The sequence below is a fragment of the Citrobacter sp. MGH104 genome (genome assembly GCF_001034485.1).
Lineage (GTDB): Bacteria > Pseudomonadota > Gammaproteobacteria > Enterobacterales > Enterobacteriaceae > Citrobacter > Citrobacter freundii.
In genome coordinates this window covers 3,820,977-3,878,647 of record NZ_KQ089818.1, presented here as the reverse complement: position 1 = coordinate 3,878,647, position 57,671 = coordinate 3,820,977, and the positions used below count along the sequence as shown (strand labels likewise).

58 protein-coding genes and 1 pseudogene (2 of these 59 cut by a window edge) are annotated in these 57,671 nt (G+C 50.9%); 30 read left to right on the top strand and 29 right to left on the bottom strand.

Annotation, left to right across the window (positions count from 1 at the left end):
• Positions 1-468 carry the beginning of a methyl-accepting chemotaxis protein gene (locus SK34_RS18330; RefSeq protein WP_048233723.1) on the bottom strand. 1,110 nt of this gene lie to the left of the window's left edge, so the window shows 468 of its 1,578 coding nt (coding positions 1-468); its start codon is at positions 466-468; its stop codon lies beyond the left edge, outside the window.
• 103 nt (positions 469-571) lie between these two features.
• Positions 572-1,960, bottom strand: a complete 1,389-nt coding sequence (sad, locus tag SK34_RS18325; protein ID WP_048233721.1) for a succinate-semialdehyde dehydrogenase — start codon at positions 1,958-1,960, stop codon at positions 572-574.
• A gap of 103 nt (positions 1,961-2,063) precedes the next feature.
• On the opposite strand from sad, the gene ptrR reads away from it, so the two are divergent.
• Positions 2,064-2,939 (top strand): putrescine utilization regulator PtrR, encoded by an 876-nt coding sequence (gene ptrR / locus SK34_RS18320; protein ID WP_003032431.1) that lies wholly within the window; start codon positions 2,064-2,066, stop codon positions 2,937-2,939.
• A gap of 222 nt (positions 2,940-3,161) precedes the next feature.
• Positions 3,162-4,358 (top strand): sugar transporter, encoded by a 1,197-nt coding sequence (locus tag SK34_RS18315; protein ID WP_003032430.1) that lies wholly within the window; start codon positions 3,162-3,164, stop codon positions 4,356-4,358.
• A gap of 36 nt (positions 4,359-4,394) precedes the next feature.
• Here SK34_RS18315 and SK34_RS18310 read toward each other — a convergent pair whose 3' ends face one another.
• Positions 4,395-5,060, bottom strand: a complete 666-nt coding sequence (locus SK34_RS18310) for a MarC family NAAT transporter (protein WP_003032428.1) — start codon at positions 5,058-5,060, stop codon at positions 4,395-4,397.
• Between the two features lie 257 nt (positions 5,061-5,317).
• On the opposite strand from SK34_RS18310, the gene marR reads away from it, so the two are divergent.
• The 3 genes from marR to marB are packed head-to-tail and all read left to right on the top strand — an operon-like array spanning position 5,318 to position 6,403.
• Positions 5,318-5,752 carry a multiple antibiotic resistance transcriptional regulator MarR gene (gene marR / locus SK34_RS18305; RefSeq protein WP_042308445.1) on the top strand — a complete coding sequence of 145 codons (435 nt, stop codon included), beginning with the start codon at positions 5,318-5,320 and terminating at the stop codon, positions 5,750-5,752.
• Positions 5,753-5,770: 18 nt separating this feature from the next.
• A complete protein-coding gene (marA, locus tag SK34_RS18300; protein WP_003032424.1) occupies positions 5,771-6,154 on the top strand; it encodes an MDR efflux pump AcrAB transcriptional activator MarA in 384 nt (127 codons plus the stop codon).
• 30 nt (positions 6,155-6,184) lie between these two features.
• Positions 6,185-6,403, top strand: coding sequence for a multiple antibiotic resistance protein MarB (gene marB / locus SK34_RS18295; protein WP_003032422.1), 219 nt, complete (start codon positions 6,185-6,187; stop codon positions 6,401-6,403).
• Between the two features lie 30 nt (positions 6,404-6,433).
• Here the strand turns inward: marB and eamA are convergent, their stop codons facing one another.
• A complete protein-coding gene (gene eamA / locus SK34_RS18290) occupies positions 6,434-7,333 on the bottom strand; it encodes an O-acetylserine/cysteine exporter (protein ID WP_016150229.1) in 900 nt (299 codons plus the stop codon).
• Between the two features lie 198 nt (positions 7,334-7,531).
• Here eamA and ydeE point away from each other — a divergent pair, with 198 nt between their 5' ends.
• The gene (gene ydeE / locus SK34_RS18285; RefSeq protein WP_003843627.1) at positions 7,532-8,719 is read left to right on the top strand and encodes an efflux MFS transporter YdeE; all 1,188 of its coding nucleotides are present in this window, start codon (positions 7,532-7,534) and stop codon (positions 8,717-8,719) included.
• Positions 8,720-8,762: 43 nt separating this feature from the next.
• Here the strand turns inward: ydeE and urtE are convergent, their stop codons facing one another.
• Genes urtE through urtA form a run of 5 tightly spaced genes read right to left on the bottom strand, consistent with a single transcriptional unit; the run spans position 8,763 to position 14,230 of the window.
• Positions 8,763-9,461: an urea ABC transporter ATP-binding subunit UrtE gene (gene urtE / locus SK34_RS18280; RefSeq protein ID WP_048233719.1), complete on the bottom strand. Its 699-nt coding sequence runs from the start codon at positions 9,459-9,461 to the stop codon at positions 8,763-8,765.
• Positions 9,462-9,470: 9 nt separating this feature from the next.
• Complete coding sequence (gene urtD / locus SK34_RS18275) at positions 9,471-10,268, bottom strand: urea ABC transporter ATP-binding protein UrtD (RefSeq protein ID WP_048233717.1); 798 nt, start codon at positions 10,266-10,268, stop codon at positions 9,471-9,473.
• A complete protein-coding gene (urtC, locus tag SK34_RS18270) occupies positions 10,268-11,341 on the bottom strand; it encodes an urea ABC transporter permease subunit UrtC (protein ID WP_048233716.1) in 1,074 nt (357 codons plus the stop codon). The genes urtD and urtC overlap by 1 nt, the downstream gene beginning before the upstream one ends.
• Positions 11,341-12,915 carry an urea ABC transporter permease subunit UrtB gene (urtB, locus tag SK34_RS18265; protein ID WP_048233714.1) on the bottom strand — a complete coding sequence of 525 codons (1,575 nt, stop codon included), beginning with the start codon at positions 12,913-12,915 and terminating at the stop codon, positions 11,341-11,343. The genes urtC and urtB overlap by 1 nt, the downstream gene beginning before the upstream one ends.
• A gap of 43 nt (positions 12,916-12,958) precedes the next feature.
• Positions 12,959-14,230, bottom strand: a complete 1,272-nt coding sequence (gene urtA / locus SK34_RS18260; RefSeq protein WP_003032408.1) for an urea ABC transporter substrate-binding protein — start codon at positions 14,228-14,230, stop codon at positions 12,959-12,961.
• Positions 14,231-14,716: 486 nt separating this feature from the next.
• On the opposite strand from urtA, the gene mgtS reads away from it, so the two are divergent.
• A complete protein-coding gene (gene mgtS, locus SK34_RS24735; protein WP_003032406.1) occupies positions 14,717-14,812 on the top strand; it encodes a protein MgtS in 96 nt (31 codons plus the stop codon).
• A 283-nt stretch (positions 14,813-15,095) separates the two neighbouring features.
• Here mgtS and SK34_RS18250 read toward each other — a convergent pair whose 3' ends face one another.
• The 3 genes from SK34_RS18250 to dcp all read right to left on the bottom strand — a co-directional run bounded on the left by SK34_RS18250 (position 15,096) and on the right by dcp (position 18,772).
• Positions 15,096-16,022 (bottom strand): diguanylate cyclase, encoded by a 927-nt coding sequence (locus tag SK34_RS18250; protein WP_048233712.1) that lies wholly within the window; start codon positions 16,020-16,022, stop codon positions 15,096-15,098.
• Positions 16,023-16,219: 197 nt separating this feature from the next.
• Complete coding sequence (locus SK34_RS18245; protein ID WP_003836310.1) at positions 16,220-16,438, bottom strand: hypothetical protein; 219 nt, start codon at positions 16,436-16,438, stop codon at positions 16,220-16,222.
• A gap of 288 nt (positions 16,439-16,726) precedes the next feature.
• Complete coding sequence (gene dcp, locus SK34_RS18240; RefSeq protein WP_048233710.1) at positions 16,727-18,772, bottom strand: peptidyl-dipeptidase Dcp; 2,046 nt, start codon at positions 18,770-18,772, stop codon at positions 16,727-16,729.
• Positions 18,773-18,909: 137 nt separating this feature from the next.
• On the opposite strand from dcp, the gene ydfG reads away from it, so the two are divergent.
• From ydfG to ydfZ, 3 genes are all read left to right on the top strand, one after another.
• Entirely contained in the window at positions 18,910-19,656 is a 747-nt protein-coding gene (gene ydfG / locus SK34_RS18235) for a bifunctional NADP-dependent 3-hydroxy acid dehydrogenase/3-hydroxypropionate dehydrogenase YdfG (protein WP_003032398.1), read from the top strand.
• An 86-nt stretch (positions 19,657-19,742) separates the two neighbouring features.
• Complete coding sequence (locus tag SK34_RS18230) at positions 19,743-20,429, top strand: GntR family transcriptional regulator (RefSeq protein ID WP_003032396.1); 687 nt, start codon at positions 19,743-19,745, stop codon at positions 20,427-20,429.
• A 191-nt stretch (positions 20,430-20,620) separates the two neighbouring features.
• Positions 20,621-20,824 (top strand): putative selenium delivery protein YdfZ, encoded by a 204-nt coding sequence (gene ydfZ, locus SK34_RS18225; protein WP_003032393.1) that lies wholly within the window; start codon positions 20,621-20,623, stop codon positions 20,822-20,824.
• Positions 20,825-20,899: 75 nt separating this feature from the next.
• On the opposite strand, the gene SK34_RS18220 is transcribed toward ydfZ, so the two are convergent.
• The 4 genes from SK34_RS18220 to SK34_RS18205 all read right to left on the bottom strand — a co-directional run bounded on the left by SK34_RS18220 (position 20,900) and on the right by SK34_RS18205 (position 25,574).
• Positions 20,900-22,366, bottom strand: a complete 1,467-nt coding sequence (locus tag SK34_RS18220) for a mannitol dehydrogenase family protein (protein WP_048233708.1) — start codon at positions 22,364-22,366, stop codon at positions 20,900-20,902.
• Between the two features lie 163 nt (positions 22,367-22,529).
• A complete protein-coding gene (locus SK34_RS18215; RefSeq protein ID WP_003836325.1) occupies positions 22,530-23,864 on the bottom strand; it encodes an MFS transporter in 1,335 nt (444 codons plus the stop codon).
• Between the two features lie 60 nt (positions 23,865-23,924).
• Positions 23,925-25,139 (bottom strand): starvation-sensing protein RspA, encoded by a 1,215-nt coding sequence (gene rspA, locus SK34_RS18210; RefSeq protein WP_003836327.1) that lies wholly within the window; start codon positions 25,137-25,139, stop codon positions 23,925-23,927.
• Positions 25,140-25,247: 108 nt separating this feature from the next.
• Positions 25,248-25,574: a YnfA family protein gene (locus SK34_RS18205; RefSeq protein WP_044699845.1), complete on the bottom strand. Its 327-nt coding sequence runs from the start codon at positions 25,572-25,574 to the stop codon at positions 25,248-25,250.
• Between the two features lie 153 nt (positions 25,575-25,727).
• Here SK34_RS18205 and SK34_RS18200 point away from each other — a divergent pair, with 153 nt between their 5' ends.
• Entirely contained in the window at positions 25,728-26,069 is a 342-nt protein-coding gene (locus tag SK34_RS18200) for a DUF1283 family protein (RefSeq protein WP_003032382.1), read from the top strand.
• A 35-nt stretch (positions 26,070-26,104) separates the two neighbouring features.
• Positions 26,105-26,665 (top strand): spermidine N1-acetyltransferase, encoded by a 561-nt coding sequence (gene speG / locus SK34_RS18195; protein ID WP_003032379.1) that lies wholly within the window; start codon positions 26,105-26,107, stop codon positions 26,663-26,665.
• A gap of 7 nt (positions 26,666-26,672) precedes the next feature.
• On the opposite strand, the gene SK34_RS18190 is transcribed toward speG, so the two are convergent.
• Complete coding sequence (locus SK34_RS18190) at positions 26,673-27,383, bottom strand: YnfC family lipoprotein (RefSeq protein ID WP_080971890.1); 711 nt, start codon at positions 27,381-27,383, stop codon at positions 26,673-26,675.
• A 102-nt stretch (positions 27,384-27,485) separates the two neighbouring features.
• Here SK34_RS18190 and SK34_RS18185 point away from each other — a divergent pair, with 102 nt between their 5' ends.
• The 6 genes and pseudogenes from SK34_RS18185 (at position 27,486) to clcB (ending at position 33,931) form a co-directional block, all read left to right on the top strand.
• Positions 27,486-27,794 (top strand): DUF1161 domain-containing protein, encoded by a 309-nt coding sequence (locus SK34_RS18185; RefSeq protein WP_096890173.1) that lies wholly within the window; start codon positions 27,486-27,488, stop codon positions 27,792-27,794.
• Between the two features lie 148 nt (positions 27,795-27,942).
• Positions 27,943-30,381, top strand: a pseudogene (ynfE, locus tag SK34_RS18180) (selenate/tellurate reductase subunit YnfE).
• Between the two features lie 10 nt (positions 30,382-30,391).
• A complete protein-coding gene (locus tag SK34_RS18175) occupies positions 30,392-31,009 on the top strand; it encodes a DMSO/selenate family reductase complex B subunit (protein WP_048233707.1) in 618 nt (205 codons plus the stop codon).
• Between the two features lies 1 nt (position 31,010).
• Positions 31,011-31,865, top strand: coding sequence for a dimethyl sulfoxide reductase anchor subunit family protein (locus tag SK34_RS18170; RefSeq protein ID WP_048233705.1), 855 nt, complete (start codon positions 31,011-31,013; stop codon positions 31,863-31,865).
• Between the two features lie 42 nt (positions 31,866-31,907).
• Positions 31,908-32,522, top strand: coding sequence for a Tat proofreading chaperone DmsD (dmsD, locus tag SK34_RS18165; RefSeq protein WP_003028918.1), 615 nt, complete (start codon positions 31,908-31,910; stop codon positions 32,520-32,522).
• A gap of 119 nt (positions 32,523-32,641) precedes the next feature.
• Positions 32,642-33,931 carry a voltage-gated ClC-type chloride channel ClcB gene (clcB, locus tag SK34_RS18160; protein WP_048233855.1) on the top strand — a complete coding sequence of 430 codons (1,290 nt, stop codon included), beginning with the start codon at positions 32,642-32,644 and terminating at the stop codon, positions 33,929-33,931.
• Here clcB and bioD read toward each other — a convergent pair.
• The 3 genes from bioD to SK34_RS18145 all read right to left on the bottom strand — a co-directional run bounded on the left by bioD (position 33,887) and on the right by SK34_RS18145 (position 36,955).
• On the bottom strand, positions 33,887-34,582 hold the full coding sequence (bioD, locus tag SK34_RS18155; RefSeq protein ID WP_003028922.1) for a dethiobiotin synthase: 696 nt from the start codon (positions 34,580-34,582) through the stop codon (positions 33,887-33,889). The genes clcB and bioD overlap by 45 nt on opposite strands.
• Before the next feature lie 125 nt (positions 34,583-34,707).
• Positions 34,708-35,928, bottom strand: coding sequence for a sugar metabolism global transcriptional regulator Mlc (gene mlc, locus SK34_RS18150; protein ID WP_003028923.1), 1,221 nt, complete (start codon positions 35,926-35,928; stop codon positions 34,708-34,710).
• 118 nt (positions 35,929-36,046) lie between these two features.
• A complete protein-coding gene (locus SK34_RS18145) occupies positions 36,047-36,955 on the bottom strand; it encodes a LysR family transcriptional regulator (RefSeq protein WP_003836337.1) in 909 nt (302 codons plus the stop codon).
• A 107-nt stretch (positions 36,956-37,062) separates the two neighbouring features.
• Here SK34_RS18145 and SK34_RS18140 point away from each other — a divergent pair, with 107 nt between their 5' ends.
• Positions 37,063-38,316 carry an MFS transporter gene (locus tag SK34_RS18140; RefSeq protein ID WP_003836350.1) on the top strand — a complete coding sequence of 418 codons (1,254 nt, stop codon included), beginning with the start codon at positions 37,063-37,065 and terminating at the stop codon, positions 38,314-38,316.
• Positions 38,317-38,346: 30 nt separating this feature from the next.
• On the opposite strand, the gene SK34_RS18135 is transcribed toward SK34_RS18140, so the two are convergent.
• The 3 genes from SK34_RS18135 to SK34_RS18125 form a co-directional block, all read right to left on the bottom strand.
• Positions 38,347-39,036 (bottom strand): CPBP family intramembrane glutamic endopeptidase, encoded by a 690-nt coding sequence (locus tag SK34_RS18135; RefSeq protein ID WP_003028926.1) that lies wholly within the window; start codon positions 39,034-39,036, stop codon positions 38,347-38,349.
• A 143-nt stretch (positions 39,037-39,179) separates the two neighbouring features.
• Complete coding sequence (locus SK34_RS18130) at positions 39,180-40,670, bottom strand: sensor histidine kinase (protein WP_048233704.1); 1,491 nt, start codon at positions 40,668-40,670, stop codon at positions 39,180-39,182.
• Entirely contained in the window at positions 40,667-41,389 is a 723-nt protein-coding gene (locus tag SK34_RS18125; protein WP_003028928.1) for a response regulator transcription factor, read from the bottom strand. Before SK34_RS18125 ends, SK34_RS18130 begins: the two co-directional genes overlap by 4 nt.
• Before the next feature lie 189 nt (positions 41,390-41,578).
• Here SK34_RS18125 and msrP point away from each other — a divergent pair, with 189 nt between their 5' ends.
• From msrP to SK34_RS18100, 5 genes are all read left to right on the top strand, one after another.
• Positions 41,579-42,583, top strand: a complete 1,005-nt coding sequence (gene msrP / locus SK34_RS18120; RefSeq protein WP_048233701.1) for a protein-methionine-sulfoxide reductase catalytic subunit MsrP — start codon at positions 41,579-41,581, stop codon at positions 42,581-42,583.
• Positions 42,583-43,209: a protein-methionine-sulfoxide reductase heme-binding subunit MsrQ gene (gene msrQ, locus SK34_RS18115; protein ID WP_048233699.1), complete on the top strand. Its 627-nt coding sequence runs from the start codon at positions 42,583-42,585 to the stop codon at positions 43,207-43,209. Before msrP ends, msrQ begins: the two co-directional genes overlap by 1 nt.
• Before the next feature lie 47 nt (positions 43,210-43,256).
• Positions 43,257-44,744 (top strand): carboxypeptidase M32, encoded by a 1,488-nt coding sequence (locus tag SK34_RS18110; protein WP_048233697.1) that lies wholly within the window; start codon positions 43,257-43,259, stop codon positions 44,742-44,744.
• A gap of 137 nt (positions 44,745-44,881) precedes the next feature.
• Complete coding sequence (asr, locus tag SK34_RS18105) at positions 44,882-45,277, top strand: acid resistance repetitive basic protein Asr (RefSeq protein WP_003028934.1); 396 nt, start codon at positions 44,882-44,884, stop codon at positions 45,275-45,277.
• A gap of 270 nt (positions 45,278-45,547) precedes the next feature.
• Positions 45,548-46,369: a trypsin-like serine peptidase gene (locus tag SK34_RS18100; RefSeq protein ID WP_003836367.1), complete on the top strand. Its 822-nt coding sequence runs from the start codon at positions 45,548-45,550 to the stop codon at positions 46,367-46,369.
• A 34-nt stretch (positions 46,370-46,403) separates the two neighbouring features.
• On the opposite strand, the gene mdtI is transcribed toward SK34_RS18100, so the two are convergent.
• The 3 genes from mdtI to SK34_RS25215 form a co-directional block, all read right to left on the bottom strand.
• Positions 46,404-46,733, bottom strand: coding sequence for a multidrug/spermidine efflux SMR transporter subunit MdtI (gene mdtI / locus SK34_RS18095; RefSeq protein ID WP_003028939.1), 330 nt, complete (start codon positions 46,731-46,733; stop codon positions 46,404-46,406).
• Positions 46,720-47,085 carry a multidrug/spermidine efflux SMR transporter subunit MdtJ gene (gene mdtJ / locus SK34_RS18090; RefSeq protein WP_161799268.1) on the bottom strand — a complete coding sequence of 122 codons (366 nt, stop codon included), beginning with the start codon at positions 47,083-47,085 and terminating at the stop codon, positions 46,720-46,722. Before mdtJ ends, mdtI begins: the two co-directional genes overlap by 14 nt.
• A 107-nt stretch (positions 47,086-47,192) precedes the next feature.
• Positions 47,193-47,363, bottom strand: a complete 171-nt coding sequence (locus tag SK34_RS25215) for a protein YdgV (protein WP_085951052.1) — start codon at positions 47,361-47,363, stop codon at positions 47,193-47,195.
• A gap of 138 nt (positions 47,364-47,501) precedes the next feature.
• Between SK34_RS25215 and SK34_RS18085 the strand changes: the two genes are divergently transcribed.
• The gene (locus SK34_RS18085) at positions 47,502-48,536 is read left to right on the top strand and encodes an AI-2E family transporter (RefSeq protein ID WP_016150211.1); all 1,035 of its coding nucleotides are present in this window, start codon (positions 47,502-47,504) and stop codon (positions 48,534-48,536) included.
• 46 nt (positions 48,537-48,582) lie between these two features.
• Here the strand turns inward: SK34_RS18085 and pntB are convergent, their stop codons facing one another.
• On the bottom strand, positions 48,583-49,971 hold the full coding sequence (pntB, locus tag SK34_RS18080) for a Re/Si-specific NAD(P)(+) transhydrogenase subunit beta (RefSeq protein ID WP_032935797.1): 1,389 nt from the start codon (positions 49,969-49,971) through the stop codon (positions 48,583-48,585).
• Positions 49,972-49,981: 10 nt separating this feature from the next.
• On the bottom strand, positions 49,982-51,511 hold the full coding sequence (pntA, locus tag SK34_RS18075; RefSeq protein ID WP_016150210.1) for a Re/Si-specific NAD(P)(+) transhydrogenase subunit alpha: 1,530 nt from the start codon (positions 51,509-51,511) through the stop codon (positions 49,982-49,984).
• Positions 51,512-52,036: 525 nt separating this feature from the next.
• Between pntA and ydgH the strand changes: the two genes are divergently transcribed.
• From ydgH to folM, 3 genes are all read left to right on the top strand, one after another.
• Positions 52,037-52,981, top strand: a complete 945-nt coding sequence (gene ydgH / locus SK34_RS18070; protein ID WP_003028946.1) for a DUF1471 family protein YdgH — start codon at positions 52,037-52,039, stop codon at positions 52,979-52,981.
• A 245-nt stretch (positions 52,982-53,226) separates the two neighbouring features.
• The gene (locus SK34_RS18065; RefSeq protein WP_016150209.1) at positions 53,227-54,609 is read left to right on the top strand and encodes an amino acid permease; all 1,383 of its coding nucleotides are present in this window, start codon (positions 53,227-53,229) and stop codon (positions 54,607-54,609) included.
• A 36-nt stretch (positions 54,610-54,645) separates the two neighbouring features.
• On the top strand, positions 54,646-55,368 hold the full coding sequence (folM, locus tag SK34_RS18060) for a dihydromonapterin reductase (protein ID WP_048233695.1): 723 nt from the start codon (positions 54,646-54,648) through the stop codon (positions 55,366-55,368).
• Here folM and SK34_RS18055 read toward each other — a convergent pair.
• Positions 55,365-55,700: a GlpM family protein gene (locus SK34_RS18055; RefSeq protein ID WP_003028950.1), complete on the bottom strand. Its 336-nt coding sequence runs from the start codon at positions 55,698-55,700 to the stop codon at positions 55,365-55,367. The two genes, folM and SK34_RS18055, sit on opposite strands and share 4 nt — an antisense overlap.
• A gap of 118 nt (positions 55,701-55,818) precedes the next feature.
• On the opposite strand from SK34_RS18055, the gene rstA reads away from it, so the two are divergent.
• On the top strand, positions 55,819-56,562 hold the full coding sequence (gene rstA, locus SK34_RS18050; RefSeq protein WP_170926231.1) for a two-component system response regulator RstA: 744 nt from the start codon (positions 55,819-55,821) through the stop codon (positions 56,560-56,562).
• A gap of 246 nt (positions 56,563-56,808) precedes the next feature.
• Positions 56,809-57,671: the 5' portion of an L-cystine transporter gene (locus tag SK34_RS18045; protein WP_003836391.1), read on the top strand. Its footprint extends 478 nt past the window's final position; 863 of the gene's 1,341 nt are visible here — the first part of the coding sequence; its start codon is at positions 56,809-56,811; its stop codon lies off the right edge, out of view.

The following is a 57,671-nucleotide window of genomic DNA, read 5'->3' as shown; positions in this document are numbered from 1 at the left end:
AAAAAAAGCATCAATGGAACCTGACTGCATCAGCCCATCCGCCTGCTCCTGAATACCGCTATAAAAACGCTGATAGCTCTCCGTTAGATCTGGATCCGGCTGCGGTTTCATATCCCGCCAGGCATCCCATGCACTTTTTGACTGCGCCAGCGCTCGGTACGCCTCTTCCATTAACGGACGCCAACTCCCGTCCGAACCGGTGGCGGCATCCTGCATAAAATAAACTCCCGCACGGTTAAGTAAATCGCTGGCAGATAATAACGCCACCCGCGCTTCATCAACCTTAGCCTGCTGTATAAGCGCGAGTTGATTACGTCCTTCATTATGCTGTGCGCCGCTGACTGAGGCCGAAAGCATTAAGGAGGACGCGACCTGCAAAACAGAGAACAGCGCAATAATGCAAAAAATGCCGGTTAACAGACCAAACTGACGGGGAATAAGACGACGGAAAATTTGCGTTATGTTCATATTACTCTTCTGTATCAAAGCGTTAGACGCGAGTGTACGTAGAGTAAATGACAGAAAAATTGCAGAAATAAGACAGGTGCCTCCAGCGGAGACACCTACACCATCAAAGGCGGTTTTTCCAGACGGTCTGCACGTTACAAAACTCATGCAGACCAAAGTGCGAAAGCTCTCGGCCAAAACCACTTTTCTTCACACCGCCAAAGGCAACGCGGGCATCGCTGGCACTGTAACCATTGATGAATACGCCACCACACTCCAGGCGCGACGCCATCTTCTGCGCCAGCACTTCATCCGCAGTAAACACCGTGGCAGATAAGCCGAAATCACTGTCATTCGCCAGCGCTAAGGCATGTTCCGCATTCTTCGCCACAGTAATTGCCGCAACCGGACCAAACAGCTCCTGGCGGAACGCCGTCATCTCTGGAGTAACATCGCCCAGTACCGTCACGGCATAGTAATTACCATGTCCCGCAATTTTTTCCCCGCCGAGAAGTAACCGCGCCCCTTCGGCAAGGGTGGCTTCAACCTGCTGGTGCAGCTCTTCACGCAGATCAAATCGCGCCATCGGCCCCAGATCGTTTTCTTCGTTCAGCGGATCGCCCATTTTGAGCGCGCTCGCAGCGGCCACAAAGCGTGAAGTAAATTCTGCCGCTATCCCTTCTTCGATAATAAAGCGTTTGGCTGCCGCACAAACCTGCCCGGTGTTCTGATAACGCCCGGTGACCGCCGCCTTAACGGCCAGATCGAGGTCTGCATCATTAAGGACAATAAACGGATCGGAGCCCCCCAGTTCAAGAACGCATTTTTTCAACGCGGCCCCCGCCTGGGCGCCAATCGCCGCACCAGCACGAACACTACCCGTCACCGTTACCGCCGTGATACGCGGGTCATTGATCATCTGACTGACCCCTGCGTTATCGGCATTCACCCAACCATAAACCCCCGCGGGTACACCCGCATCAGCGAAAACCTGCGCAATAATTGCAGCACAGCCGGTTACGTTAGGCGCATGCTTTAACAGGTAACCATTTCCGGCCAACAGAATCGGGACGGCACCTCGCATTACCTGCCAGAGTGGGAAGTTCCACGGCATGATCGCCAGAATAGTTCCTACCGGACGATACTCAATCACCGCCTGGTTGTTCTCCACCAGCGTGGGTTCCGGACTGAGCATCGCCGGTCCATGCTCGGCGTACCAGTCACACAACGCAGCTGACTTAGCGACTTCAGCACGCGCCTGCTTAATGGGTTTACCCATTTCACGTGAGATACACTGCGCCATCTCTTCCGCACGATGGCGCAGTGCTTGTCCAATATGGCGCAGCATTTGCGCACGGTCCTCAACGGAAGTGTGTTTCCATTCGCTATAGCCATTCGCTGCAAGGTTCAGCGCATGATCAATCTCTTCCACGCTGGCCCACGGCGTCGCCGTCAGTCTTTCACCGCTGGTAGGGTCAATGGAAATCGCATGTGTTGCTGCTGTGATAGTCATTAAGTGCCTCTCTTTATCGCAGGGTATGGTTATATCATGAGCATATTTACTCTTTCTGAAAAATGAATAATATTAACCATACCATTCACGAATAGAGAAAATTATGGATCTGACGCAGCTGGAAATGTTTAATGCCGTCGCGGAGACTGGCAGTATTACGCAGGCCGCTGCGAAGGTTCATCGCGTGCCATCTAATCTCACCACCCGTATACGTCAGCTTGAAGCCGACCTGGGTGTTGATCTGTTTATTCGTGAAAACCAGCGTCTGCGGCTTTCCCCATCCGGACACAACTTTTTGCGCTACAGCCAGCGGATCCTCGCGCTGGTTGAGGAAGCCAGGATGGTCGTCGCCGGGGATGAGCCGCAAGGACTCTTCTCTCTCGGCTCGCTTGAAAGTACGGCAGCAGTACGCATCCCCGCCACGCTGGCTGAATATAACCAGCGTTACCCCAAAATTCAGTTCGCGTTAGCGACAGGTCCTTCTGGCACAATGCTGGACGGCGTGCTCGACGGTACATTGAACGCTGCCTTTGTCGATGGCCCAATTACCCATCCAGGCCTTGAAGGAATGCCGGTCTACCGTGAAGAGATGATGATTGTCACTCCTAACGGTCATCCCCCCATTCAGCGGGCCAGCGACGTCAACGGTTGCAGTATTTACGCCTTTCGCGCCAACTGTTCCTATCGCCGCCATTTTGAAAGCTGGTTTCATGCCGATCGCGCCATGCCCGGCACCATTCACGAAATGGAGTCATATCACGGTATGCTGGCCTGCGTCATTGCCGGAGCGGGTATCGCACTGATCCCGCGTTCGATGCTGGAGAGCATGCCAGGGCATCATCAGGTCAACGCCTGGCCGCTAAGCGAGAACTGGCGCTGGCTGAATACATGGCTGGTCTGGCGCAGAGGTGCAATGACGCGGCAACTGGAAGCGTTTATTGAGGTGTTGAACCCTCAGTTATCACAGAGCCCGGAGTAGCTGGCTATCCTCAAAGAACATGAATAACTGTATATCCGGGTGAAGTCATACGCCCGGAATTTCATTATTATTGAAATACTTAAAAATATGAGGAATGTTCGGCAGCAAATTGTAGCGCCCTGCCAATGAAATGAGATCCGCATCACAAAATGATTGTATTTTCGCCAGCAAACGTTTTAAGATCGTGGCCTTACCTTTTCGCAGCTGATCCTCTTATTTGATATGACAACAGACACTGTTTCCCGCAAGGTCGCGTGGCTACGGGTAGTTACGCTTGCCATTGCCGGTTTTATTTTCAATACCACAGAGTTTGTCCCTGTCGGTTTGCTTTCCGACATCGCACAAAGCTTCAATATGCAGACCGCTCAGGTCGGGATCATGCTGACGATCTACGCCTGGGTTGTTGCCTTGATGTCGCTCCCCTTCATGTTACTTACCAGTCAGGTGGAGCGCCGAAAACTTCTGATCTGTCTGTTTGTTGTGTTTATCGCCAGCCATGTGCTCTCTTTCCTGGCATGGAATTTTACCGTGTTGGTAATTAGCCGTATTGGTATTGCCTTTGCGCACGCTATTTTCTGGTCGATCACCGCATCGCTGGCAATTCGCCTGGCTCCTGCCGGGAAACGTGCACAGGCTCTCAGCCTGATTGCCACTGGCACTGCGCTGGCGATGGTATTGGGGCTGCCCATCGGGCGTATCGTCGGTCAGTATTTTGGCTGGCGCACAACCTTCTTCGCCATCGGTATGGGGGCGTTAGTTACCCTGCTTTGCCTGATTAAGCTCCTTCCCAAACTACCCAGTGAGCACTCCGGCTCTTTAAAAAGCCTGCCCGTGTTATTCCATCGCCCGGCATTGATGAGTCTGTATCTACTGACGGTGATTGTGGTCACCGCGCACTATACGGCCTATAGCTATATCGAACCGTTTGTGCAGACCGTTGCGGGCCTGAGCGCAAACTTTGCTACTGTCCTGTTGCTGGTTCTGGGTGGTGCGGGAATTGTCGGTAGCGTCATTTTCGGTAAGCTGGGTAATCTGCATGCGTCCGTACTGATTAGCAGTGCCATTGCCCTGTTGACGATATGCCTGGTACTGTTACTTCCCGCCGCTGACAGCGAAATGCACCTTGCCATCCTGAGTATTTTCTGGGGCGTCGCTATCATGCTGATAGGCTTGGGTATGCAGGTGAAAGTGCTGGCGCTTGCTCCGGATGCGACTGACGTCGCAATGGCGCTGTTCTCAGGAATCTTTAATATCGGTATTGGCGCTGGCGCGCTGGTAGGCAATCAGGTGAGTTTGCACTGGTCGATGTCTACGATTGGTTACGTCGGCGCAGTGCCTGCCGTTGCCGCGTTGATATGGTCGGTGATTATCTTTCGTAAATGGCCGGTATCACTGGAAGAACAGCCTCAGCATTCATAAAAAATATGCCCGGTAAATATTACCGGGCACAGTGTTTTAAGCGTAGGTTTTGATAATTTCCAGCACGCCGTTAATAATAAACTGCACGCCCATACACACCAGCAGGAAGCCCATCAAACGAGAAATCGCTTCGATACCACCTTTACCGACCAGCCGCATGATCCCCCCGGAACTGCGCAAACAGCCCCACAGGATAATCCCGACAACCGCAAAAATAATCGGCGGCGCGATCATGATCACCCAGTCCGGAAATTCGGAGCCATGACGCACGGTTGACGCGGAGCTGATGATCATCGCAATCGTCCCCGGGCCGGCAGTGCTTGGCATGGCCAGCGGTACAAAGGCGATATTGGCCGTCGGTTCGTCTTCCAGCTCTTCAGACTTGCTTCTCGCTTCCGGAGAATCATGCGCCTTCTGCTGTGGAAACAGCATCCGAAAGCCGATAAACGCAACGATTAACCCACCCGCAATACGTAACCCGGGAATCGAAATCCCGAACGTATTCATTACCACCTGCCCGGCGTAGTACGCCACCATCATAATGGCAAATACATAGACAGACGCCATGAGTGACTGACGGTTACGCTCTGCGCTGTTCATATTGCCGGCGAGGCCAAGGAACAACGCCACGGTGGTTAACGGGTTTGCCAACGGTAACAGGACTACCAGCCCCAGTCCTATTGCTTTAAACAAGTCCATCATAATGTCATCTTTCCTGTGCGTTAATCGTCAGCGGCAAGTATACGGTGAAATCCGCGAGATAAGCCATTTTCGTGATGTAAGGATTCATTTTTCATCCGCACGTATAAACCATAATTATCAAACCGTTAAAATTCCACTCGCCAGGTATTTAGTCTGATGATTTAGCAAAACGTGGCATTTGCGGATCCATTCGTTTGACTTATATTTGCCTAAGCAATAATATCAGCCGTGACTAACTACTTGCCAGGGCAACCATTGTGAAAAGCACCAGTGATCTGTTTAACGAAATCATCCCACTGGGTCGTTTGATCTATATGGTTAATCAGAAAAAAGATCGTTTGCTAAACGACTATCTGTCACCGCTGGATATCACGGCATCGCAGTTCAAGGTGCTCTGCTCCATCCGTTGCGCGGTGTGCATCACCCCTGTCGAATTGAAAAAAGTGCTGTCTGTCGACCTTGGCGCCCTGACGCGGATGCTGGACAGACTGGCCTGTAAAGGCTGGATAGAAAGGCTTCCGAATCCACATGATAAGCGTGGTGTGCTGGTAAAACTCACCGAGCATGGCGCAGCAATTTGCGAGCAGTGTCATCAATTAGTAGGGCAAGACCTGCACCAGGAACTAACAAAAAACTTAACGGCGGATGAAGTAGCCACACTTGAGCACTTGCTTAAGAGAATCCTGCCGTAAACAGAAAGAGGTATGACGATGTCCAGACGCAATACTGACACAATCACTATTCATAGCATTTTGGACTGGATCGAAAATAACCTTGAATCGCCGCTCTCGCTGGAAAAAGTGTCTGAGCGTTCAGGTTACTCCAAATGGCACCTGCAACGGATGTTTAAAAAAGAAACCGGTCATTCACTGGGTCAATACATTCGCAGCCGTAAAATGACTGAAATAGCGCAAAAATTAAAAGAGAGTAACGAGCCCATTCTTTATCTGGCAGAGCGTTACGGTTTTGAGTCTCAGCAGACGCTGACCCGGACATTCAAAAACTATTTTGATGTTCCGCCGCACAAATACCGTATGACGAATATGCATGGCGAATCGCGCTATTTGCTTCCACTCAATCAATGTAATTGCTAATCGCCAGTTAACGACGTAACCGAGGAAATCATGAAGCTTCTGTCTTATGCAATGCTGGCCCTGCTGTTTGTTGTTTCGGGTCAGAGCATGGCGGAACAGACCGCGCAACCTGCCACACAGAACAGTCGCGACGCGATGATTATGCCCCCTGCGCACGATCAGTCCCCGTTCGATTTTAATCATATGGGTGCAGGCAGCGACAAGTCCGACGAATTAGGTGTGCCTTATTACAATCTGCGCAACCTGTAATTATATTGCCCCGCTACTGCGGGGCTTTTTTTAGCCCTTCACCGACGCAACTTTACGCAACCGAAAACCAAACACATTGATATACAGCCCAGCCATGATCAGTAGCGCACCAAGTAGCTGTAATCCGCTAAGCGTTTCGTCCAGCAGTACGGCCGCACTCGCCAGACCGACAACCGGCACCAACAGCGATAACGGCGCTACCCGCCAGGTCTCATAGCGTCCGAGTAACGAACCCCAGATGCCATAACCCACAATGGTCGCCACAAACGCCAGATACACCAGTGACAGAATGGTCGTCAAATCTATCGCCACCAGACTTTGGGTAATTTGCGCTGGACCATCGAGAAGTAATGAGGCCAGGAAGAACGGAACAATGGGGATTAACGCGCTCCATACCACCAACGACATCACGGCCGGACGCGATGTATGCTGCATGATTTTTTTGTTAAAAATATTGCCGCAGGCCCAGCTTAGCGCCGCCGCCAGCGTCAGCATAAAACCGAGCATGCCAACATGCTGACCGTTCAGACTGGCTTCAATCAGTACCAGCACACCAAATACCGCCAGCGCAATTCCTACCAGCTGTTTACCCTGCAGACGTTCGCCAAAGGCGAATGCCCCCAGAATGATGGTGAAAAACGCCTGAGCCTGTAATACCAGAGAAGCTAACCCGGCAGGCATACCGAATTTGATGGCGCTGAAGAGAAACGCGAACTGTCCAAAACTAATTGTCAGGCCGTAGCCGAGTAAAAGCGAAAGCGGAATTTTCGGGCGGGCAACAAAAAAAATCGCCGGGAACGCCACCAACAAAAAGCGTAACCCTGCCAACATCAACGGCGGCATATTGTGCAAACCCACTTTAATGACAACAAAGTTCAGTCCCCAAACCACAACGACCAGTAACGCCAATAACCCGTCTTTACGCGACATACCACCGCCCCTGCAAATATTAAATTTTTGTAAACAAGTTAAAGTAACGGAAATCGTTGTACCGTAACAGATCATTAATTCAGGTAGGCCACACAGGGCATTTTCGGACAACTTATTGGGTGTACATCACACTTTTAGCATGCTATTTGTTTCTGATATCTAAAAAAAACATAACAACATGCATTGTCGGGCAGGAAAATGAATATCTCTCTGAGAAGGTCCACTCTCGCGTTACTTGCGTCATCTTTGTTATTAACCATTGGTCGTGGCGCCACGCTGCCATTTATGACGATTTACCTCAGTCGACAGTATCAACTGAGCGTCGACCTGATCGGTTATGCGATGACGGTTGCACTGACCATAGGCGTCGTCTTCAGCCTTGGCTTTGGTATTCTGGCCGACAAGTTCGATAAAAAACGCTATATGTTGCTGGCTATCTGCGGCTTTGCCTCCGGCTTTATTGCTATTCCGCTGGTGCATAACGTCGTGATAGTGGTTTTGCTCTTTGCCCTGATCAACTGCGCCTACTCCGTCTTCGCCACGGTGCTGAAAGCCTGGTTTGCCGATAACTTGTCTGCGACCAACAAAACGAAAATTTTCTCACTTAACTATACCGTGCTGAACATCGGCTGGACCGTTGGTCCGCCGCTGGGCACGCTGCTGGTTATGCAAAGCATTAACCTGCCGTTCTGGCTGGCTGCCGCCTGTTCTGCGCTACCTCTGGTGTTTATCCAGACGTGGGTAAAACGTTCACCGGCAACCGCAGAAGGTGTAAATGCCGCTGTTTGGTCCCCTTCAGTACTGCTGCGCGACAGAGCATTATTCTGGTTTACGCTGTCAGCATTTTTGGCATCATTCGTTGGCGGCGCCTTTGCATCCTGTATTTCGCAATACGTTATGGTGGTCGCCGATGGCGATTTTGCCGAGAAAGTCGTCGCGGTGGTCCTGCCCGTTAACGCCGCCATCGTAGTATCACTGCAATACGCACTTGGTCGCAGGCTCACCGCCACGAATATCCGCCCGTTAATGACAATGGGTACAGTCTTCTTTGTCGTTGGCCTGGTCGGTTTCGCTTTCTCCGGCAACAGTCTGTTGTTATGGGGAATTTCTGCTGCCTTTTTCACTATCGGCGAAGTCATTTACGCACCGGGTGAATACATGCTTATCGACAACATCGCACCAGCAGGTATGAAAGCCAGCTATTTTTCCGCCCAGTCGTTAGGCTGGCTTGGCGCAGCGGTTAACCCATTAGTCAGCGGCGTCATTTTAACCACATTGCCACCATGGTCGCTGTTTGTGGCGCTGATAGTGGCGATCGTTCTTGCCTGGGCGCTAATGATAAAAGGCATGCGCGCCAAACCCTGGGGCCAGACGGCGGTCTGCTAGTTATTATGTTCGCGACAGAGCCACAGTCGCTCTGTCGCATACCTCAGATAGCAACCAGTCCCCGAACGCCATCGGCCTCCATATTTTTACCGTCGCCGCTTTGAATAATGCTGCCCCGCGACATCAACAGGTATTTGTCGGCGAGCTGCTCGGCAAAATCATAGAACTGCTCCACCAGCAAAATGGCCATATCGCCGCGATGCGCCAGTTGGGAAATCACCTGACCAATCTCTTTAATCACCGACGGCTGGATCCCCTCGGTAGGCTCATCAAGGATCAACAATTGTGGGCGACTTGCCAGTGCTCGTCCAATCGCCAGTTGCTGCTGCTGCCCGCCGGACAAATCTCCGCCCCGCCGATGCTTCATTTCCTGTAAAACCGGAAAGAGCGCGTAAATATCATCCGGCACATGTCGGGCCTCCGGTGCTGAAAAACGGGAAAGGCCGAGCAGCAGATTCTCTTCTACCGTCAAACGCGGAAAAATATCACGCCCCTGCGGGACATACGCCACACCGGCCCTGACCCGCTGATGCGGCTTCCATTGAGTGACATTTTTCTCCTGCCAGAGCACACTTCCGCTGCGGGCCGGAATAAGCCCCATCAGACACTTAAGTAGCGTTGTTTTCCCCACGCCGTTACGCCCCAGCAGACATGTCACCTCACCGATACGCGCTTCAAAGTTCACCCCGCGTAGAATATGGCTGCCACCATAATATTGATTGAGTTCTTTCACCTGCAGCATCTGCACTCCTTAACGCCCGAGATAAACTTCAATAACCTGCTCGTTGGCCTGCACTTCACGCAGACTCCCCTGAGCCAGGACACGTCCTTGATGTAATACTGTGACGCGATCTGCGATGGTTTCGACAAATCCCATATCGTGCTCAACAACCATCAGAGAGTGCTTACCGGCAAGCTGGCGAAACAGCTCCGCCGTGTATTCCGTTTCCGCATCCGTCATCCCCGCCGCGGGTTCATCCAGTAGCAGTAAATGCGGCTCCTGTACCAGCAGCATGCCAATTTCGAGAAACTGTTTTTGCCCATGCGAAAGCAGACCGGCGCTGCGGGCCCGCTCATTACCCAGCCGCAACAGCGCCAGTACTTCATCAATACGATCCCGCTGTTCGCCTGAGAGTCGTGCCCGTAGAGAACCCCAGACAGATTTATCATTTTTCAGCGCCAGCTCCAGGTTATCTTCCACCGTTAATGCTTCAAATACCGTGGGCTTTTGAAATTTCCGTCCAATCCCCTGACGTGCAATGGCAATGGGATCCAGCGTCGTTAAGTCGGTCGACTGATCGTATATCGCACGACCACTTTGCGGCCTGGTTTTGCCGGTAATGACATCCATTAACGTCGTTTTTCCGGCGCCGTTGGGCCCGATGATGCAACGCAGTTCCCCAACCCCAATATTGAGCGTGAGATCGGTTAGCACCTGAAATCCATCGAAGTTAACGTTAATTTTTTCCAGCTGTAGCACCGGATCAGTCTGGTTGCGAAACCGATCCCCCGGCATCTGGCGAGTAAATAGCCCTTCATCTGGTTGCATTATTTGTCTCCCTTGCGAAACAGACCAATTACCCCTCGGGGTAAAAACAGCGTAACGCCAATAAAGATCAGGCCAAGAAACAGCTGCCAGTATTCCGGCATAATCACCGTAAACAGGCTTTTCGCACCGTTCACCAACACGGCGCCGAATACCGGGCCGATCAGGGTTCCACGTCCGCCGAGGGCAACCCAAATCGCCGCTTCAATCGAGTTGGTCGGCGACATTTCGCTGGGGTTAATGATCCCCACCTGCGGAACATACAGCGCCCCTGCCAGGCCGCACAGTACAGCGGAAAGCGTCCACACCAGTAACTTGAAACCTTTCGGATCGTAACCACAGAACATCAGACGGTTCTCTGCATCCCGCACGGCAGTCAAAATACGACCGAACTTACTGCGGGCCAGCGCCAGTCCCAGCCATAATGCCAGCACCAGCAGCATGACCGTCGCCAGAAACAGCGCGATACGGGTTGAGGTGGCGGTTACCGGGAATCCCAGAATGGCGGTAAAGCCGGTAAAACCGTTATTTCCCCCAAAACCCGTTTCGTTGCGAAAAAACAGCAGCATTCCTGCGAAAGTCAGGGCCTGGGTCATGATAGAGAAATAGACCCCTTTGATTTTTGACCGAAAGGCAAACCAACCGAATACCAGCGCCAGCAGGCCAGGAACCAGAACGACCAGCAGGAGCGCCCAGATAAAATGTTGCGTCCCCCACCAAAACCACGGCAACTCGCTCCACGACAGGAATGACATGAAGGCCGGTAATCCTTCGCCAGAGGCCTGGCGCATCAGGTACATTCCCATCGCATACCCTCCCAGCGCAAAGAAAATACCGTGTCCCAGCGAGAGCATGCCGGCATAGCCCCACACCAGATCCAGCGCGACCGCGACAATGGCATAACAGAGAATTTTCCCGGCCAGCGTTAGCGTCCACACCGATATAGCCAGCGGATGGTCCGCAGGTAACAGCGCAAGAAACGGCAGAGTAATCAACGCCAGCAATAACCCCAGCCCCAGGATGCGCGTCGCGCGTGGCGCTTTACGCGCCAGCGTTAATGTCATTGGCATCGTCATCAGTCAATAACCCTCCCTTTTAGCGCGAACAACCCCTGCGGACGTTTCTGAATAAACAGAATAATCAGCACCAGAATCATGATTTTGCCTAGAACCGCCCCCACCTGAGGCTCCAGAATTTTATTGAAGATCCCCAGTCCAAACGCCGCGGCCACGCTCCCGGCGAGTTGTCCCACGCCGCCCAGCACCACAACCAGAAACGAATCGATAATGTAGCTTTGCCCCAATTCCGGTCCTACGTTGCCCAACTGCGAGAGCGCTACGCCCCCCAGCCCGGCAATGCCTGAACCAAGGCCAAAGGCCAGCATATCGACGCGTCCGGTAGGTACGCCGCAGCAGGCCGCCATATTGCGATTTTGCGTCACGGCACGTACGCGCAGCCCCAGACGCGTTTTATTCAACAACAGCCAGGTGAAAAACAGCACCAGAATGGCAAAGCCAAGCACCACAATTCGGTTCCACGGTAAAATCAGATTGGCATAAACCTGAATCCCCCCTGAAAGCCATGCCGGATTGGCGACTTCCAGGTTTTGCGCGCCGAAGGACATACGCACCAACTGGATGAGCATCAGGCTGATCCCCCAGGTCGCCAGCAGCGTTTCGAGAGGACGCCCGTATAAATGGCGGATCACCCCGCGCTCAAGCAGCATTCCCACCGCCGCGGTAAGTAAAAAGGCAACCGGCAGCGCAATAACCGGATACCAGGCTAGCCATTGCGGGAAAAACTGGCTCATCAGCTGTTGTACCATCCAGGTACAGTAAGCCCCGAGCATTAACATCTCGCCATGCGCCATATTAATGACGCCGAGTAATCCATAGGTTATAGCCAGACCCAATGCCGCCAGCAGCAAAATTGAGCCCAGTGACAGCCCCATAAAGGCCTGTCCAAGAAGATCGCCAATCTTCATGCGATGCGCGATGGAATTCAGGCTTTCGCCAGCGGCAGCACGCACGCGGGTATCGGGTTCATGTTCAGCCTGGGTGAATGGTTGCAGGCGCGCCTGAGTTTCAGGATCATTTGACGACCCTAATAGTTCGATTGCCTGACGTCTGACCTCCGGCGAGGAACTGTTCAGCTGCAGATTTGCCAGTGCAATAGCCAGCGCGGATTTCACATCACCATTTGACTCCTGAGCCAGTCGTTGCTGTAAAAACGGCAGCATATCCGGCTGTGCCTCACGCTGTAATGTACGAGCTGCCTCTAACCTTGTCGTGACACTGTCACTTAAAAGCTGATGGACAGCCAACGCTCCTGCCACCAGATTACGCAGGCGGTTAGTCAGGCGAATTTTTTTTAGCTCGCCGTTTGGGGTTGTCGCTGTTCCTAACGGTTGTGCGTGCGAGCCGTTCATGATGAAGGTATTTTTCGCGTTATCAGTCAGCAGATTCTCATCTCGCAACGCGCTGAGCAGCGGGATGCGCTGAACATCGGGATTCACCGCCCATTGTTCAAGCAAGGCGGCCTGCTGAGTTCGATTTGCGGCTGTAAAGGTATCGGCATCTGATGCCTGCGCTATCCACGGCAAAAACCACGTCAGCAACAACACACCACGAATAAAGCGCATAGCTTTCATGAGCGTTCTCCAAAGCGTTACCCTCCCGCAGGAGGGCACACGATCAGTTGCTGGCGGTTTTAACAGGCTGTTCAGATTTTTTATCATTACCAGCGATGTACGGACTCCATGGCTGGGCGCGGACCGGCTCATCGGTTTGCCATACCACGTTAAACTGGCCATTGCCCTCAATCTCGCCAATCATGACGGGTTTATGCAGGTGATGGTTGGTCGCATCCATGGTCAGGGTAAAGCCTGATGGCGCAGCGAAGGATTGCCCCGCCATTGCAGCGCGAACTTTATCCACATCAGTCGTTCCGGCTTTTTCTACCGCCTGCGCCCACATATGGAGGCCAACATACGTAGCTTCCATGGGGTCGTTTGTCACCACCGATTCAGCATTTGGTAATTTGTGCGCTTTGGCATACGCCCGGTAATCCGCGACAAACTTCTTGTTGGCAGCGTTATCGACGGACTCAAAGTAGTTCCAGGCTGCAAGATTGCCCACCAGCGGTTTGGTATCAATACCGCGTAACTCCTCCTCACCCACGGAGAATGCCACCACAGGAACATCGGTGGCTTTCAGGCCCTGGTTGGCCAACTCTTTATAGAATGGAACGTTAGAATCGCCGTTGATGGTTGATACCACCGCCGTTTTCCCCCCTGCGGCGAATTTTTTAATACTGGCGACAATGGTCTGGTAATCGCTGTGTCCGAATGGGGTGTACACCTCTTCGATGTCTTTATCGGCAACTCCTTTTGAGTGCAAAAAGGCGCGTAAAATTTTGTTGGTCGTGCGTGGATAAACATAATCCGTGCCCAGCAGGAAGAAGCGTTTCGCGCTGCCGCCGTCCTCACTCATCAGATACTCAACTGCCGGGATCGCCTGCTGGTTGGGGGCTGCGCCGGTATAGAAGACGTTAGGCGACATCTCCTCACCTTCATATTGCACTGGGTAAAACAGCAGACCGTTCAATTCTTCAAATACTGGTAGAACCGATTTACGCGAAACCGATGTCCAGCAGCCAAAAACTGCCGCTACCTTATCCTGACTCAGCAACTGCCTTGCTTTTTCAGCAAATAACGGCCAGTTCGAGGCTGGGTCAACCACCACCGGTTCCAGCTTTTTACCCAACACACCGCCCTGAGCATTAATTTCATCGATGGTCATCAACGCCACATCTTTTAGCGGCGTTTCGGATATGGCCATCGTGCCGGATAAAGAATGCATGATGCCAACTTTGATGGTGTCGGCTGCCTGAACGCTAAAACTCACGCCCATTGCTACAACAGAGGCAGAAAGTGCAAAAGCTTTTAAAAATGTACGACGCTGCATAGTTTCACTCCTGAAATTAAACTTGCTGAAAGCTCCGGTGCAGCCGGGCAGACAAAACGGTGCAAATTAAAGGTGTTCAGAAGTGATAAGGCAAAAACGATGCCAGATATTAAAACATCATATAAAATCAATAAATTAGCATCTCGAGCACAAAAATCAGTATTACATTTTCCCACCAAACGGGTTAATCAAAGGAAAAATTGAACCACCATGAGACAACTCTGCATTATAAACGTGCAACAATCTGTGTCAGCAGCACACTGTCATAGCAGCGTCTCAGGGTTTAAAAACAGGATTATTTGTGCGCAGATAAATGTGTCTCGTCACTATTATTTATTTTATTCGACGTGATCATGTCAAAAATTTACTTTTCAGCCGAAATAATCACACAGTTCAGCCTTTGTTTAAGATTGAATTGCTACTATAGTCATAAGCGAGGTGAACTTAAGGTAAGAGAGGAAACTCACAGATAAAGGAGCATTTACTATGCTGGGTAATATGAATATTTTTATGGCTGTTCTGGGAATTATTTTATTTTCCGGTTTCCTGGCCGCGTATTTTAGCCACAGATGGGATGATTGATGAACGGAGATAGTCCTGCACCGACCCGGCCCCTTGTTGCGTAGCTGCACAAGGGGCCATTTTTTTGCCCAAATCGCGCTCGTGGTACCTTTTTCCTGATTTACAGATAAAAAAAACCGCCGGATAAACCAGCGGTAAATGCTTGCATGGATAGATTTGTGTTTTGCTTTTATACGCTATCTGGCAATTCCCTGCGAAGATAACGGATAGTCAGCTAACCTATCATCAACAACCCCAATGAAAGTTAAACGAAACGCAACTACCTCAAAGCGTTTTCGAAAACTCACGCACTGAGGGGATACGAGGTCCCGTCATTGGTGTCCACCAACGCGATCTGCTCATTTTCATCCATAAACATACAGCGATTTCTGCCGGTCTGTTTCCCCTGATACATCGCCCTGTCAGCCCGACCAAGCGCGGTATCCAGCGTTTCACCCTGTTGAACCCGGGTTATGCCAGCCGTTACCGTGATAGCGATCTCTCCATCAGAGTAGGGAATGTTTTTCTGACCAATCAAACGACAAAGTCTCAAACCCGCCTGGCATGCCTGCTCGTTCGTTTTTGTTCTGATGATGATAATGAACTCTTCTCCACCGTAGCGGTACGCCACCTCATCATATCGCGTCCATGACAATAAATTTGATGCCAGAGCCCGCAATACAACGTCACCAACCAAATGGCCGTAGGTATCGTTAACGTATTTAAAACGATCGATATCTAACAACAATATATAGAGATTAAGCGGTTCGGCATCGAGCAACTGCCGCTCAAAAGACTCATCGAGCATTCTTCTGCCAGGTAAACCTGTTAATACATCGATATTACTGCGGATATTCAATAAATATATTTTGTAGTCCATTACAGATGAGGTAAATGCCAGCAGCGCGTCCTGGAAACTGTCGAAATGCCATGAATGACTACGTTTCTCCACTATAGCCAATAGCAACTCCTTGCCTAATAAATGCATCTTTTCGTGGGTGGCATTTATCTTGCTTACGTAACTACAATCATCCTCATTGTACCGCGATTGATTATTAAGCCACTGTCCAAATCGACAAATACAATGCGAGTTTTCACCCACAATATCCGGCTGTGTAACATCTGAAGACACCACGCAGCGGAACATTGTCACTAACCATTTGTAGTGGGCATCAATGGACTTGTTCAACTCAATCAAAATTGCATCTATTTCCTTCGTATTTCTCATCATCACGTTCTCTCTCCCTGTTCGAGCGTTTCTGATGGAATTATCTTAACGATAAAAAAGAAAATTTATGTAAATTTTTTAATAGTAATTAATAAGCCGCGATTAACAATAGCATTGCGCTATGCCACTGGTCGCGGCATAGCGAGTATCGCCGACTCAGTTCATACCTGGCTCAAATTAGTCGCGGTTCATTGAGCCTTTTATTTTCGCGGATAGATAAAAACCGATAAGAAAGCTGATGTGTATGCCTTAAGCTTTTTATAGCTATGAATGTCCAGTGTCAGTGATGCTACCGTCAGAGTTGTTACGGTCAGGATAAAAATTACAATATCCTCTGCTGTCGCCAGTGGCCAATTCTCAAAGTAGGTTTGCAGACTGTTAAGGACGATTTTATCAACAAGTTCTGTACGTTCAGGCATGTTTAAGACCTCTATGAAGTTCAATGTTTTGGAACAATGATTGTCGCACAGAGTAAAAGTAACTTTTTCCGGTAAGGACGTTAAATTGCAGGGTTCTTTTCTTAGATAATTCAAATAAACGGGCATCACATCCGATTGTTGATGCCCGAAGCGACAGTAAGCAGCAGGCCGGATGGCGCTTCGCTATCCGGCCTGCTGCGTAATTCCCTTTTCATCACAATGATGAATTTATCGGCATCATTCTGTTTAACTAAGCTGAATTGAGGACTTTCCCCCTCTGAACAAACCTTACGCGCTCAAACCACGATGTTCCAGCATCGACTCCATTCGTGGTTCTCGTCCACTCCACTGGCGATAGAGTTCAGCTAAATCAGTGCTATTTCCGCGGGACAAAATCGCTTCGCGGAATTTCTGCCCGTTTTCACGGGTTAATCCGCCCTGCTCTACAAACCACTGATAGCCGTCATCGGCCAGCATTTGCGTCCACAGATAGGCGTAATAACCCGCGGCATAACCGCCGCCGAAGATATGGGCAAAATAACTGCTGCGATAACGTGGTGGCACGGCCTTGAGATCCAAACCTTCTGCTGCCAGCGCCTGCTGTTCAAATTGATCGACCGAAAGAGATAACGCGCTATTTTCCAGACCGTGCCAGCGCATATCCAGCAATGCAGCACTGAGCAGTTCGGTCATGTCGTAACCTTTGTTAAACAGGCTGGCCTGCTGCATTTTATCTCGCAACGCCTGCGGCATTTGCTCCCCAGTAACAACATGACGAGCAAAACGGGCAAAGACCTGCGGATGACTCGCCCAGTGTTCGTTAATCTGCGAAGGAAATTCAACAAAATCACGCGGAGTGTTGGTCCCTGAAAGCGTGGCGTAACGCTGAGTGGCGAACAGACCGTGCAACGTGTGGCCAAACTCATGAAATAACGTAATAACATCATCCCACAATAACAATGCAGGCTGACCTTTTGCCGGTTTTTGATAATTACACACGTTGTAAATAACCGGCCGGGTTTCATTGAGTTGCGATTGCTCAACAAAATTGCCCATCCAGGCACCACCGCTTTTCGATTCCCGGGCAAAGAAATCGCCGTAAAATAACGCCAGACCTACGCCATCGTGATCAAATATTTCCCATACCCTAACATCCGGGTGATAAACAGGAATATCGAACCGTTCTATAAATTTTATGCCAAAGAGTTGATTGGCCGTCCAGAAAACGCCTTCGTTCAGCACCGTATCAAGGGCAAAGTAAGGTTTGAGCTGCGCCTCATCCAGAGCATATTTCTCACGACGAACCTGCTCAGCATAAAATGCCCAGTCCCAGGCCTCGACGTTAAATTGCCCCTGTTTGTGATTGATAACATTCTGGATTTCGGCCTGTTCATCTAGTGCCCGAGCTCGCGCGGCAGGAACAATCGCCCGCATGAAAGTCAGTGCAGCTTCCGGTGTTTTTGCCATCTGGTCGGCAATTTTCCATGCAGCGTAATTGGCAAAACCGAGTAGTTTCGCCTGCTGCATCCGGATCTCGACCAGTCGCTGAATAATAGCCCGAGTATCGTTAGCGTCATTGTTTTCTGCTCTCTTCCATGCGCGGGTGAACAGACTTTCACGGGTATGGCGATCGCGTAACGCCGCAAGCGCCGGTTGCTGAGTCGTGTTCAATAGCGGGATAACCCAACGCGCGTCGAGCCCTTTCTCCCTTGCAGCTTCAGCGGCAACGGCAATTTCCTCAGCGCTGAGTCCCTCCAGATAACGTGCTTCATCCACCACCAGAGCACCGGACTTGTTCGCTGCCAGCAGCCGTTGGTTAAACTGGCTGGTCAGCGTGGCGGACTCTGTATTGAGCGCTTTAAGGTTCGCTTTATCAGTCTCATTCAGACATGCGCCGGCCAGTACAAAACGCTGGTGGATGACCTCCAGCAAGCGTAATGATTCACTTTCCAGCCTCAGAGAACCTCTCCGTTGCCAGACAGCGTCAACGCGCGAGAAGAGTGCTTCATTGAGATAGATATCATTGGCAAGGCTCGCCAGTTCTGCGGAAAACTCTTCGTCAAGGTGCTGTAGTTCATCGTTGGTGTGCGCCGCCGTCATCGCGAAGAAAACGCTGGTTACGCGTGTCAGCAAAGCGCTGCTTTGTTCAAGCGCCAGCAACGTATTGGCAAAATCAGGGGCTTGCGGGTTTTGCACAATCGCCTCGATCTCTGCACGTTTTTGCCGCACGCCTTCATCGAACGCCGGGCGATAGTGCTGCACCTCTATCTGATCAAACTGCGGGGCCTGGTACGGCAACGTGCTGTGACGTAAAAAAGGATTCGTTAACGACATCTTTCACTCCTGAAAACGATTTGTTTACCAGAGTAGACTTCCCAGGAATCAACCGCAATCGCGTTACGCAGGAATAGCTCTGAACGGAAATGACGTGCTATGGTAGTACTACATAAAAAGCGTTGAGGAACAGTGAGATGATCGTTTTAGTAACCGGAGCAACCGCAGGTTTTGGTGAGTGCATTACGCGTCGTTTTATTGAGAATGGGCATAAAGTTATTGCCACCGGACGCCGCCAGGAGCGCCTGCAGGAACTGAAAGAGGAATTGGGTGACCGCCTCTATACCGCGCAACTGGACGTACGTAATCGTGCATCAATTGAAGAGATGCTGGACGCCCTCCCTGCTGAATGGCGCAATATTGATGTTCTGGTCAACAACGCAGGTCTGGCGCTGGGCCTTGAGCCTGCCCATAAGGCCAGCGTTGAAGACTGGGAAAATATGATCGACACCAACAACAAGGGGCTGGTTTATATGACCCGTGCCGTTCTGCCAGGCATGGTTGAACGCAACCGCGGTCATATTATCAATATCGGTTCTACAGCGGGCAGTTGGCCATACGCTGGCGGTAACGTCTACGGTGCGACCAAAGCATTTGTTCGCCAGTTTAGCCTGAATTTACGTACTGATTTACACGGCACTGCCATTCGCGTTACCGACATCGAACCGGGTCTGGTTGGCGGTACGGAATTCTCTAATGTCCGTTTCAAAGGTGATGATGCAAAAGCTGAAAAAGCCTACGAAAATACCACGGCGCTGACCCCGCAAGATGTCACAGAAGCGGTATGGTGGGTGGCTTCTTTACCGGCTCATGTCAATATCAACACCCTTGAAATGATGCCTGTCACACAGTCTTTTGCCGGGCTGAGTATTCATCGGAGCTAATTTATCTGCCCGGCCTTGCGCCGGGTATAGATAGCCTGAAAGAAGTGATAAAATATCCGGGTTAACTCTCTAAAAAGTAAGAATGAATGACCGTAGAAACGCAGCTCAACCCTACACAGCCAGTAAATCAACAGATTTACCGTATTCTTCGCCGTGATATCGTGCATTGTCTGATAGCACCCGGTACACCGCTGTCTGAGAAAGAGGTTTCCGTACGCTTTAATGTGTCACGCCAGCCGGTACGAGAAGCATTCATCAAACTGGCAGAAAACGGTCTGATTCAGATCCGCCCACAGCGTGGCAGCTATGTGAACAAGATTTCGCTGTCGCAGGTGCAAAATGGTTGTTTTGTCCGCCAGGCGATTGAATGTGCCGTGGTACGCCGCGCCGCATCGCTGATCAACGACCAACAGTGCTATCAGCTTGAACAAAATTTGCATCAGCAGCGCATCGCAATTGACCGAAAACAGATCAATGATTTCTTCCAGCTTGATGATGAGTTTCATCAGAAACTGGCTTTAATCGCCGAGTGCCAACTCGCCTGGGATACCGTTGAGAATATAAAGGCTACAATTGACCGCGTTCGTTATATGAGCCTGGATCATATTTCCCCGCCTGAAATGCTGTTACGCCAGCATCACGATATCTTTGCCGCCCTTGAGAAACATGATGGCGATGCGGTCGAGCGCGCAATGATGCTCCATCTCCAGGAAATTGGTGAGTCCGTTCAGCTTATTCGTCAGGAAAATAGCGACTGGTTCAGCGAAGATTAATACTACGCTCGCCTCACACCGGGGTGAGTTTCTCCTGCGTTTTACCCTCTCCTGCATAACTGCATAAAAAAAGCTGTGATTTTGATCGAAAACAAAAAAAATCCTTAACGAGAAGCGTATTTATATTGCGCCCGTTACGTGGGACTAAAAGCCCACGGGCTTTGACGGTAAGTTGGAAAGGAGAAAACACCATGAAAACATACGATCGTAACCGTAACGCAATCACCACTGGCAGCCGCGTCATGATCAGCGACACCGGGCTCACAGGCCGCATTACAGCGATAGATACCGATGGCCTGACCGCTGAGCAGATTCGCCGCGGAAAAACAGTGGAAATCGAAGGGTGTGAAGGCAAATATGCCCCCCTCGAGCTGATTCGTTTAGGCATGAACTAATTGGTGTGAATGCCAGAAAACACAGCGCCATCTGGCCCGTTGAAAGCCAGATGGCGACATAAAACATAATCTTCGTTACTTCAGTTTTGCTGCATACTTCGCAACCGTCGCCTTCGCCCCTTCAGCCAGTAAAGCAAGATATGCTTGTGTAACCTGGTTTTTGAACAATTCAACCTGCGGCAGTTCACGACCAAAGATAGCATCGATCGCCAGCAGCGCCCGAACGCGCTCTTCGCCCTCGTTACTGCTACGCACCGCATTCTGGATCACGGGCAACAGCGGATCGCTAATTTCAATCGCCTGGCCCTGCTCATCCACACCGCCGACGTAGCGCATCCAGCCCGCCACGCCCAGCGCCAGTAAATCAAAGTGACTGCCGTTTACAATGTGCCAACGAACGGAATCAAGCATACGCTGCGGCAATTTTTGGCTTCCGTCCATAGCGATCTGCCAGGTACGATGACGCAGTGCCGGGTTGCTGTAACGCTCAATTAACAGATCGGCATAACGTTGTAGATCAACACCTTTTACTTTCAGCGTGGGTGCTTGTTCCTGCAACATCAACGCACGAGCAGCAAGACGATAGTTTTCATCATCCATACAATCATTAATGTGTTGATAACCGGCCAGATAACCAAGATAAGCCAGGAAAGAGTGGCTGCCGTTGAGCATACGCAGTTTCATCTCTTCAAACGGAATGACATCTGCCACCAGCTCCGCACCTGCCTTCTCCCATTCAGGGCGACCGGCGACAAAGTTATCTTCGATAACCCACTGACGGAACGGCTCACATGCCACACCTGCCGGGTCGCGTACGCCAGTGATGTGTTCAATTTTGTCCAGTGTCTCTGGGGTAACTGCCGGGACAATTCGGTCAACCATAGTCGACGGGAACGTCACATGTTGTTCGATCCACGCAGCCAGTTCTTCATCCACTGCTCTGGCATACGCGGTGACAACATTACGCATTACATGACCGTTTTCAGGCATGTTGTCGCAGGACATCACAGTAAAGGCGGCTAAACCTGCCGCTTTGCGGCGTGCCAAAGCCTCAACCACTACGCCTGGAGCAGTTTTTGGCTGTTTTGGGTTTTGCAGATCGGCGGCAATCATTGGATTGTCTAACATCAGTTCACCGGTCGCCGGGGAATGGCAGTATCCTTTCTCCGTTATGGTCAGGGAAACGATCGCGACTTGTGGTTCACACATCGTTGCCAGTACGCTTTCCAGACCATCAACCTGTGCATGCAATGCATTTTTCACCACGCCCACGACTCTCGCAGTCCAGGCATCAGCAGACATCTCTGCAACGGTATACAGATTATCTTGCTGTTTCAGATCGAAAATCTGCTGCTCGCCGCCAATCAGATTCACTTCGCAGTAGCCCCAGTCACTGCCGTGATCTGCAGCCAAAATGTCAGCGTAAACCCCCTGATGTGCGCGGTGAAACGCGCCAAACCCCAGATGAACAATACGCGGAACCAGTTTTGTACGATCGTAGTCAGGAAGTGCAGCCTTTGCCGCTAAGAGCTTGTTTTGCATGGTATGGCCTACTTATAAATGAAATCAGGACTGTTCCAGAGTAACGCCTGTATGGTTGTATGTTTTGATTTGCATTAAGCTTTTTATGATTGGTATGACATCAATATCTAAGCTATATACCACCTGAAAGATGAATATTGCGGCACACTGCCGCCAAAGAAGATTAGTGTTTCTGCCACTGCTGGTATTCACGTTTTAGTCTCTGCGGCGCGGTTTCAGGCATCATTAGCAAACCAATGACTGAGATGACGCCTAGTACAATCACGTAGGTTGCCAGTCCATAATAATGCCCACCAGTAACCTGCAGAATCTTCACAGCCACCAGCCCCAGGATCCCACTACCTATCAGCGATCCTAACTGCCAAATTAATGCAATACCGCTACAGCGAATGTGCGTAGGGAAAAGCTCCGGGAAATAAGAGGCCTGAGGCGCATAGCACATACTATGTCCAAAACTCAGAACCAGAATCATCACAAGCTGTGTTAGCCAGAAATTATCCTGATTAATTGCCAGGAAGAATGGAATAATCATAACAACCTGAAGAAGCGCACCCATAATATAGACGGGTTTACGCCCAATTCTGTCACACAGCGATCCCATTAGAGGTATGGCAACAATTTCTATTATCACTGCGACAATCATTGTCTCCATCAAGATATTTGCATCAAGATTATTTGCTTTACCGTAAGCAAGGACAATCACAGTAAACATAGCAAATGTGCAAGCTTCAATAAGCTTAGCGCACACTCCCTTAACAACAATACCAGGGAAATCACGAATGACTTCGACTAATGGTCGCGATTCTTCTGCTTTTGTCTCCCTAATCTGAGCAAAGACTGGTGACTCATCAATTTTTAAGCGGATAAACAGCCCAACAATAACCAGTAGCAGGCTTAACAGGAACGGTATACGCCACCCATAATCCATCATTGCCTCTGGAGAAAGCGTGGCATTCAACAACGCAAAGAGTGCCAAAGGCAGAAGGAAGCCAACCGGAGCGCCGATTTGAACCCAACTGGAGAAAAAACCACGATGCTTGGGTTCAGAGTATTCAGCAGTCATCAGTACTGCACCGGCTTGTTCACCTCCAACACCAAAGCCTTGTAATACACGAATAAAAATAAGTAAAGCTGGGGCCCATACACCTATTTTTTCGTATGTAGGTAACAAGCCAATACAGAATGTCCCTAAGCCAACGATTAATATCGTAATCACCAGAGCTTTTTTGCGTCCAACTTTATCGCCAATATGTCCAAAGACAATTCCGCCTAATGGTCTTGCGAGGAAACCAACAGCATAGGTAGCAAAAGCCGCGAGTGTACTAATTAACGGATCATCACTTGGGAAAAATAAATGGCCAAAAAAGAGTACAGCTGCTGTGCCATATGCAAAAAAATCATAATACTCAGCAGCAGTACCAATTGCGGATGCTGAAGCCACTCGGCGAATAATGGGCTTATTATCTACGTTGTTTTTAATATCGACTGAACTAACCATAAGTTTAACCTTCTGTAGGGTATTGGGTTAATCAACATCTTTCGTACGTAAAATTTATATTTACCAGTTCCACAGCGTGCCATCTTCCAGGCGAGCAACAGGCAGATATGCAGGTTCATACGGATATTTCGCCGCCAGTTTTTCGTCAAACTCGATCCCAAGGCCGGGTTTGTCTCCTGGGTGCATATAGCCGTTATCAAAGGTCCAGTTATGCGGGAACACTTCCAGCATCTGCTCGGAATAGCCCATATATTCCTGTACGCCGAAGTTCGGCACCCACAGATCAAAATGCAGCGCGGCGGCCATGCACACAGGCGATAGATCGGAAGGTCCATGTGAACCGGTACGTACCTGATACAGCGACGCGAAATCAGCAATCCGGCGCATACCGGTGATACCACCTGCATGGGTGATGGTGGTGCGGATATAGTCGATCAATTGTTCTTCGATCAGCTGTTTGCAGTCCCAGATGCTATTGAACACTTCCCCTACCGCAATCGGCGTGACGGTATGCTGGCGGATCAGGCGGAAGCACTCCTGGTTTTCAGCAGGGGTTGGGTCTTCCATCCAGAACAGACGATATTGCTCAATGCTTTTGCCAAAACGGGCCGCTTCAATTGGCGTCAGACGGTGATGCATGTCGTGCAGGAGATGTTCGTTGAAACCGAATTTATCGCGCACGGCTTCAAACAGTTTTGGCGTGAAATCGAGATATTTCTCCGTTGACCATAACTGTTCTTCCGGCCATTGCCCTTTAGTGGCAGGTTCATAGGCCAGTCCTTTGCCTTTAGACATACCGTAAGTGGTTTTCATGCCCGGTACGCCACACTGCACGCGAATCGCTTTAAAACCCATTTCTTTATGACGCGCATAATCTTCCAGTACGTCATCAACGGTATGGCCTGTGGTGTGGCAGTAGACCATAACCCCTTCACGAGAAGCACCGCCGAGTAACTGGTACAACGGCATATTGGCTGCTTTCGCTTTGATGTCCCACAATGCCATATCCACTGCGGAAATCGCCGACATGGTGACCGGCCCACGACGCCAGTACGCGCCTTTGTAGAAAAACTGCCAGATATCCTCAATACGATGCGCATCGCGACCAATAAGCTGCGGACACACATGATCTTTCAGATACGACGCCACGGACAGCTCGCGTCCATTTAACGTGGCATCTCCCAGCCCGGTGATCCCATCTTCTGTCGTAATTTTCAACGTCACAAAATTACGCCCAGGACAGGTAACAAAAACATCAGCCCCAACAATCTTCATTTCTTATTCCCTACATCTGTTCTTGTGATGCAGGAAATTTACTCAACTGAGCTACTACCATACAAGTATAAAGATCAAAAAAGCACTGCTTGATCACAAAAAAAGGCGCTATGCGCGCCCCCATCCAGCCACAATGATCAACATGCCGCACAACGCCACCAGCGCGCCAGACCAGTCATACAAACTGAGTTTTACACCATCGACAATGCGTAGCCATAACAGCGCGGTCACCACGTAAACACCGCCATAGGCTGCGTATACACGCCCGCTGGCTGCCGGATGCAGTGTCAGCAACCAGACGAATAAAGCCAGTGACACCCCCGCGGGTATCAGTAACCAGGCTGTAGCCCCTCGCTTAAGCCAAAGCCAGGGTAAAAAGCAGCCAATGATTTCGCATAACGCGGTGACGAAAAAAAGAAATGTGGTCTTAAGCATTGATGTTATTCAGTTACCTTCGGTTTAACTATGATACGACAGAATCTCGTTAGCGTATCCATATCCACCGGGTGGGTATGCCCGCAAACCGGAATAGTGTAGAATTTAACCCTGTTTTATCGTTTTTACCCTTTCCCATAAAAGGAATTCGCCATGAAAATTACACTGACCAAACGCCTGTGCCTGACGGCTATGCTGACGCTGGCTGCGGCTGTGTACACCTCTTCCGCATTTGCTGAAACCAGTAAACTGGTCATTGAATCCGGGGACAGTGCGCAAAGTCGTCAACAAGCAGCAATGGAAAAGGAACAATGGAACGATACGCGTCAGCTTCGCCAGAAAGTCAACAAACGTGCAGAGAAAGAGTGGGACAAAGCCGATACAGCCTTTGATAGCCGTGATAAATGCGAACAGAGCGCTAATATTAATGCGTACTGGGAACCTAACACATTGCGCTGCCTTGACCGCCGTACTGGCCGCACCGTTGCCCCATAATCATTGCACTTTGAAGGATATTGAAAGGATACGATATGACTAGCGCCCTCAGTGTTAAGTTGCGCCCGCTGGAGCGTGAAGATTTACGATTCGTTCATCAGCTTGATAATAACGCCAGCGTAATGCGTTACTGGTTTGAAGAACCTTACGAAGCGTTTGTTGAGCTGTCAGACCTGTATGACAAACACATTCACGACCAAAGCGAACGTCGCTTTGTGGTGGAATGCGACGGTGAAAAAGCCGGACTCGTGGAACTGGTTGAAATTAACCATGTGCACCGACGGGCGGAATTCCAGATCATTATTTCCCCTGATTATCAGGGCAAAGGTCTGGCTTCCCGGGCTGCTAAGCTGGCGATGGATTACGGCTTTACCGTACTCAATTTATATAAGCTGTATCTGATCGTTGATAAAGAGAACGAAAAAGCTATCCACATCTACCGTAAACTTGGCTTTATGGTCGAAGGCGAGCTGATTCATGAATTCTTTATCAACGGCCAATACCGCAACACTATCCGTATGTGTATCTTCCAGCAGCAGTATCTGGCAGAACATAAAACGTCAGGTCCAAACCTGCTGCAACCTACAGCTCAATAAAGCCTGACTAATAGTACGCGATGGTGTTTTCAATTGAGTAATGGTGTTCAACTGCCGGCTTCACGCTCTCGTCAACGATAACGAGCTGGCAGTTGACCGGATTTGCGTATTCATCGTATTTGCACGTTTGTTTGACGTGGCCTACCGGATGATTGTTGAGCAGGCTCACCGCGGTGTAATCCAGCTTCTTTAACGGGTCGACCGACGGTTTGGCATCAACCTGTAAGGTATTGTCCTTATTGACGGTTGTTTTACCCAGCGGATAGCCTTCCGCATCATAGCGATATTCCACCTTCATCTCTTTCCCCGTGGCAGAAACGACAAAACCGTTATCGTCGGTATCCCACACCACTCCTGCCGCAGGCAGTTCCGCCAGTTGGCATTTGCCCTGTAAACGGATCCGTTTTTCCAGCGTTTCGGCATCCCGGTAGTAGTTTGCATCCAGGACCAGCGCCATACCGGTATTGTTTTCAATATCGTGCAGTTCAAGCGTATCGAAACACCCTTCCTGTGACAGCGTACCAACGACACGCTTAGTGACCTCACCTTTATCATTGAGCAGCGTCTGGCTGAAATCTTTCACCGGCCCACGCAGCGGGTCGAAATCAAATTCATTGGAAAAACTGGCCATTTCCGGCGTAAAGGAAACCAGCCCTTTGGCGTTATCACAGCCAACCAGCACGACGCACAGGAAACCTAACAGGGTCTGTTTCTTCACATTTTTCACCGGGATAAGAAGATAATTCTCAATCATATTAGCAAATACAGTTATTTACACCAGAAATGCTAATCTTAGTTTAAGTCGATCATAAAGGAGCTGATGATGAAATACATACCAGGAATTGCCGCGATCATGTTGGTAGTCGCTTCCCCGCAGGTTCTGGCGGCACCCGCGTCATGCGAACGCGTAAAAAGCGATATCGAACAACGCATCATCAATAATGGTGTAGCTGAATCCAGCTTCACGCTGAATATTGTCCCCAACGATCAGGCCGATCAACCTGACTCACTGGTAGTCGGACATTGTGCAAATGATACGCACAAAATTCTCTATACCCGAACCAACAGCGGCAACGCCCCCGCCAATAGCACATCTGCACAAGACGGACACGTCGCCGAACCGCAATAAATCTCACCCTCCGTGCGCGGAGGGTTACTCCAGTTTGATATGCATTAAGATGACATACCCATAAATGGGTAAACTCACTCCATTATTAGCATGCTATTAATTTCGCTGTAGAGATTAGTATATAGCGATAACTATAATGGAGTGAGTTATGTCTGATATTGAGCAATATGGAGGCATCAGCCGCAGGACGTTAGTGAAATCCTCGGCTATCGGTTCGCTGGCGCTTGCCGCAGGCGGGCTGTCATTACCTTTTGGAATGCGCACCGCCGCCGCTGCGGTACAACAGGCGATACAACCGGCTGAAGAGAAAGTGGTTTGGGGTGCGTGTTCCGTGAATTGCGGTAGTCGATGCGCCCTGCAACTCCACGTCAAAGATGACGAAGTCGTATGGGTGGAGTCCGATACGACCGGAGACGATATTTATGGTCAGCACCAGGTTCGTGCCTGTCTGCGTGGGCGTTCAATCCGCCGACGGATCAATCATCCGGATCGCCTGAATTATCCGATGAAGCGCGTAGGCAAACGTGGTGAGGGAAAATTCGAGCGTATAACCTGGCAGGAAGCACTGGATACCATCAGTGACAGTTTAAAAAATACCGTAGAGAAATACGGTAATGAAGCTGTTTATATTAATTACACCTCAGGCATTGTAGGCGGCAACATTACGCGCTCCTCTCCTTATGCCTCGCTGGTCGCTCGCCTGATGAACTGCTATGGCGGATTTCTGAGTCATTACGGCACTTACAGCACCGCACAAATCGCGGCAGCAATGCCCTATACCTACGGCTCAAATGACGGCAACAGCACATCCGACATCGAAAACACGAAACTGGTAGTAATGTTTGGCAATAATCCTGCCGAAACGCGCATGAGCGGCGGCGGAATAACGTACTTCCTTGAGCAGGCCCGGGAGCGATCTAATGCCCGGATGATCGTCATTGATCCGCGCTATACCGATACCGCTGCGGGTCGTGAAGATGAGTGGATCCCTATCCGCCCAGGAACCGATGCCGCACTCGTGGCGGGACTTGCCTGGGTTATGATTAACGAAAATCTTGTCGACCAGGCGTTCCTCGACACATATTGCATTGGTTATGACGAGAAAACCCTACCCGCCGACGCCCCCGCTAACGGACATTACAAGGCCTATATACTTGGCAACGGCGATGACGGTATCGCTAAAACGCCCAAATGGGCCTCGCATGTCACCGGGATCCCCGCCGATCGCATTATCAAACTGGCTCGGGAAATCGGCAGCACAAAACCGGCATATATTTGTCAGGGTTGGGGTCCGCAACGTCAGGCTAACGGCGAACTGACCTCACGCGCGATCGCGATGTTGCCTATCCTGACCGGCAACGTTGGCATCAACGGCGGCAATAGCGGTGCACGAGAATCAACCTACACCATCACGATTGAACGCATGCCGCTGCCGGAGAATCCCATCAAGACCTAGATATCCTGCTTTAGCTGGACCGACGCCATCGCTCGTGGCCCGGAAATGACCGCAACCCGCGATGGCGTGCGCGGGAAAGATAAGCTCGATGTACCGATTAAATTTATCTGGAACTACGCGGGCAACACCATTACTAATCAGCACTCAGATATCAATAAAACGCATGAGATCCTTCAGGATGATACGAAATGCGAAATGATAGTGGTCATCGAAAACTTCATGACATCCTCGGCCAAATATGCCGATATTCTGCTGCCGGACCTAATGACCGTCGAACAGGAAGACATTATTCCTAACGACTATGCGGGCAACATGGGATACCTCATTTTTATTCAACCCGCGACGTCACCGAAGTTCGAGCGTAAACCGATCTACTGGATAATGAGCGAAGTCGCCAAACGCCTTGGCAATGATATTTATCAACGCTTTACGGAAGGCCGTACTCAGGAACAGTGGCTCCAGTATTTGTATGCAAAAATGCTGGCCAAAGACCCCGCGCTGCCTTCCTATGACGAGCTGAAAAAAATGGGGATCTATAAACGTAAAGACCCTAACGGGCATTTTGTCGCTTATAAAAAATTCCGCGACGATCCGCAGGCCAATCCGCTCAAAACACCGTCCGGAAAGATTGAAATTTATTCCAGTCGACTGGCGAAAATAGCCAACACCTGGGAGTTGCAAAAGGACGAAGTAATTAGCCCGCTTCCCGTCTACGCCTCTACGTTTGAAGGGTGGGATGATCCGAAACGCAGCGCATTTCCGCTGCAGTTGTTTGGCTTCCATTACAAATCCCGTACGCACTCCAGCTACGGCAATATCGATGTTCTGCAGGCGTCCTGCCGTCAGGAAGTGTGGATCAACCCTGTCGATGCCCAAAAGCGTGGTATTGCAAATGGCGATTTGGTGCGGGTCTTTAACGACCGCGGTGAAGTACGTATTGCAGCCAAAGTGACGCCGCGGATCCTGCCCGGCGTCAGCGCAATGGGCCAGGGTGCATGGCACGATGCCGATATGACCGGCGACAAAATTGATCATGGCGCCTGCGTCAATACGCTGACAACACAGCGCCCTTCACCGCTGGCAAAAGGCAACCCACAGCACACTAATCTGGTCGAGATCGAGAAGGTTTAAGGACTAACCCATGACAACTCAGTATGGATTTTTTATTGATTCCAGTCGTTGCACCGGATGCAAAACCTGCGAACTGGCCTGCAAAGACTACAAGGATCTCACGCCCGACGTCAGTTTCCGCCGGATTTACGAATACGCCGGAGGTGACTGGCAGGAAGACAACGGCGTCTGGCGACAGAACGTTTTCGCCTACTACCTCTCCATTGCCTGTAACCACTGTGAAGATCCGGCCTGTACCAAGGTTTGCCCCAGCGGGGCTATGCATAAACGTGATGATGGTTTTGTGGTCGTTGATGAAGATGTGTGTATTGGCTGTCGTTACTGCCACATGGCCTGTCCGTACGGCGCACCGCAGTACAATGCCGCCAAAGGGCATATGACCAAGTGCGATGGCTGTCATGACCGCGTGGCAGACGGCAAAAAGCCTGTCTGCGTCGAGTCCTGTCCGCTGCGTGCGCTGGACTTCGGTCCCATTGATGAACTGCGCGAAAAACATGGTGAGCTGGCAGCCGTCGCCCCGCTGCCGGGTGCGCACTTCACCAGACCGAGTATTGTGATCAAACCAAACACCAATTGCCGCCCGACCGGGGATACCACGGGTTTTCTGGCTAATCCAAAGGAGGTGTAAAATGGGAAATGGATGGCATGAATGGCCGCTGGTCCTGTTTACGGTGCTGGGCCAGTGCGTAGCCGGGGCGCTGATCGTAAGTGGCTACGGCTGGCTAACCGCTAAAGACGAGCTGGTAAAACAACGTATCGTTCGCAGCATGTTTTTTCTGTGGCTGGTGATGGGCATCGCCTTTCTCGCCTCGGTCATGCATTTAGGTTCGCCGCTGCGCGCATTTAACTCGCTGAACAGAATTGGCGCATCGGCGCTGAGTAACGAAATTGCCAGCGGTTCGCTGTTTTTCGCCGTCGGTGGCCTGTGGTGGCTGGTGGCGTTTCTCGGTAAAATGCCCGCAACGTTAGGTAAAATCTGGCTGCTGTTGAGCATGTTGCTGGGCCTGGTATTTGTCTGTGCGATGACCAACGTCTACCAGATAGACACCGTCCCAACCTGGTATAACGGCTATACTACACTCGCGTTTTTCATGACGATGCTGCTGAGCGGGCCGCTGTTTGCCGCCCTGCTGCTGCGGGCTGCGGGTGTTTCCTGCAGCCCTGCCAGATTCGCCGGTATCAGCGTGCTGGCCCTGCTGGTGACCGTGGCTGTTGTTGTGCTGCAGGGACTGTCGCTCAGCGAAATCCACAGTTCGGTACAAAACGCCGGCGCGCTGGTGCCCGACTACGCAAGCCTGCAGGTCTGGCGCATCCTCCTGCTGGTTGCGGGTCTGGGCTGCTGGATATGTCCGCTTGTCCGTCGCAAAGAACCGCCCGTCGGCGGACTGGCGCTGGGCTTAGTGTCCGTCCTCGCCGGTGAAATCATTGGCCGCGGCTTGTTTTACGGTTTACATATGACAGTCGGAATGGCTGTCGCAGGTTAATTTTCGGGTGCGGGGCAACCCGCACTTTTCAGGATTGTTTGCATGACCCATTTTTCACAACGTGACAACTTTTCCACCGCAGCGCGTGTGCTCGGCGCGCTGTTTTACTATGCCCCAGACAGTGCCGAAGCTTCGGCACTGGTCAGTGCGTTAAGCAACGATGGTTGGCAGGCGCAGTGGCCGCTTGAAAAGACAACGCTTTCGCCGTTAGTTGCACAGTTTCAGGCTGAGGCCGATGAGTCTCTCCCGCAGGCCTGGCAACGTCTGTTTGTTGGCCCTTATGCGCTCCCTTCTCCGCCCTGGGGATCCGTCTGGCTGGATCGTGAAAACGTGTTGTTTGGCGACTCCACGCTGGCTCTGCGTCAGTGGATGCGGGACAACGGTATCCAGTTTGCTATGCAGCAAAATGAGCCAGAAGATCACTTTGGTTCACTACTGTTGCTGACGGCCTGGCTTGCTGAGAACGAACGCCACACCGAGTGCGAACAGCTGCTGGCCTGGCATCTGTTCCCATGGTCATCGCGCTTCCTTAATGTATTTATCGAAAAAGCCGATCACCCGTTCTACCAGGCGCTGGGTGAGCTGGCGCGTCTGACACTGGCACAGTGGCAATCACAGTTACTGATCCCGGTAGCCGATAAGCCTTTGTTTCGTTAATTTCGTCACAGGCAGGATGCATACTGCCTGTGGTGCATCTTGTTGCGCACGCTGAGCTTTTGCTTCTGTTGTCAAATAGCCGCAAAATAAAACGTCTGAAACTTCCTCTCTGGCCACACATGCATCATTTACATGCTTATCCTGACCTGCGCGCCATGTTCCGCCGTCTGCTGATCGCCGCGTTGATTGGCGTCCTTGCTGCGCTGGCCGTCGCAGGATTTCGTCATGCCATGCTGCTTCTCGAATGGTTGTTTCTGAGCAATAACACGGGGAGTCTGGTCAACGCTGCGACAAACCTTTCGCCTTTAAGGCGTATGCTGACACCTGCACTCGGCGGTCTGGCGGCTGGATTACTGCTGTGGGGCTGGCAAAAATTTAACCGTTTACGCCCACAGGCTCCCACTGATTATATGGAAGCCCTACAAACCGACGGACAATTTGACGTCAGTGCAAGCCTGGTGAAATCGCTGGCCTCGTTACTGGTTGTCGCCAGCGGGAGCGCTATCGGACGCGAAGGTGCCATGATTTTACTGGCGGCGCTGGCGGCTTCCTGCTTTGCTCAACGCTTTACCCCACGTACAGAATGGAAGTTATGGATTGCCTGCGGCGCCGCAGCGGGTATGGCCGGAGCCTATCATGCCCCGCTGGCGGGCAGTTTATTTATTGCCGAAGTGTTGTTTGGCACGCTGATCCTCGCATCACTGGGACCGGTAGTGGTGTCCGCCGTAGTCGCATTACTCACCACCAATCTGCTTAGCGACAGCAATGCACTGCTGTATACCGTTCACCTGTCTCGGGAATTGCATACTCTGGAATACGTTATGATTGTCAGCACCGGTCTGGCTGCTGGCATCTGCGGACCGCTCTTCATGTGGCTGATGACCGCCAGCCATAATGGTTTTTTGCGCTTAAAACTCTCGCCGCCGTGGCAACTGGCGCTTGGTGGGTTGATCGTTGGCCTGCTTTCATTGCTCACGCCTGCAGTCTGGGGTAATGGCTACAGCGTGGTGCAGTCATATTTACTTTCGCCACCGCTGCTGGCCGTAGTTAGCGGGATTTTTATCTGCAAATTACTGGCGGTGCTTGCCAGCAGTGGATCCGGTGCGCCAGGTGGCGTGTTTACGCCAACGCTGTATGTCGGCTTGTCGGTGGGCATGCTGCTGGGTCAGGTATGGGGATTATGGCTTCCGGGCTCGGATGAAATTGCTATTTTGCTGGGCTTAACGGGGATGGCCACGCTGCTGGCGGCTACCACGCATGCACCAATAATGTCGACCTTGATGGTTTGTGAAATGACCGGGGAGTATCGCCTGCTCCCCGGATTACTGATTGCCTGTGTCCTGGCGTCGGTGCTGTCGCGTACGTTACGCCACGACTCTATCTACCGACAGCACGCTGCCGAGCATTGACAGACGGATGTACTGCGACAGCTCACGCTGCTCTGCACGAGGCAGATAAGGCAGTTCACCGATAAGCGGGGCAGGTAATTTTTTACCCAGCACATCAATGATTTCCGCATAATGCGCCAGCCCCGGGTTGATTCGGTTCGCGACCCAGCCAATCAGCGGCAGTCCGTCGCTGGCAATCGCCTGTGCGGTGAGGATGGCATGATTAATACAGCCTTCCTGGATACCCACCACCATCAGCACCGGCAGTTGTTCCTGCACCACCCATTCCGATAACGGACGCAGATCGTTCATCAAGCTCCGCCAGCCTCCGGTGCCTTCCACGACAACGTGATCGACTTTTTCGCTGAGGCTTGCGAGACCGTTGGATAACAGGGTGTAATTGACCGGACCACTATGCGCTACGCTACTTTCGTCTTCGCTGAGCGCAATCGGGTTGACCGCTTCGTAAGGCAGTTCGATAGTGGACACGCTTTGCAGCACCAGCGCATCTTTGTTGCGCAGACCTTCGGGCGTCTCTTTGCTGCCTTTGGCTACAGGTTTGTAACCCGCAACGCTTTTACCCCCTGACGCTAACGCTTGTAGTAATGCGCGGGAAACCACGGTCTTCCCAACAGAAGTGTCTGTACCTGTAATAAAGAAACGCTTCAGCATCACTAACTCCACCGTTATGCTTTGAAAATATAAGTCAGGAAAATAAAACAGTGGAGAAAGTCTAAGGTATGACGACCAGGATCAGCTTGAGATAGCGCAATTTTTCGTACAACAGTTAAAAAATGTTAACCCTGTAATAGACGAATCAACAAAGAACCGTTATACATCGCGTCCTTAACGAGCGCCGCCCCCGCCATCGTCCCCTGATTGGTAAACTGCGTACTTTCGACGACTATATGCTGACTGTAAGCCGGAAGTGCCTGCTGACGAATGCTGTCAGCGATGGTAGGGAACAAGATATCTGCCGCTTTACTGAGCGGAGACCCAATCAATATCTTTTGCGGGTTGAACAAATTCACCATGATGGCAAGAATTCTGCCGACGTGGGTCCCGACGCCGCTAATGATATCTTTCGCCAATAAATCACCCTGCATTGCCGCCAGACACAGTGCGTCTACCGTCAGCGGTTGCCCGTGTAAAGAAGAACTCATTGACTGCTTCAAGCGCACCTGCGCCAGTTCGAGCACGCTGTCGACGCTGGCGATCGTTTCCAGACAACCATGGTTACCGCAGTAGCAGCGTTTACCGTACGGATCCACCTGCGTATGGCCAATTTCCACCAGGCTACTGCTGCCTGCATGCAGTAAATGACCGTCAGTGATCACCCCGGCACCCACGTTATGATCGATCACCACCTGAATGACGTCGCGCGCACCACGCGATGCGCCGAAAAGCGCCTCAGCCATGGTCCAGGCGCTAATATCATGCTGAATATAGACCGGTACGCCAGTATGGTTCTCAAGCGCCTGGCCCAGCGGCATCTCTTTGACATCTTCGTAAAATGGCATGCGATGCACGATACCGTTTTCAGTATCAATAATGCCGGGTAAGGTGATGGCGATGGAGGTTAAGCGTTCCAGCTTTTGTTGGTGGCGGATGAAAAACTGGTCGACCTGGGTAATAACACGTTCCAGAAGCGGTGTTTCACTGACCAGCTCCATTTCAAGGCAATCTTCTACCACCAGTTTGCTGCTCAGATCGCGCAGTGCCAGAAAGATCTCGCCGCGACTGATACGGATGGATAAATAGTGCCAGGCTTCCGTTTCAACAACCAGCCCAACTGCCGGACGCCCACGGCTGCCCGCTTCCTTGATTTCCAGCTCTTGCACCAGGTGCGCTTCGAGCATTTCGCGGACAATTTTAGTAATACTGGCAGGCGCCAATTGCGCCAGGCGAGAGAGATCAATACGCGATACCGGACCCAGCTGATCAATCAGGCGATAAACCGCGCCAGCATTGGTCTGCTTAATTTGATCGATATGCCCAGGCTGACTATCAGCAACCACCACTTACTCCCTTTATTTTCGCGCTCCGAAATAATCTGCGGGCTATGGTGAAGCACTTCAATGGCTCCCGTCAACTTTTTACTTAGCCTTGTGATTTACTGCACATTTTCACTCATTTTTAAACTAAATTAATCGCCTGAACGGCCGCCAGCAGCTGCTCACGAAAACGTTGCGCGGCGTGACTTTGCTCATGATGCTTTGGCCACACTAACCACATTTCCGAGACAGCATCTTCTTCCGCTATCGGGATCCAACACATTTCATATAGCTGCACCCGTTTAAAAGAAGCAGGAAGTATAGAAACCCCTAATCCTGCAGCCACCAGCCCGATGATAGTCATCGCTTCGCCAACCTCCTGCGCAATCGTCGGTTTTAGTCCATAGCGACGCATCAGGCCAAGAATATCGTCATACAACCCTGTCCCCACATGGGGATCAAAAAAGACAAATGGTTCATTCGCCAGTTCGGCCAACGTGACCACGGGTTTTTGCGCCAACGGATGCGCGCGTGGGATCATAGCCATCAGTGGTTCATGCAGAATGATTTCACGCTCCAGCGTTTCCGGAAGCTGCGTATTGCGCAGAAGTCCCAAATCCAGCGTCCCTTCATTGAGCGGGGCAATTTGCTCACGTGTGTTCATTTCGCGGGTTTGCATATGCACTGCCGGGTAGCTTTGACGAAACAGAGATAACGTATCTGAAACGGCTTTGATAAACGGCGCCGACGACGTAAAGCCGATACGCAATTCCCCTGCTTCTCCCAAATGCAAACGCTCAGCCCTGGCGGCGGCTTCATTAACCAGCCCGAGGATCTGCCGACTGTCTGCAAGAAACTGCTTTCCGGCAGAGGTCAGCGCCACGCTACGGTTAGTTCGGGCAAGTAACCGGGCGCCAACCTGCTGTTCAAGGATCTGGATCTGCTGGCTTAGCGGCGGTTGCGAAATGTTTAATCGTGCTGCCGCCCGACCAAAATGCAACTCTTCGGCAACGGCCACAAAGTAACGTAAATGACGCAGTTCGATATTCATATTTTTAAAGTATTATTTGAGATTATTAATATATTAGACAGAATATTGTGATTTTCATACTCTTAAGGCTGGTCCTGTAGACGTAATTGGATGAGCAAGGATTTCAAGTGAGCCGTACAACAACTGTCGATACCGCGCCAACAAGCGATATTGATGAACAGATAGTTACCCCGCCGGATGGTTTTATCAAACGCGGAACATCCCCATTTATGCGCGTCACGCTGGCGCTGTTTTCCGCCGGACTGGCGACTTTTGCCCTCCTCTATTGTGTACAACCCATACTCCCTGTGCTTTCGCACGAGTTTGGTGTCTCTCCTGCCAGCAGTAGTATTTCACTCTCCATTTCAACGGCGATGCTGGCGATAGGGTTACTGTTTACCGGCCCACTTTCAGATGCTATTGGCCGCAAGCCGGTGATGGTTACCGCGCTGCTGCTCGCCTCTTGTTGTACGCTCCTTTCAACAATGATGACCAGCTGGCACGGTATTTTAATCATGCGGGCGCTGATAGGTCTTTCACTGAGCGGAGTCGCGGCGGTAGGGATGACCTATCTGAGTGAAGAGATTCATCCCAGTTTCGTCGCCTTTTCAATGGGCTTGTATATCAGCGGTAACTCGATTGGCGGTATGAGTGGTCGCTTGATCAGTGGCGTGTTTACCGACTTTTTTAACTGGCGTATCGCGCTGGCGGCGATCGGCTGTTTTGCCCTTGCCTCTGCGCTGATGTTCTGGAAAATCCTGCCGGAATCTCGTCATTTCAGACCAACGTCGCTGCGCCCGAAAACGTTGTTTATCAACTTCCGCTTGCACTGGCGCGACAGAGGCTTGCCGCTGCTGTTTGCGGAAGGATTTTTACTGATGGGATCATTTGTCACGCTGTTTAATTACATCGGCTACCGCCTGATGCTCTCTCCGTGGGAACTCAGCCAGGCGGTTGTCGGTCTGTTATCTGTGGCGTATCTGACCGGGACCTGGAGTTCGCCAAAAGCAGGTTCTATGACCACTCGTTATGGCCGTGGCCCGGTAATGCTCTTTTCAACTGGCGTGATGCTGGTTGGACTGTTGATGACCCTGTTCACATCGCTATGGCTGATCTTCGCCGGGATGCTGCTCTTTTCAGCCGGTTTTTTTGCCGCGCACTCCGTTGCAAGCAGCTGGATTGGACCACGGGCAAAACGCGCTAAAGGCCAGGCTTCTTCCCTGTATCTGTTCAGCTATTATCTGGGATCCAGTATTGCCGGTACGCTCGGCGGCGTATTCTGGCACAGCTACGGCTGGAACGGCGTGGGCGGATTTATCGCCCTGATGCTGGTGCTGGCGTTGCTGGTCGGCGCACGTTTGCACCATCGTCTGCACGTATAATCCCCGATGCCCGGATTCCGGGCATCGCCTTTATGAATCAGGCAGTAACGTCTGGGCTCCCATTTGCAGAGCAATAACCGTCCCGTTCATCACTATATGCAGCATGATCGGCATCAACAGGCCGTTGCTTTTCAGTCTGGCGATGATCAAAACCTGCGACACAAGAAACAACATCAGCAACGTACGTAGATCCACATACTGCGTATGCATGATGGCAAAAATGACCGATACCACCACTGACGACAGCCAGGTTTTATTATTGAACCAGTACTGGAACGCGTTGAATAAACAGCCTCTGAAAACAATTTCTTCATAAACTGGCGCAATAAATATCAGAGTCAACGTAGATAACCACAATGCGTAACTACTTAAGGATATTTGGCTGGTCACCCACGCTTCAGTTTGTCTGAGACCCAAAATCAATGGCAGGATAAGCTGAATAAACAGCAGCGCCGCGAACAAAATGGTAAACCACCTGGCGTTGAAAATGCCTTTGCCCAGCCCCTCTCTTTTTCTGAAGAAGAAGTAATACAGCGGAACCAGCACAACAAATTCCAATGCAAACAACAGCGGGAAAAGTAGCCCTTTGGCAAGCAGGTCCTGACTCGCGGGGAAAAACAACGGGGTAAACGTGAGGCCAAACATCAGTAAAAACATTGAAAAGCAGCCAGCTACTGCTTTGGTCCTGGCTATATACAGGTTGTCGGCATCCTGTGACATACAATCTCCTTGCGCTCATCGAAGATAAGTTGATGAATTACCGATACATGATAAAAATTCTCATTATCACTGACAACCTACCAACTTTTACGCAATGCCCATTGGGGCAATGCCAAAACCCTCTTTACTCCGGAACTTCACCGTCAACTACTCAGGGGAGAATCCGCCAGCGGCAACGAAAAACGGAAGCAGGCCCCTGCCGTTGAGCTAACCAGGCTGATATCCCCTCCATGCAGCTCGAGCATTCTACGCACGATCAGTAAGCCCAAGCCGCCGCGCTCAGCCCTCTGCTCACGGGGAACTAACGCGGTCGGGCGCTGAAACAATACTTCTCGCACAGCTTCTTCTACCCCAGGCCCGCTGTCCTGCACTTCGGCTAATAAACGGTCTGCATCACGCCAGACTTTTAGCCGCACTTCACCTCCGTCAGGCGTATGACGGATAGCGTTATCCAGCAGATTCGTCACAACTCTTTCTATCATCGATAAATCGGCATTCACCAGCGGTAACGGCCCCATTACGTCAAGGTGCAACTGCAAATGACGCGTGGCAACAGGGAGATCAAATTTCTGTGCCACATCCTGGATCAATTCACCAATAGCAAAACGTTCACGCTGCGGTTTTATACCGCCATGCTCCAGTCTTGCCAGCTCAAACAGCTGTTGTGACAGATGACGAACTTTATGTCCCTGGCGCAGCGCGATACTAAGATAATGCCGGTTTTCCTCCGGCGTCATCGTATCGGCTTTCAGCGACAGCATTTCCAGATACCCCAGCAATGAAGTCAGCGGCGTGCGTAAATCGTGCGAAATATTGGCTATAAACTCTCTGCGCTGACGATCGCTGTCCGCTAATAGATCCCACTGCTGCGCAATTTTCTGCGCTAACTCGATAAACGCATTGTTCAACAACGCAATTTCATTTGCCGGGGCTGGATCGGGATTTTTTTGCGCCAGCTGTTTGATGACGCTAATGCTGTCCTGTTCCAGTTTGACCACCTGCCCAGTCAACCTTTTCACTGGATTCGTCACCCATCGCCACACCAGAAAACCTGCCATTCCGCCGGCTAATAAAACCAGTATTAACGTCCAGGCCACGGTATTCCAGAGCGTTTTTTGCCAGGCGGTATTCGCCAACATATTCAGATCTTCGCCCTGCAGAATAATGTACAAATAGCCATGCAGCTCACCGTTATATAAAACCGGCGCGGCGCTGAATACCTTTTGCTGGCTGCTGCGCGGATCGTTGCCATATACGGGCAACGCATCTGAGTTAAGGAAATCCTGAATCGGCTGCACGCTAATTTTCTGCCGCTGGATATGCCCCGGCGGTGCGGCATCAGCGAGTATTTCACCTGATGGTGAAAGCAGATACAGCTCCACGCTGGGGTTGAGCGTCATCAGGTGATTAAACAATCCTTTTAAGGTCTGGCGATTAACCTGCCCGCTGGCATCAATAAGCGACCCACTTTTGACAATCTTGCTCGCCAGCTCCAGCGAGAGCCTTTGCACCATCGCGTCGCCATATTGTTTGCTACTGCGAACCTGGACAGCACTGACGGCAACCGCACAAATCAGCATAATGGCGGTAAAGACCAGAGTCAGACGCTGGCTCAGCGACAGGCGATAAATCATGGCTGATGCTCCGCATTAACCGCAGCAAGCTTATAGCCTCGTCCCCAAACCGTGAGAATAATTTCCGGCTCCGCAGCATCCTTTTCAATTTTGGTCCGCAGACGATTAATATGACTGTTCACCGTATGCTCATACCCTTCATGCTGGTAGCCCCACACCTGATCTAACAGCGCCTGGCGCGAAAAGACCTCGCCTGGATGACGGGCGAAAAAATAGAGCAGATCGAATTCTCGCGGTGTCAAATCGAGGGATTTACCATGCAGCCGAACTTCCCGGGCTAAAGGGTCAATCTCTACGCCATGAACGGTGATAATCCCCGCCTCCATACGCAGGTTCTGACTCATCGCTTCCTGACGGCGAAACAACGCCTTCACCCGAGCCATCAACTCCAGCACCGAGAAAGGCTTGGCCAGATAATCATCGGCCCCCATTTCCAACCCCAATACACGGTGCGTTTCGCTGGTCCGGGCGCTGATAATAATAACGGGCAAATAAAAACTCATTTGGCGAATGCGACGACAAATCTCCAGCCCGTCGACACCTGGCAGCATCAAATCGAGGATAACGGCATCCCAAACGTGTTTCTCCAGTTGTTCAAGCGCTCGCGTGCCGTCCGCTTCATGAACTATCTCGTAACCCTCATCCTTCAGGCTAAGCTGCAAAAGTGAGGCAATATCGCTGTCATCTTCCACCAAAAATATCTTTTTCGCGCCTGCCATCAGTGTCATCCCCCTCTCGTCGTGCTGAAAGCTTACCTCAGGCAAGGGGCGGAAGTTATCACAAAATTTTTAACTTTTCGTGAGGATCCAGGGATACGCATACGCGCAGTATGTCGTTATAGACACACCAGGCATCAACAGGGAAACGTCGCTTTGTTTTCCTTAACATGAAAATAAAAAGGAAAAGTTATGCAGAAAAAACGTCCACTTCGGGAAGCTGATGTTACAGCCGAATCAGTTTTTTTTATGCAACGACGACAAATCCTCAAAGCGCTTGGGATAGGCGCGGCGGCGGCCACGCTGCCTTCCCCTACACAGGCTAATTTGTTGGATTGGTTTAAAGGCAACGATCGTCCACCAGCACCCGCAGGCAAAGCGCTCGAATTTACAAAGCCCGAGCGCTGGCAAAACAGTCTGTCTCTGACGCCAGAAGACAAGGTGACGGGCTACAACAATTTCTATGAATTTGGTCTGGATAAAGCAGATCCTGCCGCCAATGCCGGTAGTCTGAAAACCGATCCCTGGACATTAACGATCAACGGAGAGGTCAACAAACCTTTAACCTTGGATCATGATGCGCTGACCACTCGCTTTCCGTTAGAAGAGCGTATTTACCGGATGCGTTGCGTTGAAGCATGGTCGATGGTTGTGCCGTGGGTCGGATTTCCTTTGCATAAATTATTGGCGCTGGTTGAGCCAACCAGTCACGCCAAATACGTCGCCTTTGAAACTCGCTACGCCCCTGATGAAATGCCCGGCCAGAAAGATCGCTTCATTGGCGGTGGGTTAAAATATCCCTATGTTGAAGGTCTGCGTTTGGATGAAGCCATGCATCCGCTAACACTGCTGACCGTAGGCGTATATGGCAAAGCATTGCCGCCGCAAAATGGGGCGCCGATACGTCTGACCGTACCCTGGAAGTACGGCTTCAAGGGCATTAAATCGATAGTCAGTATTACGCTGACGCGTGAGCAGCCGCCGACGACCTGGAATATGTCAGCACCGAATGAATACGGTTTTTACGCCAACGTAAATCCGCAGGTCGATCACCCTCGTTGGTCTCAGGCTACTGAACGGTTTATCGGTTCGGGTGGCATTCTTGATGTGCAGCGACAGCCCACGTTACCTTTTAATGGTTATGCCGATGAGGTGGCATCGTTATATCGGGGTATGGATCTTCGGGAGTATTTTTAGTGAGATTGACTGCAAAACAGATAACCGGCCTGAAAGTGCTGCTGCATCTCGCCGGTTTTTTACCCCTGCTATGGCTCTTTTGGGCCGCGCAGCATGGCGGGTTGGGTGCCGACCCGGGAAAAGATATCCAGCACTTTACGGGTATTACCGCGCTAAAGTTTTTGCTTGCTACTTTGCTGGTATCCCCGCTTGCACGCTATGCAAAGCAGCCTTTGTTGTTTCGTACCCGGCGGTTGTTAGGTTTATGGTGCTTTGCATGGGCCACACTGCATATGGTCAGCTATGCTCTGCTGGAACTGGGTATACAAAATCTGGGATTGTTGGGTCGTGAACTGGTTTCACGCCCATGGCTAACCCTGGGCATGACCGGTTGGATTATCTTATTCCTGTTGACGTTGACCTCCACGCAAGCCGCGCAGCGTAAAATGGGTAAACGCTGGCAAACATTGCACAACTACGTCTACCTGACCGCCATATTGCTACCGCTGCATTACCTGTGGTCGGTAAAAGTGTTATCACCGCTCCCTATTATCTACGCCATCTGTTTTGTGGTTCTGTTGGCTTTTCGCTATAAAAAACTTTTACGAAAAACCAGGTATAAAGGTGTGTTTATGAAAAGTGAGTGAATCACGGTAAACTTCTTAACCACACCTAAACAGAACGAGAACAAAAAATGAGTAACAATGATAATTACCATCAGCTCACCCGCACGTTCCAGCGGCTCTCTCGCTTCTCCCACCTCTCGGCAATCGCCAGTTGGGACATGTTTACCATGATGCCGTCAGGAGGAAGCAAAGCCCGCGGCGAAGCGCTGGCCGAGCTGAGCGTGCTTGAACACCAACTGTTAACCGATCCGAAAGTGGCAATGTGGATCTCCGCAGCACAACACGAAGACCTCAACGATGTAGAACAGGCGAACCTGCGCGAAATGTCGCGACTGCATCACCAGGCATCCTTGTTGCCGGAATCGTTGGTAGAAGCAAAATCACTTGCGGGAAGCCGCTGCGAGCATGCCTGGCGTAGCCAGCGACCGGCAAATGACTGGGAAGGATTTTCCGAAAACCTGAAAGAGGTTGTGAAGTATAGCCGCGAAGAAGCCCGACTGCGCGCAGAAGCTAAAGGTTGTTCGCCGTATGACGCGTTACTGGACATCTTTGAACCGGGGGTGACCAGCGCGCAGTTGGACAACCTTTTCGCGGACGTTAAAACCTGGCTTCCCGATCTGCTAAACAAGGTAGTGGCAAAGCAGTCTCAACAGTCGCTCATCGCCCCGGTAGGCCCCTTCCCAACAGCTGTACAGCGAGAGTTGGGTCTTGAAACAATGGCACAGCTAGGTTTCGACTTTACCGCTGGTCGGCTGGATATCAGTGCACATCCCTTCTGTGGCGGCGTACCAGAAGATGTTCGCATTACCACCCGCTATGATGAAAACGAATTGCTCAGCGCGCTGTTTGGCGTGATCCATGAAACCGGTCACGCCCGCTATGAGCAAAATCTTCCGCGTAACTGGTCAGGGCAACCTATCGCTCTGGCACGCTCAACCGCCATTCATGAGTCCCAGAGTCTGTTCTTTGAGATGCAACTGGGACGCAGTAAAGCCTTTCTGACACGGTTAATTCCTGCTGTAACGCACTACTTTGGCGATCAGGCTGCATTTGAAGAAAGCAATTTCATCGCCTGGAACCAGCAGGTCAAACCCGGGTTTATCCGTGTTGATGCCGACGAGGTGAGTTATCCCGCTCACGTGATCCTGCGTTATGAAATCGAACGTGCGCTCATTAATGGCGATATTGAAGTGGATGATATCCCGGCATTGTGGAATGAGAAAATGCAGGCCTGGCTGGGGCTGTCAACGATCGGAAACTATCGTAACGGTTGTATGCAGGATATTCACTGGACCGACGGCGGCTTTGGCTACTTCCCTTCCTATACCTTGGGCGCTATGTATGCGGCGCAGTTGTTCAGTGCCGCTAACCACGCATTACCTGATTTGAATCAGTCTATTGCGCAAGGTGAGTTTGGTCCCCTGTTTGACTGGTTACGTCAGAACATCTGGCAGCATGGCAGCCGTTTCACAACTGAACAGCTTATTACCCAGGCCACCGGAGAGCCGCTTAGCAGCCGTTATTTCCGCGCCCACCTGGAAGCCCGCTATTTGTAATCTCATACCGTGAGTCATTGTACATATCGTTACACGCCGATACCAATGACTCACGGAAGCCCTGTGATTACAGCGATATAGTTATTTCAACGGCCCCGCAGTGGGGTTGAATGAAAAACCAAATCGAGGGTATGAGAATGAAAAAAGTATTAGCTCTGGTTGTTGCCGCTGCTATGGGTCTGTCTTCTGCTGCATTTGCTGCTGAAACAACTGCTACAACCGCTCCGGCTGCTGCAGCAACCACTAAAGCTGCGCCGGCAAAAACCACGCATCATAAAAAACAGCACAAAGCAGCACCGCAGAAAGCACAGGCTGCCAAGAAACACGCTAAAAAATCCACCACAAAACCGGCTGTAGAACAGAAAGCACCAGAGCAGAAAGCTCAGGCTGCTAAAAAACACACCAAAAAAGCTGCAACCAAACCAGCTGCAGAACAAAAAGCACCAGAGCAGAAAGCTCAGGCTGCTAAAAAACACACCAAAAAAGCAGTAAAACACGACACTGCTAAACCAGCAGCTCAACCTGCAGCATAACGCATTTGTAGTCACTATGGCGTCCCCCACGCCATAGCATACGGCGCTAGATCGACCTGATGTAGCGCCGCCTTTCGGAGGGTAAAATGGTGTCACATTACCGCTTTGAGTTAATTCTTATTACGCTGATAATTTGCGCCATCATCGCCATGCGTTTTTATCTTGCCTGAATGTAGTTATCTGATTTTACTCCCACTTTCACGTCGTCCCGTCTATAGTATTAACTGAGGGTTTGCTGTTAATAATCATAATTCCCCACCAGAGCGTGATATGCATAAAACCATTGCTGTATTACTGGGTTCACTTTGTTTACTTCCTGTCGTTGCGCATGCGGACAAGCCTGCAACGGACAGCGCTGAAGCAGAAAATATAAAAACGCTGTTTTTTGGTCATGACGATCGCATAAAGGTGACTGACCCTACACAATCGCCGTGGGACGCTATCGGGCAACTGGAAACCGCCAGCGGTAACCTGTGTACCGCCACGCTCATTTCGCCACATCTGGCCCTGACGGCCGGACACTGTTTACTCACCCCCCCGAAAGGTAAGCCGGACAAAGCCGTCGCATTGCGCTTCGTGTCTAAAAAGGGTCTCTGGCGCTATGAAATCCACGACATTGAAGGCCGGGTTGCGCCCTCACTTGCCAAACGTTTAAAAGCCGATGGTGATGGCTGGATAGTGCCGCCTGCCGCAGCCCCGTGGGATTTTGGTCTGGTGGTACTGCGTAATCCGCCGTCTGGCATCACACCGCTGCCACTGTTTGATGGCGACAAGGATGCGTTAACCGCGGCGCTAAAAACTGCAGATCGTAAAGTCACGCAGTCGGGCTATCCGGAAGATCATCTGGACGACCTGTACACACATCAGGATTGTGTGGTGACCGGCTGGGCGCAGAATACCGTCTTGTCACACCAGTGCGACACGCTCCCGGGCGACAGCGGTTCGCCATTGATGTTGCAGACAGAGTCTGGCTGGCAGTTGATTGGTGTGCAAAGCTCCGCTCCAGCAGCCAAAGATCGCTGGCGGGCAGATAATCGCGCCATATCCGTGACCGGTTTTCGCGAGAAGCTGGAAGCGTTAGCGCAGGAATAACACATGCTGCCCGCATTAACGGGCAGCATGGATATCAGGCAAGTTTTATCATTATCATTCCGGCCAGCAGCAGTATCACGCCGATCCAGCCCTTATTATTCAGGCGCTGACCAAACAGCACCCAACCTGCCGCTAACGTCGCGGCAATACCGAATCCACCCCACAGGGCATAAGCCACCGAAAGATCGATACCTTTTACCGCTTGCGACAGCGCGCTAAAGGCCGCTAATACGGCAGCTAACGACAGCACGCCATAAATCTTGCGGCGAAAACCATCGGAAAATTTCAAAAAGACGTTAGCGACGATTTCCAGCACGATAGCCATACCCAGCCAGGCACCGTGAACCCATTCAAACTGTTGCATGGGTCACCTCTTTGCCTGGTTTAACAGGCTTTCGGGTGCCGGATTTAATCAGCACAATGCCGACCACCAGTGAAGCCAGTCCTGCCACCTTCAATGTGGACAAGGTTTCGTCAAATAACAGCACGCTAAACAGCGTAATAAATAAAATACCGATCCCTTCCCACAGGGCATAGGCCACACCAAGGGCAATTTTTTTAACGGCAAAACTGAGAAAAATATACGATAAGGCGATCATTACCAGCATTAAAATAAAGCCCGAATTACCATGGCCGACGCTTGCCCATTTCATTGAAAGCGTACCAGTAATTTCAGCCGCGATGGCCAGACCTAATAATATCCAGTAAAACATGATGCTTCTCCTGCTTGAGAATATAGTCCTTTGGGCCTACTGCATGCAGTAAACCAAAAAATAAAATTAGTTAGCTCAGCGCACAGCGCCAGCTCAGGCAGAAGAAGGGACTAAAGCGCGTTGCGCCAGTGTTGCTCACCCGCAAGCAAGAAAGTGGAAGAGGTACGAAGAAGTGAAGGTAAACGCAAAAACATCCTGAACATATTGTCCATAATATTACAATTATCCGCAGTGTTGCTTCTCATCATCGCGGATGATAATTGTCCTCGGTAGTTAAACACAGATGATTTGTATCATAGCTTCAATACGAACTCAAAGTCTTTTCACTTCTTTACCTGCCCCGTTTGATTTTTGTTATAACGGCTCGACGCAAATCACACTATTATTCAGATTCAAAAATCAAAAACGCAGGAATACACATGGCGAAACCGATCATCACGCTTAACGGTCTAAAAATAGTCATTATGCTGGGCATGCTGGTTATCATTCTGAGCGGCATTCGCTTTGCCGCAGATATCATCGTCCCCTTTATTCTGGCGTTATTTATAGCCGTTGTGCTGAACCCCGTGGTGCAGCGGATGGTCAAGATTCGCATACCGCGCGTATTTGCGGTGTCATTGCTCATCGTTATTATTGTAATGCTAATGGTACTGCTGTTAGCGTATTTAGGTACATCCTTAAATGAGCTTGCGCGTACGCTACCGCAATATCGCTCTTCACTGGTTATTCCACTAAAAAATCTTGAACCATGGTTACAACGCGCAGGGATCGGCGTTTCCGTGGATGAGCTCGTCAAATATATCGATCCAAACGCGGCAATGACGCTGGTGACCAATTTGCTGGCGCAGCTTTCGAATGCTATGTCATCGATCTTTTTACTGCTACTGACGGTAGTTTTTATGCTGCTGGAAGTACCGCAACTGCCCAACAAACTAAAACAAATGATGAGTCGCCCCATTGAAGGTATGGCGGCGATTCAACGCGCCATCGACAGCGTATCTCACTATCTGGTGCTTAAAACGGCAATCAGCATTGTGACCGGGTTGGTCGCCTGGGGCATGCTTGCTGCATTGGATGTGCGCTTTGCCTTTGTCTGGGGATTACTGGCCTTCGCCCTGAACTACATCCCTAATATCGGTTCGGTATTGGCGGCCATTCCCCCTATTGCTCAGGTGCTGGTATTTAGCGGCCTTTACGATGCGCTGGTGGTTCTGGCAGGCTATCTGGTCATCAACCTGGTATTCGGGAATATCCTCGAGCCGCGGATCATGGGGCGTGGACTTGGACTGTCTACGCTGGTGGTTTTTTTGTCGTTAATCTTCTGGGGCTGGCTGCTCGGCCCTGTTGGGATGCTGCTTTCTGTTCCGCTAACCATCATTGTGAAAATCGCGCTAGAGCAGACCAATGGCGGTCAAAGCATTGCGGTGTTACTGAGCGATCTCAACAAAGAGTAAAATGCAAAACGGCCTCCGCAGAGGCCGTCTTAGTTTTCACTGACGATTACAACGCTTTCAGAATCGCATCCACGCTGGCTTTGGCATCGCCAAACAGCATATGAGTGTTTTCTTTAAAGAACAGCGGGTTCTGCACACCAGCATAGCCCGTGTTCATCGAACGTTTGAACACGATGACGTTCTGCGCTTTCCATACTTCAAGCACCGGCATACCGGCGATCGGGCTGTTCGGGTCATCCTGCGCCGCCGGGTTTACCGTATCGTTGGCACCAATCACCAGCACGGTATCGGTATCGGCGAAATCATCGTTGATCTCGTCCATTTCCAGCACGATGTCATAAGGGACTTTGGCTTCCGCCAGCAGTACGTTCATATGACCGGGCAAACGCCCTGCTACTGGGTGAATACCGAAGCGCACTTTGATGCCGCGTGCGCGCAGTTTCTCAGTGATTTCCGCGACCGGATACTGTGCCTGAGCCACTGCCATGCCGTAGCCCGGGGTGATGATCACGGAGTGCGAGTTCTTCAGCATTTCTGCTGTGTCTTCCGCAGTAATCTCACGGTGCTCACCGACTTCTTCATCTGATCCAGTAGAAGAACCGTCAGAACCAAAGCCACCTGCAATAACGCTGAAAAATGAACGGTTCATCGCCTTACACATAATGTAAGACAGGATCGCACCAGAAGAACCGACCAGCGCACCGGTAACGATCAGCAGATCGTTGCTCAGCATAAAGCCCGCCGCCGCCGCAGCCCATCCTGAATAGGAGTTGAGCATTGAAACGACCACCGGCATATCCGCACCACCGATGGAGGCCACCAGATGCCAGCCAAAAGCCAGTGCAATTATGGTCATCACCAGCAGCGCCAGAACCTGCAGGCCCACGCTTTCGGTACGGACAAATACCACCAGCAGCAGGAAAGAAACAACCAGCGCCGCCAGATTCATTTTGTGACGATTCGGCAGCATCAGCGGTTTAGAGGAGATCTTGCCGCGCAGTTTGCCAAAGGCCACCACAGAACCGGTAAAGGTTACCGCACCGATGAAGATACCCAGGAACACTTCCGTCAGGTGAATGTTCACCAGAATCGGCTCCAGGCCCGTGTCGTGATACAGGTAGCTGTTGAAGCCCACCAGTACCGCTGCCAGACCAACGAAGCTGTGCAGAATTGCCACCAGCTCCGGCATCTCGGTCATCTCAACTTTTTTCGCCAGACGAATACCAATCGCGCCGCCGATGATCATCGCCACCAGGATCCACGCAACGTTGCCGGTATCCGGGCCAAAAATCGTGGCAATCAGCGCAATCGCCATCCCGGCGATACCGTAGTTGTTACCCTGCTGAGAGGTTTCGTGTTTCGAAAGCCCCGCCAGACTAAAAATAAACAGGATAGCGGCAACAATGTATGCAGCTGTAACTAATCCTCCAGACATATGTTACCCCTTAGTTTTTCCGGAACATTTTCAGCATGCGCTGAGTCACGGTGAAGCCACCGAAAATATTAATGCTGGCAATAAGCACCGCGATAAAGCTCAGGAAACTCACCCAGCCACCCTGGCCAATTTGCAATAACGCCCCAACCACGATAATCCCTGAGATGGCGTTAGTCACAGACATCAACGGAGTATGCAACGCATGTGACACATTCCAGACCACGTAGTAACCCACCACGCAGGAAAGCGCGAACACCGTAAAGTGACCAAGGAACTCTTTCGGCGCAACGTCAGCGAGCCAGCCAAACAAAATCACCACCAGCGCCATCAGCGCATATTTGCGCCACGGAGAGACAGGTTTTTTCTCTTCTTTCGGTGCAGGTGCGGCTTTTTGCGCAGCCTGCGGCTGAGCAGAAACCTGGATAGGTGGCGCAGGCCAGGTGATTTCACCCTCGCGAACCACCGTGACACCGCGAACAACCACGTCGTCAAAATCGACGGTGATATTGCCGTCTTTCTCTTTGCACAACAGTTTGAGCAGGTTGACGAGGTTGGTGCCGTAAAGCTGGGAAGATTGCGTTGGCAAACGGCCAGGCAGGTCGGTATAGCCGATAACCTTCACCCCGTTCTCGGTGGTTGTCACCTGATTAGGCACGGTATATTCGCAGTTACCGCCGTTTTGCGCGGCAAGATCGACAATTACGCTGCCCGCTTTCATCGAATCGACCATTTCACGGGTGATCAGTTTCGGGGCCGGTTTGCCCGGGATCAGCGCAGTGGTAACAATAATGTCGACGTCTTTCGCCTGTGCAGCGAAGAGTTCCATTTCGGCTTTGATGAACGCCTCGGACATCACTTTGGCATAGCCATCACCGCTGCCCGCTTCTTCTTTAAAGTCCAGTTCAAGGAACTCGGCGCCCATACTCTGCACTTGTTCCTTCACTTCCGGACGGGTATCAAAAGCACGCACGATAGCGCCCAGGCTGTTTGCCGCACCGATCGCCGCAAGACCTGCCACACCCGCACCAATCACCATGACCTTGGCAGGTGGAACCTTGCCTGCGGCGGTGATCTGGCCGGTGAAGAAGCGACCGAATTCATGTGCAGCTTCAACAATAGCGCGATACCCGGCGATGTTCGCCATTGAGCTCAAAGCATCCAGCGACTGTGCGCGCGAAATACGCGGCACGGAGTCCATCGCCATAACTGTCACGTTTCGCTCTGCAAGCTTTTGCAACAGTTCAGGGTTTTGCGCGGGCCAAAGAAAACTCACCAGCGTCGTGCCCGGATTGAGTAACGGAATTTCCGCCTCCTCCGGCGCATTGACCTTCAGGATGATCTCTGACTGCCAGACTGCATTTCCATCAACAATTTCTGCGCCTGCTTGTACAAACGCCTTATCGTCAAAACTCGCCAGTTGACCTGCACCGCTTTCAACCGCGACGCTGAAACCTAACTTAAGCAGCTGCTCAACCGTCTTCGGCGTGGCTGCAACGCGGGTTTCATTGGTTAACCGTTCTCTTGGTATGCCAATTCGCATAATGTTCCCTTCCATCTGTAATTATGATGATGGTTTATCAATGTTCGCACGAGGCATGCGCGCACTCTCGAGAGAGGTCAGTGTTACCTCAATAAAATAAAACAGTAACAAACTCTGTATAACCTACTGAAAATGACGCCTGTGATCTAGCGCCAAAAAACAGTATTTATTATGAAATTCGCAAAATAGAGATGAATCGAACCTCAGACAGATAAAATGCCCTAAAAATAGCCCACAAAGGCTGATAATTCGCTTAAGCGAAGCGGCAAAACATGATTACGTACCTGCCAAAAACAATTAATTAACATTAAATTAACTTATGAAATTCAACTGCTTTATCAGTTTTGGTCACCAAACGCCGAATTTTTCGGCATATCACAAAATGTTATCGATGTTGTTAAGCCAGGTGGCACGATGAGTGAAAAATGACGCAGACACTGACGCAATTTAAATGCAATAATCAGCGACGTTTCTAGTCAATAACAATACCAGTACCTGGTTTGCGCAAGGCGAAGGATTATTTTTATGAAGCTTAAGAACACTCTCCTGGCGTCCGCACTTATTTCTGCGACTGCTTTTTCTGTCAATGCAGCGACAGAATTGACGCCGGAGCAAGCGGCTGCCCTGAAACCCTATGACCGCATTGTGGTCACCGGTCGTTTTAATGCTATCGGTGATGCAGTTGCTGCCGTATCACGCCGTGCAGATAAAGACGGTGCAGCCTCCTTTTATGTTGTTGATACTTCAGATTTTGGCAGCGGCGGTAACTGGCGCGTTGTTGCCGACGTCTATAAAGCTGACGCTGAAAAAGCGGAAGCGTCAAAAAACCGTATCATTAACGGCGTTATGGAATTGCCTAAAGATCAGGCCGTTCTGATTGAACCTTACGATACCGTTACGGTACAGGGTTTCTACCGTAGCCAGCCTGAAGTAAACGATGCAATCACCAAAGCTGCGAGAGAGAAAGGTGCATATTCCTTCTATATCGTGCGCCAGGTCGATGCCAACCAGGGCGGCAACCAGCGTATTACCGCATTCATCTACAAAGCTGATGCGAAAAAACGCGTCGTGCAAAGCCCTGATGCAATCCCAGCAGATTCTGATGCCGGACGCGCCGCATTAGCAGCAGGTGGCGAAGCCGCGAAGAAAGTTGAGATCCCAGGCGTTGCGACTACCGCTTCTCCGAGTGCTGAAGTCGGTCGCTTCTTCGAAACGCAATCCACCAAAGGCGGACGTTACACTGTCACGCTACCGGATGGAACCAAAGTTGAAGAACTGAACAAAGCGACCGCCGCCATGATGGTACCGTTCGACAGCATCAAGTTCACCGGTAACTACGGCAACATGACGGAAGTTTCTTATCAGGTAGCAAAACGCGCTGCGAAAAAAGGCGCGAAGTATTATCACATCACCCGCCAGTGGTCAGAACGTGGTAACAACGTGACAATCAGCGCCGATCTGTATAAGTAATACCCAATGTATTATCAGGTCTACAGTCCTTGTAGACCTGATAATTTCGCGCAGTTCTGCTCCCAGACAAAACAAAAACAGCAGTATTAAGACAACTTTTCACACTATTAGTCACAAATCTCTCTATCCCCATTGCATGCATTCTCTTCTCTCCGTAAAATCCCGCGCCTTAGTGGCTTTCACCATTTTTATGCGGTTTGCCAAAATAATTATTCTCTCACTCTCGTTTTTGTAACTGGATACAAATGGAAAAGAAATTGGGTCTGAGCGCACTGACCGCGCTGGTTTTAAGCTCAATGCTCGGCGCTGGCGTTTTCAGCCTGCCACAAAACATGGCGGCAGTAGCCAGCCCGGCTGCATTACTGATTGGTTGGGCGATTACCGGTGCGGGTATTCTTTTGCTCGCCTTTGCCATGCTGATCCTGACGCGTATCCGTCCTGAACTGGATGGCGGTATTTTTACCTATGCGCGTGAAGGTTTTGGCGAGCTGATTGGCTTCTGCTCCGCGTGGGGATACTGGCTGTGTGCCGTTATCGCTAACGTTTCGTATCTGGTCATTGTCTTCTCTGCACTCAGCTTCTTTACCGACACGCCTGAGTTACGTCTGTTTGGCGACGGTAATACCTGGCAGTCGATTGTGGGCGCATCGATGCTGCTGTGGATCGTACACTTCCTTGTGCTGCGTGGTGTGCAAACGGCAGCCAGTATTAACCTGGTCGCGACGCTGGCGAAATTACTGCCGCTGGGTCTGTTTATCGTGCTGGCGTTCATGCTGTTTAAGCTCGACACCTTTACTCTCGATTTTACCGGCGTAGCATTGGGTGTTCCCGTCTGGGAGCAGGTCAAAAACACCATGCTCATCACCTTGTGGGTATTCATCGGTGTGGAAGGCGCGGTGGTGGTTTCTGCCCGTGCCAGAAACAAACGCGATGTCGGACGCGCCACGCTGCTGGCGGTACTTGCCGCACTGGGCGTTTACCTGCTGGTCACCCTGCTGTCTCTGGGCGTTGTCGCACGTCCCGAACTGGCGGAGATCCGTAACCCATCAATGGCCGGTCTGATGGTTAAAATGATGGGACCATGGGGCGAAATTATTATTGCCGCAGGTCTGATTGTTTCCGTGTGCGGCGCCTATCTAAGCTGGACGATTATGGCGGCGGAAGTGCCGTTCCTCGCCTCCACGCACAAAGCGTTTCCGCGCATTTTTGCGCGACAGAACGCGCAAGGCGCGCCATCGGCGTCGCTATGGCTGACCAACATCTGCGTACAGGTCTGCCTGGTGCTGATCTGGCTTACTGGTTCCGACTACAATACGTTATTGACTATCGCCTCAGAGATGATTCTGGTGCCCTATTTGCTGGTCGGCGCATTTCTGTTAAAAATTGCTACCCGTCCGATTCATAAGGCTGTCGGTATCGGGGCGAGTATTTATGGCATATGGTTATTGTATGCGTCAGGTCCGATGCACCTGCTGCTGTCCGTAGTGCTGTATGCGCCAGGACTGCTGGTTTTCCTTTATGCCCGTAAAACGCACGCGCATGAAAACGTATTAAAACGCCAGGAGATGGCGCTGATCGGCCTGCTGCTTGTTGCTGCTGTGCCGGCTACCTGGATGCTGATGGGGTAACGTTATACCCATCGTTCGCGACATATGGAGATTACGATGGGTAAAAAAAACCCTTTGCCAATTCTTATCACCGGAGGTGGTCGTCGTATCGGCCTCGCCGTCGCATGGCACTTTCTGAACCAAAAACAGCCAGTTATCGTCAGCTACCGTACGCACTATCCTGCCATTGACGGCCTGCGAGAAGCGGGCGCGATTTGTATCCCTGCTGACTTTTCCACGGATGAAGGCGTGCTGGCCTTTGCTGATGAGGTCAAAGCTCAGACGGATGGCTTGCGCGCTATTGTGCATAATGCCAGTGCCTGGCTTGCAGAAAAGCCTGGTACACCGCTGACCGATGTGCTGTCAGCCATGATGCAGATTCATGTCAATACGCCCTACCTGCTCAACCATGCACTGGAAGGATTGCTACGCGGTCATGGACACGCGGCCAGCGATATAATCCATTTTACTGATTATGTTGTGGAGCGCGGCAGCGACAAGCACATTGCTTATGCTGCCAGCAAAGCGGCGCTGGATAATATGACCCGCTCGTTCGCGCGCAAACTGGCACCGGAAGTGAAAGTGAACGCGATTGCCCCTTCACTTATCCTGTTTAACGAGGGTGATGATGCAGAGTATCGCCAGCGGGCACTGAACAAATCACTGATGAAAACCGCGCCAGGTGAAAAAGAGGTCATTGATTTAATTGACTATTTGTTAACCAGCTGTTTTGTCACCGGACGTAGTTTTGCCCTTGATGGTGGGCGTCATCTGCGTTAGTGCAGTTTGATCCAACAAAAGATCAGCAACCACGCGCTCAGGCCCCAGCACACCACTGATCCGCCGAGCGCAACGGGTAAGCGCATAAATCCGGTGAAATACCACAGTGAAACGAGGTAGACAAAATAGGGAATAATCGACCACATGCTGAATATGATGGTTGTACGTAACGCCTCGATCCCGCGTTCACTGGCCACGATATAGTGGGCAATCAACGCAAACGTCGGGAACAACGGAATTAATCCGGCAATATAGTAATTCTTTGTTTTCGCCAGCAAGCCAATCAACACCACCACCAGCGCACCGAGCGCCGCTTTTATAACGAGTCCCATCACTCTGCCTTAACACATCAATAACATCAGCCCCTAGCATAACGGAAGCGTTCTTGTTTAGAAAAGATTAATGGAAGGAAAAACCAGGGCGGTGTATGTTGGCGTTTTATATTCAAAAATTAATGATATGAACACCATCGTATTTGTTGAAGATGATCCCGAAGTTGGCTCACTGATTGCAGCCTATTTGGCCCGGCATGATATTGAGGTTATCCTTGAACCTCGTGGTGATTTGGCTGAGGAGAAAATCCTGCACGTTCAACCCGATCTGGTGTTATTAGATATCATGCTGCCGGGCAAAGACGGGATGACTATCTGCCGAGATTTACGCGGACGCTGGCAAGGCCCGATTGTCCTGCTCACCTCGCTGGACAGCGACATGAACCATATCCTGGCACTGGAAATGGGTGCCTGTGACTATATTCTGAAAACCACGCCGCCAGCGGTGCTGCTGGCTCGCCTGCGTCTGCACCTGCGTCAGAATGAGCACTCTACCCAGTCTAAAGGCATTCAATCGGCGACCATCACACCGCACACAACGCTGCGCTTCGGCACACTCACTATCGACCCAACCAACCGCTCCGTGCTGCTCGGCGGCGAGCAAGTTTCTCTTTCCACCGCTGATTTTGAATTACTGTGGGAGTTGGCAACCCATGCCGGGCAGATTATGGACCGCGATGCGTTGCTGAAGAACCTACGTGGCGTAAGCTATGACGGCATGGATCGCAGCGTAGATGTCGCGATTTCCCGGTTACGCAAAAAACTGCTCGATAACGCGACTGAACCTTATCGAATCAAAACAGTGCGCAATAAAGGTTATCTCTTTGCACCCCACGCCTGGGACGACGAGCCACAGAAGTAATGCCACCGGGCCGATCTCATTGATCGGCTGGATTATTCACAATACGTTACACTGTCACTTAAAATCGTCTACAGAACAGGCATACAAACACCATCCGACGCCGTTCCACACTTTTTGTGTGGCTGTTACCCTCCCCCCTCCCTATAATCCGTCGCGGTCCTGAACCCTTATGGTTCATCATTTTTTTTCGCACTAACAAAACTCTTTCCGGCATTTCAGGTGCTGAATGAGGCAAGAGGCTACAATATGTTCGTTTCGCTCGCGTATATCGCGTTCTTTTTGGTTTGTTCATGGGCAATTTTCAGAATCAACCAAAAAAGTCACTCTCTTTCAAAAAGCGTCTTCATCGCTATTTTTACGGGTGCCGTTATCGGTTTATCCCTGCATCTCATTGCTGCTGACGAAAGAAAAACAGTTATCGACTGGTACAATGTTATCGGCAACGGCTATGTGAATTTACTGAAGCTGGTTGCGGTACCGCTGATTTTCATCTCTATTCTTTCAGCCATTAATAAGCTCGAAAACAGCGCTGGCATTGGGAAAATGTCGTTAACCATCGTCGGATGCATGCTCTGTCTGGTAATGGTTGCCGGTTTTATTGGGCTGTTGACTGCGCATGTATTAGGCCTGGACGCCAGTGCGTTTGTTCATATGCAGTCCACGCTGACGGCAGACGATGTAAATAAAACAGCCGCCATTTCACTGCCTAAACTGGTTACATCTCTGATCCCCACGAATATCTTCCTCGATCTAACAGGGGCAAGAAGCGTTTCCGTCATTGGCATTGTTATCTTCACCCTACTTGCCGGCGTGGCATTATTAAAGGTCAAACAGGACGCCCCGCAAGAAGGTGAAAAATTAAGTGCTGGCATTAACGCTATCCAGATTTGGGTGATGAAAATGGTGCGTATCGTTATTGCTCTCACCCCTTATGGTGTGATGGCATTAATGGCTGGCGTATTTTCCGCGTATCGATTTGAACAATTTGCCAGTCTGTTAGGCTTTATTGCTGCCTGTTACCTTGCGATTCTGATGATGTTTATCGTCCACGCACTGATACTGGTTCTGAGCGGTAATAATCCCGTTCACTATTTTAAAACTGTCTGGCC

Bases quoted from the DNA above. Each gene is read 5' to 3' on its own strand.
- sad (WP_048233721.1), bottom strand. From the start codon at position 1,960: ATGACTATCACAGCAGCAACACATGCGATTTCCATTGACCCTACCAGC.
- ptrR (WP_003032431.1), top strand. From the start codon at position 2,064: ATGGATCTGACGCAGCTGGAAATGTTTAATGCCGTCGCGGAGACTGGC.
- SK34_RS18315 (WP_003032430.1), top strand. From the start codon at position 3,162: ATGACAACAGACACTGTTTCCCGCAAGGTCGCGTGGCTACGGGTAGTT.
- SK34_RS18310 (WP_003032428.1), bottom strand. From the start codon at position 5,060: ATGATGGACTTGTTTAAAGCAATAGGACTGGGGCTGGTAGTCCTGTTA.
- marA (WP_003032424.1), top strand. From the start codon at position 5,771: ATGTCCAGACGCAATACTGACACAATCACTATTCATAGCATTTTGGAC.
- marB (WP_003032422.1), top strand. From the start codon at position 6,185: ATGAAGCTTCTGTCTTATGCAATGCTGGCCCTGCTGTTTGTTGTTTCG.
- eamA (WP_016150229.1), bottom strand. From the start codon at position 7,333: ATGTCGCGTAAAGACGGGTTATTGGCGTTACTGGTCGTTGTGGTTTGG.
- ydeE (WP_003843627.1), top strand. From the start codon at position 7,532: ATGAATATCTCTCTGAGAAGGTCCACTCTCGCGTTACTTGCGTCATCT.
- urtE (WP_048233719.1), bottom strand. From the start codon at position 9,461: ATGCTGCAGGTGAAAGAACTCAATCAATATTATGGTGGCAGCCATATT.
- urtD (WP_048233717.1), bottom strand. From the start codon at position 10,268: ATGCAACCAGATGAAGGGCTATTTACTCGCCAGATGCCGGGGGATCGG.
- urtC (WP_048233716.1), bottom strand. From the start codon at position 11,341: ATGACGATGCCAATGACATTAACGCTGGCGCGTAAAGCGCCACGCGCG.
- urtB (WP_048233714.1), bottom strand. From the start codon at position 12,915: ATGAAAGCTATGCGCTTTATTCGTGGTGTGTTGTTGCTGACGTGGTTT.
- urtA (WP_003032408.1), bottom strand. From the start codon at position 14,230: ATGCAGCGTCGTACATTTTTAAAAGCTTTTGCACTTTCTGCCTCTGTT.
- mgtS (WP_003032406.1), top strand. From the start codon at position 14,717: ATGCTGGGTAATATGAATATTTTTATGGCTGTTCTGGGAATTATTTTA.
- SK34_RS18250 (WP_048233712.1), bottom strand. From the start codon at position 16,022: ATGATGAGAAATACGAAGGAAATAGATGCAATTTTGATTGAGTTGAAC.
- SK34_RS18245 (WP_003836310.1), bottom strand. From the start codon at position 16,438: ATGCCTGAACGTACAGAACTTGTTGATAAAATCGTCCTTAACAGTCTG.
- dcp (WP_048233710.1), bottom strand. From the start codon at position 18,772: ATGTCGTTAACGAATCCTTTTTTACGTCACAGCACGTTGCCGTACCAG.
- ydfG (WP_003032398.1), top strand. From the start codon at position 18,910: ATGATCGTTTTAGTAACCGGAGCAACCGCAGGTTTTGGTGAGTGCATT.
- SK34_RS18230 (WP_003032396.1), top strand. From the start codon at position 19,743: ATGACCGTAGAAACGCAGCTCAACCCTACACAGCCAGTAAATCAACAG.
- ydfZ (WP_003032393.1), top strand. From the start codon at position 20,621: ATGAAAACATACGATCGTAACCGTAACGCAATCACCACTGGCAGCCGC.
- SK34_RS18220 (WP_048233708.1), bottom strand. From the start codon at position 22,366: ATGCAAAACAAGCTCTTAGCGGCAAAGGCTGCACTTCCTGACTACGAT.
- SK34_RS18215 (WP_003836325.1), bottom strand. From the start codon at position 23,864: ATGGTTAGTTCAGTCGATATTAAAAACAACGTAGATAATAAGCCCATT.
- rspA (WP_003836327.1), bottom strand. From the start codon at position 25,139: ATGAAGATTGTTGGGGCTGATGTTTTTGTTACCTGTCCTGGGCGTAAT.
- SK34_RS18205 (WP_044699845.1), bottom strand. From the start codon at position 25,574: ATGCTTAAGACCACATTTCTTTTTTTCGTCACCGCGTTATGCGAAATC.
- SK34_RS18200 (WP_003032382.1), top strand. From the start codon at position 25,728: ATGAAAATTACACTGACCAAACGCCTGTGCCTGACGGCTATGCTGACG.
- speG (WP_003032379.1), top strand. From the start codon at position 26,105: ATGACTAGCGCCCTCAGTGTTAAGTTGCGCCCGCTGGAGCGTGAAGAT.
- SK34_RS18185 (WP_096890173.1), top strand. From the start codon at position 27,486: ATGATGAAATACATACCAGGAATTGCCGCGATCATGTTGGTAGTCGCT.
- SK34_RS18175 (WP_048233707.1), top strand. From the start codon at position 30,392: ATGACAACTCAGTATGGATTTTTTATTGATTCCAGTCGTTGCACCGGA.
- SK34_RS18170 (WP_048233705.1), top strand. From the start codon at position 31,011: ATGGGAAATGGATGGCATGAATGGCCGCTGGTCCTGTTTACGGTGCTG.
- dmsD (WP_003028918.1), top strand. From the start codon at position 31,908: ATGACCCATTTTTCACAACGTGACAACTTTTCCACCGCAGCGCGTGTG.
- clcB (WP_048233855.1), top strand. From the start codon at position 32,642: ATGCATCATTTACATGCTTATCCTGACCTGCGCGCCATGTTCCGCCGT.
- bioD (WP_003028922.1), bottom strand. From the start codon at position 34,582: ATGCTGAAGCGTTTCTTTATTACAGGTACAGACACTTCTGTTGGGAAG.
- SK34_RS18145 (WP_003836337.1), bottom strand. From the start codon at position 36,955: ATGAATATCGAACTGCGTCATTTACGTTACTTTGTGGCCGTTGCCGAA.
- SK34_RS18135 (WP_003028926.1), bottom strand. From the start codon at position 39,036: ATGTCACAGGATGCCGACAACCTGTATATAGCCAGGACCAAAGCAGTA.
- SK34_RS18130 (WP_048233704.1), bottom strand. From the start codon at position 40,670: ATGATTTATCGCCTGTCGCTGAGCCAGCGTCTGACTCTGGTCTTTACC.
- SK34_RS18125 (WP_003028928.1), bottom strand. From the start codon at position 41,389: ATGGCAGGCGCGAAAAAGATATTTTTGGTGGAAGATGACAGCGATATT.
- msrP (WP_048233701.1), top strand. From the start codon at position 41,579: ATGCAGAAAAAACGTCCACTTCGGGAAGCTGATGTTACAGCCGAATCA.
- SK34_RS18110 (WP_048233697.1), top strand. From the start codon at position 43,257: ATGAGTAACAATGATAATTACCATCAGCTCACCCGCACGTTCCAGCGG.
- asr (WP_003028934.1), top strand. From the start codon at position 44,882: ATGAAAAAAGTATTAGCTCTGGTTGTTGCCGCTGCTATGGGTCTGTCT.
- SK34_RS18100 (WP_003836367.1), top strand. From the start codon at position 45,548: ATGCATAAAACCATTGCTGTATTACTGGGTTCACTTTGTTTACTTCCT.
- mdtI (WP_003028939.1), bottom strand. From the start codon at position 46,733: ATGCAACAGTTTGAATGGGTTCACGGTGCCTGGCTGGGTATGGCTATC.
- SK34_RS18085 (WP_016150211.1), top strand. From the start codon at position 47,502: ATGGCGAAACCGATCATCACGCTTAACGGTCTAAAAATAGTCATTATG.
- pntB (WP_032935797.1), bottom strand. From the start codon at position 49,971: ATGTCTGGAGGATTAGTTACAGCTGCATACATTGTTGCCGCTATCCTG.
- pntA (WP_016150210.1), bottom strand. From the start codon at position 51,511: ATGCGAATTGGCATACCAAGAGAACGGTTAACCAATGAAACCCGCGTT.
- ydgH (WP_003028946.1), top strand. From the start codon at position 52,037: ATGAAGCTTAAGAACACTCTCCTGGCGTCCGCACTTATTTCTGCGACT.
- SK34_RS18065 (WP_016150209.1), top strand. From the start codon at position 53,227: ATGGAAAAGAAATTGGGTCTGAGCGCACTGACCGCGCTGGTTTTAAGC.
- folM (WP_048233695.1), top strand. From the start codon at position 54,646: ATGGGTAAAAAAAACCCTTTGCCAATTCTTATCACCGGAGGTGGTCGT.
- SK34_RS18055 (WP_003028950.1), bottom strand. From the start codon at position 55,700: ATGGGACTCGTTATAAAAGCGGCGCTCGGTGCGCTGGTGGTGGTGTTG.